Genomic DNA, 57671 nt, shown 5'->3' with positions numbered 1-57671 from the left:
GGGCTATTCTGCCCAACCACGTTTTGCCAGAAGAACCCTGGCTAGATTGCGAGTTACCGTCGCTCATTGCGTCTAATTGCTCCGTTAATTTAAATATCGTCCCGGTATGGGTCTGCTATGTTTAGCTCTGAAAGTATTTGCTTTTCGATGCTTTCCATCTCAAAAGCGTCTTCACTCTTTATATGGTCAAATCCAAGCAAATGCAAGCATCCGTGAATAACCATGTGGGCAAAGTGGTCATGAAATGACTTCTCTTGCTCAATTGCTTCAGCTAATACAATGGCTGGGCAAATAATTAAATCACCAACCAAGGGAATATCTATGCCTGGTGGTGCTTCAAATTCGAACGACAGTACGTTGGTCGGTTTATTTTTACCGCGATAGTCGTTATTAAGTTGTTGCGATTGCGCTTCGTCGCTAATAACGATACTGAGTTCGGACTCATCACGGTATTGGCTAAGGGCTTTGTCGGCCCATAGTGCAAATTGTTCTTCGCTTGGGAGGTTGTCAAACTCACAGGCTATTTGTAAATCAAGTTCGGTTGTCAAAGTATTACTCTTTAGTAGTAGGCTGTTGAAGAGCAGCGAGTGCGTCTTTTGCATTTTGCTTTTCAATGCGCTTAAGTCGCTCGCTTTCGTCGTTACGCTCGTAGGCTTCAACTATGCGTGCTACAACAGGGTGGCGTACTACGTCGTGGGCTTTGAAGTAGTTAAAGCTAATTTCGTTTACGCCATCAAGTACTTCAATTGCATGGCGAAGGCCTGAGCGTGTACCACGAGGTAAATCGACCTGTGTAATATCGCCTGTAATCACCGCTTTTGAGTTAAACCCTATACGGGTTAAAAACATTTTCATTTGCTCGGCGGTGGTATTTTGGCTTTCATCTAAAATAATAAAGGCATCGTTTAAAGTACGTCCGCGCATGTAAGCAAGCGGTGCGACTTCGATGATATTTTTTTCGATGAGTTTTTCTACTTTTTCAAAACCTAGCATTTCAAAAAGCGCATCGTAAAGAGGGCGCAGGTATGGGTCTATTTTTTGACTTAAATCGCCAGGTAAAAAGCCAAGCTTCTCGCCTGCTTCTACAGCAGGGCGTGTTAGTAATATACGGCGTATTTCTTGGCGCTCAAGAGCGTCGACGGCGGCTGCAACTGCAAGGTAAGTTTTACCAGTACCTGCAGGGCCAATACCAAAGGTAATGTCGTGGTTTAAAATATTAGCCACATAAACACCTTGGTTGTCGTTACGTGGTTTAATAACACCACGGCGGGTTTTAATAACCATTTCTTTGCCATAAGCGCTGCTGGATGCATCTTGCTCTAAGGCTTTTGATTCGGTAATAGCTAAATGAACGGCGTCGGGTTCTATTTCGCCTAAAACACCACGAACTGGCTGAGTATCAACATAAAGGTTTTTTAAGATTTCTACAGCGCCGGCGCAGTTGTGTAGTTTACCGGTTACTTTAAAAAAGTTGTCACGGTGAATTATTTCAACAGCCAGGTGGCGTTCAATTTGTTTGATGTTTTCGTCAAACGGGCCACATAAAGAAGATAGGCGTTTGTTATCGGCAGGTTCTAAATAAATCTCTAATGTTTTTAACTGATTACTCAAAATTGCTTCCTATAGTACTGCGCCAGCGTTAACTGGCGCTAATTGTGTGACTAAGGAACGAAAGTAGCTACGCCAATTTCGTTAACAGTGTCTGGTTTTGGCTCTGCAGCTGCAGCTTTAGTTAAAATAGCTGAAGGAGCGACTTCACGTCGTAAGTTCATCTCTGATTCTGTACGAATTAAGTCACCACGTAAAGAGTTAGGTAGTGCTTCGGTAATACGTACATCAACAAACTGTCCGATCACTGTGTGCGGGCCAATAAAGTTTACTACACGGTTGTTTTCTGTACGGCCACGTAATTCCATAGGGTTCTTCTTAGAAGGACCTTCAACAAGTATACGTTGCTCTGTATCGAACATTTGACGACTAATTTGCTGCGCCATTTGTGTAATACGGTTTTGTAGTAAGTATAAGCGTTCTTTTTTCTCTTGCTCTGTTACGTCATCTGGCAAATCTGCCGCTGGCGTACCTGGGCGTGCGCTGTAAATAAAGCTAAAGCTCATATCAAAACCTATGTCGCTAATAAGCTTCATGGTTGCTTCAAAGTCTTCTTTGCTTTCGCCTGGGAAACCAATAATGAAATCTGACGACATACTTAAGTTAGGACGAATTTTACGTAACTTACGAATTGTCGATTTGTATTCAATTGCCGTATGGCCACGTTTCATTAGGTTTAATATACGGTCTGAACCACTTTGTACTGGTAAATGTAAGTGATCTACAAGCTCTGGTACATCGGCGTAAACGTCGATTATATCTGGGGTAAATTCTACCGGGTGCGATGTGGTGTAACGAATACGGTCAATACCATCAATAGCTGCTATAAGACGAATTAAATCAGAGAAGTAACAAATTTCGCCATCGTGCGTATCGCCGCGGTATGCGTTTACGTTTTGACCTAAAAGATTTACTTCACGTACGCCTTGCTCTGCAAGTTGTGCAACTTCAAGTAGTACGTCATCTACTGGGCGACTAACTTCTTCACCGCGAGTATAAGGTACAACACAAAAAGTACAGTACTTAGAACAGCCTTCCATAATTGATACGAAAGCAGATGGGCCATCTGCTTTTGGCTCTGGCAGGCGGTCAAATTTTTCAATCTCTGGGAATGAAATATCAACAACCGATGAGCCTTTGTCGCCTTGCACTTGTTTAATCATTTCTGGTAAACGGTGTAGCGTTTGCGGACCAAAAATAACATCTACAAATGGTGCACGTTGGCGAATAGAGTCACCTTCTTGTGAGGCAACACAACCACCTACACCAATGATTAAATCTGGCTTGTCGTCTTTTAATAACTTCCAGCGACCTAATTGGTGAAATACTTTTTCTTGTGCTTTTTCACGAATTGAACAGGTGTTAAGTAAGATTACGTCGGCATCTGTTGCATCTTCAGTTAGCTGGTAGCCGTTGGTGGCATCTAAAAGTTCAGCCATTTTCTGAGAGTCGTATTCGTTCATCTGACAACCCCAGGTTTTAATATGCAGCTTTTTGCTCATTGAAATATAGCCTCGTGTTCAATTCGATAGTGGCACAAAAATGTGCTTGAAACAGGATTAAGGAGCAAGCATGCTCACTTAAAGGAGGCGTATTTTAGCTGGATACCCGTCCAGATCCAAGTATAGTTTTCATGTTTGTGATCTCAAATCAATACGAGGCGAGTTTAATCAGCTGTTAGGGATATCCTCTGGTATAAAACAAATTAATTTTGATACAATCAAAACAGACTCAAGTAATAATAAAATGATGAAAAACATGACTAAAAATAATGTGATAGTAGTTGGTGGTGGCATGGTTGGCGCGGCTATGGCGATAAAGCTTGCTCAACAGGGCTTTGGCGTACGCATAATCGAAAAACACCTAATAGATCCATCACAGATTCTTAGTAGTGATAAGGTTGATATTAGAGTGTCGGCTATTAATCGTTTTTCAGAAAATTTACTTGATGAATTAGGAGCAATGCCGCTTTTAAGGCAAAACCGCATAGCGCCTTATGAGCAATTAGAGGCATTTGAGCGCGGTGGTGATAATTTATTGTTTGACTGCGCCTATATAAACACCACGCATTTAGGCCACTTAATTGAAAATAGTTTAATTCAAGCAAGTTTATGGCAGCAATTTGATCATTATAAAATTGAGGTTATTGAGCAAGCCACACCTATTACTAAAATAGAGCAAACGGATGATTTAATTACGCTTGTGTATGGTGATCAAACCTATACGGCTGATTTAGTAATTGCCGCCGATGGTGGGCAATCGCAGCTGCGCGATAAGGCGAATATTGGTATTACGGGTTGGCAGTACCAACAGCATTGCATGGGGGTGTTAATTAAACTCGATGCGCCGCAACAAATTAAAACATGGCAACAGTTTACACCAAGTGGGCCGTTAGCATTTTTACCAATGCAGGCACCGTACGCTAATTTAATTTGGTACGACGATGCAAATACATTGCAAGCATTTAAAGGGCTAAGCCCAATTCAGTTAAAAACGCACATTCTGAATAAATTTCCTGAACTTGCTGGAGACTTTGAAGTACAAACCCATGCAGTATTTCCGCTTACTCGCCAACACGCTAACAACTATTCACAAGGGCGCTTGGTTTTAGTCGGTGACGCTGCACATACAATAAATCCGCTTGCAGGGCAGGGGGTAAATTTAGGTTTTCAGGATGTAGTGGCACTTGCTGAGGTTTTAAACGAAGCAGGAGATATAGGTTGCCCACTAAAACTTAAAGAATACGAGCGAGCTCGCCGTAAGGCTAATTTATTAATGATGAGCATGATGGATGCTTGTTACTTTGGCTTTTCTAACCAAGTCGCGCCACTTAAATGGGCACGTAGCCAGTTTTTAAAAATGGCTAATAATACAGGCCCTATAAAAAACTGGGTTTTAAAATACGCAATTAGCGGTGATTTAGGCTAAATTTAAAGTAGAGATTAAAAAGGCTCATTTATGAGCCTTTTTTTATGTCTGTTTTTAAGTCAGCAAATAGTGACTCGGCTATATTGAACACGGTTTTAATTTAACTGATGTTACATCACTAAATCGCAATTTAATAACTTTAAAGAGCCTGTGTGTGGATAATTTTTTTACAGTAATAATTATTTTAGGTGCGCTACTACTTGTTGCTAGCTTAAAAACAACCGTTAAAGTTTGCAAAAAAACATCGCAAAGAGCATGGAGTGTACTGCTATGCGCTATTATTTTTTTTATTATAGGGTATTGGTGGATACTTTATTATTTTTCAAACCACGACATTGCACCCGTCGTTATGAATATGGTGGCTATGTTGTTACTTGGCGGTGGTGGGTTTGTTTTTTTAGTTATTAAACTGAGCTTAAAAAGTATTCTTAAAATAGAGCAAGCAACGCAGTATCAAAAATATCAAACTGAGCACGATAACTTAACAACTCTACCTAACCGCGATAAATTTTTTAAATCTTTAAGTAAACAAGTTGAATATCCTTCCCCATTTTCACTATTTTATATCGACTTAAATAACTTTAAACAAATTAATGATGCGTTTGGGCATCAGTGTGGTGACCAACTTTTGGCTGCATTTGCCAATAAATTAAATAAAGAATTATGCGGCATTGCTAAGTTATATCGAATAGGTGGCGATGAGTTTGCTTTTTTATTGCATACCGATACAGATGAAAGCATGAATTATTGTGTAAACATTATAAACTCAGCCGTCAAAAGTCCGTTTTGTACGAATGAGCAAATGGTTAAAATACAATTAAGTATAGGCGTAAGCCGTTTTCCTGATGATAGCCGATTGCCCGATCAGCTATTAAAAAAAGCTGACTTGGCACTGCATGAAGCTAAAAAAACATTTCAACCTTTGGTAAATTACTCATCTGCAATAGGTAAACGAGCTGAGGACTTTTTTGATTTATCAGCCAAAATTAAAGTGGCATTACATAAAGATGAGTTTGAGCTTTATTTACAACCCATAATGGACTCTAAAGATCTGCAATTACATGGCCTAGAAGCGCTTATCCGATGGCCGCAAGATGATGGTAGCTTTATTAGTCCAGAAAAGTTTATAACCGTAGCTGAGCGTACAGGGCTTATTTTTCCTTTATCGAAATGGGTTGTACAAGAAGCCGTTAATCATATTAGAAAGCTCAAGCTATTTGGTTTCACCGGTACTATACATGTCAACTTATCGACTAAAGATATTGAAAGCAGCGAGTTTTACGATTTTATAATTAGTTTACTCGCAACCGACCCTACATTAAGCGACTCGTTAATTTTTGAAATTACAGAAGGTGCAATGATGACAAACATACCCGCAGCAAGAAAAATGATGCAACAGTTGAGTATGCGCGGGTTTAAATTTAGTGTTGATGACTTTGGTACTGGCTTTTCGTCACTGTCATTATTAAGAGAGCTGCCAATCAATCAAATAAAAATTGATCAGTCGTTTGTCAAAGATATGCTTACTAACTCGCCTGATTACGCCATTGTAGAATCTACATTGTTTTTAGCGAGTCGATTAAATTGCGATGTAGTTGCTGAAGGAATAGAAACTAAAGAGGTAGAACAGGCGTTGTTGAGTCTTAACTGTGATTATTTACAAGGGTATTTATATAGCAAACCAATAAATATAGATGAATTTATAAATGTTTATTTAAGTGCAGAAAAAGTAAGTTGAATTTAATGAGTATTGAGAAGTTTTAGACAGGGGAGTCAAATTGGCTGGGATACCAGGATTTGAACCTGGGAATGCCAGGATCAAAACCTGGTGCCTTACCGCTTGGCGATATCCCAACTATAAATTTGATATTAATTTTAGTTCTTAATAAGAACATGGTGCGGAAGGAGAGACTTGAACTCTCACATCCTAAGATACTGGAACCTAAATCCAGCGCGTCTACCAATTCCGCCACTCCCGCATCACTAATGTGCTCATTTAACCTCTAAGCTAGAGTAATCCTTTTATTCAACTTTCCTTGGTAGAAGAAGTTGGCTGGGATACCAGGATTTGAACCTGGGAATGCCAGGATCAAAACCTGGTGCCTTACCGCTTGGCGATATCCCAACAAAGAATTCTTTTATAATTTTAGTTCTTATCAGAACATGGTGCGGAAGGAGAGACTTGAACTCTCACATCCTAAGATACTGGAACCTAAATCCAGCGCGTCTACCAATTCCGCCACTCCCGCATCACTAATTTGCTCATTTAAACTCTAAGCAAGAGTTATTCTTTTATCCAACTTTCCTTGGTAGAAGAAGTTGGCTGGGATACCAGGATTTGAACCTGGGAATGCCAGGATCAAAACCTGGTGCCTTACCGCTTGGCGATATCCCAACAAAGAATTAATTGATATTTTTAGTTCGTATCAAGAACATGGTGCGGAAAGAGAGACTTGAACTCTCACAACCGAAGTTACTGGAACCTAAATCCAGCGCGTCTACCAATTCCGCCACTCCCGCATCGTTTGTGTTATGAAACACAGGTAGTTATTTTAGACTCTTCATTGAGTGCAATTTAACTCTTGCAGAGCCACTTCTAAAAAAAGAAATGGTGGCTAAGACGGGATTTGAACCTGTGACCCCATCATTATGAGTGATGTGCTCTAACCAGCTGAGCTACTTAGCCATTGTTGGCTGGGATACCAGGATTTGAACCTGGGAATGCCAGGATCAAAACCTGGTGCCTTACCGCTTGGCGATATCCCAACAATAACAATTGATAGTTTTAATTCTTATCAAGAATTATGGTGCGGAAGGAGAGACTTGAACTCTCACATCCTAAGATACTGGAACCTAAATCCAGCGCGTCTACCAATTCCGCCACTCCCGCACACAAGGTAGTTATTTTAAACTCTTCATTGAGCAACAAAAAAATATGGTGGCTAAGACGGGATTTGAACCTGTGACCCCATCATTATGAGTGATGTGCTCTAACCAGCTGAGCTACTTAGCCATCTTTTTTTGTTAGCACTTCATCGCTGAGTGCGGGGCGTATTATGCTGATATGACCCAAATTCGTCAACACCTTTTTTGCAAAAAAACACTTAACTGTGTTTGTTTGCAGGAAAATTAAGCTAAGCGGCTAAATTTTAATAAAAATGATGATTTTTTGAGTGCAATTCACATACAAAATTTGTCGCTAAATAAAAAAAGCAAAAACCAATAGTTTGAAGCTGTTTGATTATTCGACAAATTATTACGCTCAGGTTAAATCTTAACATTAATTTGTTTAAGAGGTACTTATTATTGAGGTTTGATCTTCTGCGCAGTGTGTTTTTTAAATTAAACGTAGGCATTTAGGTTGGGGCTATATCAATTTTATAAGTTTATAACGTTGGAGGTACAAAAAAGGCTCGTAAAAACGAGCCTTTAAAATTATTACCAATACTAATTCGGTTTCATTTGACTTATACGTTGAACAAGAAGTTCATTACATCGCCGTCTTTAACAATGTACTCTTTACCTTCTTGACGCATCTTACCTGCTTCTTTTGCGCCGCTTTCACCTTTAAAGGCAACAAAGTCGTCAAAAGCAATAGTTTGCGCACGGATAAAGCCACGCTCGAAGTCGGTATGGATTTTACCCGCTGCTTGTGGTGCTGTTGCACCTACAGGGATTGTCCATGCGCGTACTTCTTTTACGCCAGCTGTGAAATAAGTTTGTAATTGTAGTAATTCATAACCACCACGAATAACAAGGTTAAGACCTGGCTCTTCTAGACCAAGATCAGCCATAAACTCTAGCTTGTCTTCGTCATCTAGTTCTGAAAGCTCAGACTCGATAGCGGCACATACAGGAACAACAATCGCATCTTCAGCTGCGGCAATAGCGCGTACGCGGTCAAGGTATGGGTTATTTTCAAAACCATCTTCAGCAACGTTTGCAATATACATTGTTGGTTTAATCGTTAAGAAGTTAATAGAGCTGATTGCTGCTTTTTCTTCTTTAGTTAGTGCTAGACCACGTAAAGTTAAGCCTTCGTCAAGATGCACTTTTACTTTTTCAAGTACAGCATTTTGCTCTTTAGCGTCTTTGTCGCCACCTTTTGCTTTTTTTGAATTACGGAAAAGGGCTTTTTCAGCGCTATCCATATCAGCAAGTACTAACTCAGTGTTGATTACGTCAATATCGTCAGCAGGGTCAATAGTGCCTGCTACGTGGATGATGTTTTCATCTTCAAAACAGCGAACTACGTGGCCAATTGCATCGGTTTCACGAATGTTAGCTAAAAACTGGTTACCAAGGCCTTCACCTTTAGATGCGCCTTTTACTAAGCCAGCAATGTCTACAAATTCCATACTGGTGGTAAGAACTCGTTGAGGATTAACTATTTTAGCAAGTTCGTCTAGACGAGGATCTGGCACAGGTACCACACCTGTATTAGGCTCAATGGTACAAAAAGGAAAGTTAGCGGCTTCAATACCCGCTTTAGTTAGTGCATTGAAAAGCGTTGATTTACCTACGTTAGGCAAGCCAACGATGCCACATTTAAAACCCATAGTAAGATACCTTGTTTAGAATTCGTTTAAACGGTGTACTTGGACCCAAGTTACTAGGGTTTAAACGAATGTAGTCTGTTTTGTGCTTTTAACACACCATCTTTTGCAAGTATTTCCATGCAACGAACTGCTTCATCAACAGCAGCATCCATCTTTTCTTGGTCTTCTTTGGCCGCTTTTCCAAGCACCCAACCAGTTACCATTTCACGATGCCCCGGATGACCTACACCAATGCGCAAGCGCATAAAGTCTTTTTGATTTGCCATTTTTGCAATAATGTCTTTTAAACCATTATGACCGCCATGCCCGCCACCTTTTTTTAATTTGGCAACGCCTGGGTCTAAATCCAATTCGTCATGGGCAACTAAAATGTCCTCGACAGGGATTTTGAAAAAATTAGCTAAACTACTGACCGCTTTACCACTTAAATTCATGTAAGTAGTGGGGATCAATAATTTGAATTCTTGGCCTTGAATGATCACTTTGCCTGTAAGGCCGTGATATTTAGGATCGTGTTTTAGAGTGCAGTTATAGCGTGCAGCGATTTGCTCGATGAACCAAGCACCTGCATTGTGGCGTGTGTTTGCGTATTCGGGGCCTGGATTAGCCAGGCCCACAAGCATTTGAATAGAATTCAAGGTTGCGAGACCTTAAATATTATTCTGCTGCTGCAGCGTCGTCTTCAACTGGAGCTGCTTTGTTTGCTTTGATAGTCAGGATAGACTGATCATGGCCTTCGCCTTTAGCTAAATCTACAGAGCTAACGCCTTTAGGGAAAGTTAGGTCAGAGATATGAACTGAATCGCCAACAACAAACTTAGAAACATCTACTTCAATGAATTCTGGAAGTGCTTTTGGAAGACACGTAATTTCAACTTCAGTTAACTGGTGAACAACAGTTGCGCCAGCTTTAGTTACAATCTCTTCACCGATGAAGTGTAGAGGAACTTTAGTTTGAAATTTATGAGTAGCATCTACACGTTGGAAATCAAGGTGAGTAAGCTTAGGCTTGAATGGGTGACGTTGGATATCTTTTAAGATTACTTCAACAGCTTCGCCATCAACGTTAAGCGTAAGGATATGCGTGTAGAAACCTTCGTCTTCTTGAGCTTTGATCATATCTTTATGAGCAAAAGTAAGAGATAAAGCTTCTTTATCAGCTCCGTAAAGGATTGCAGGAACTTTGTCTTCGCGACGTAGGCGGCGGCTCGCACCAGTACCAGTTTCTACGCGAAGTTCAGCGTTATACGTATAAGTTTTGTTAGACATGATGTCTCCAGTTATTTAAATGTGTAGGGCCTTTGCGACCAAGGTCCCTAGCCAAAAGGCGCGCTATCATACCACCACGCCCAGATAAAATAAACATCGCTTACAAAAAAAGCGCCAAAAGGCGCTTTTATATTCAGGAATGTTTAATTTTAGTGTTCAAACATCGCTGAGATAGATTCTTCGTTACTAATACGACGAATAGTCTCTGCTAACATGTCAGCAAGCGTAAGTACCTTAACTTTATCAAGGGCTTTAAGCTCATCAGATAGCGGGATTGAGTCAGTTACAATTACTTCATCAATCATTGAGTCACGTAAGTTTTCGGCTGCTTTACCTGAAAGGATAGGGTGTGTTGCGTATGCAAATACACGCTTAGCGCCATGTTCTTTAAGAGCTTCTGCGGCTTTACACAATGTACCACCGGTATCAATCATATCATCTACGATAATACAATCACGACCTTCAACGTCACCAATAATGTGCATTACTTGAGAAACATTTGCTTGAGGGCGACGTTTATCAATGATTGCTAAATCGGTATCATTTAGTAGTTTTGCAATTGCACGAGCACGTACAACACCACCGATATCTGGAGATACAACAACGACGTCTTCAAAGTCGCGTTCTTTCATATCTTCAAGTAATACAGGGCTGCCAAATACGTTATCTACAGGTACATCAAAGAAGCCTTGGATTTGTTCAGCGTGTAAATCAACCGTAAGAACACGGTCAACACCAACACTTGATAAGAAATCTGCAACAACTTTAGCGGTAATTGGAACACGAGCAGAACGTACACGACGGTCTTGGCGCGCATAACCAAAATAAGGAATGACGGCAGTAATACGACCTGCAGATGCACGACGTAGAGCATCAACCATAACGATAAGTTCCATCAGGTTATCGTTTGTAGGGGCACAGGTTGATTGCAAGATAAAAACGTCCGAGCCACGAACATTTTCATTTATTTGAACACTGATCTCACCGTCGCTAAAACGGCCAACAACAGCATCGCCTAATTCAATATATAAACGTTTTGCAACTTTTTGAGCTAACTCAGGTGTTGCGTTACCAGCGAAGAGCTTCATGTCAGGCACGGTAGGGTTCCTCAGGCACTGAATATTTGGACTAACGGGCAATGATAAATATCACTGCGGGTTAACTTATGATTACTTGTACGTTACTTCATTGATCGAATATGGCGGTTAACTCCGTATGAGCAGGTGAGACATTTGCGCTTGAAGCCACAAAACCCTGCCAAGTATGGGGGAGATTTTCAAGTACATCTTGTGCTTGAACTTGGCTAGCAAATTCGACAAAACAACATGAACCTGTTCCGGTCATCTTCGACGGTGCGTATTTTAGCAACCACTGGAGGGTTTTTTCAACCTCGGGGCAAAGCTTTTTAACTAAAGGCTCACAATCGTTGGTCAAAGTATGGTGTTTCCAGTCGCCTATTATTTTTGGTGTGTCGCGTTTTAAATCTGGATGTGTAAATATTTTTGCGGTACTTACATGTTGGTTAGGGTGTACAACGCAGTACCATTTTTGTTCAAGTGTTACTTGGTGTAGTTTTTCACCAATACCGTGCGCTATGGCGCTTTGACCTTGTATGAACACCGGAACATCTGCCCCTAACTTGAGCCCCAATTGTGCTAGTGTTTCTAAATTTAGTGTCAATTTCCATAACTTATTTAGGGCTAATAAAGTACTCGCTGCGTCAGATGAACCTCCTCCAACACCGCCCCCCATCGGCAAGCGCTTAATTAAATTTATTTTTACACCCAAAGAGGTTTTACAGTGTGTTTGTAATAATAAAGCCGCTTTATAGATGAGATTATCATTTAGAGGGATGTCTTTAGTATCACCACCGACAGAAATACTCCCATCTGTTGTTAACTCAAAATGCAGCTCATCACCAAAATTTAAAAAAGTAAATAAGGTTTCAAGTTCATGATAGCCATCTTCTCGGCGAGCATTAATATGTAAAAATAAATTGAGTTTTGCCGGAGCAATAAGTGAAAAAGAGGTTTTGTTATTCATACTTATTTAAACTGCCAATCGTATAGTTGAATTTTAATTTTTATTTGTTGGTGCTTTAACGTCAGTTTAGTAGGTAACCAGTAACCTGCGTTTTGTACATAAGTGCCATAATCTATTTGCCATTTTTTGCCTGTATTATCAAACCATAATACTTGCTTTGCACGCCCAAGCTCATCAACAATTAAACTTTCATCGTCAATAGTGCCTTTAAGCCAGTTATCGGCATTATCAACCGGTAGTGTAAAACCCGTTAATCGTTTTAAAAGCTCTGCAGCGTTAGTATCAAAGTATTGTTCACCATCAAACTCTAATTCAGCACCGTTAGCTGTTTGTTTAAGCGACAAAATACGAGTACCAATAAAAGTAGTCAGTATTAAATTATTGGAATTTGTTGTTTGCTGCCAATTTAAGTTTGCAGATTGACGCTCTTCTGGGCTAATAAATGCAAGTTTACCTTCTACTTGCCAAGTTTTTTGAGCAGCTAAACGTGGTTTCCAATCATCATAAAGTGTTGTTTTTGTATCAATTTGATGAGCACAGCCACCTAAAAACAAAAAAAACATGAATAAAATCAAATATTGTCGAATCAAATGTTGTTCCTTACTTTCCATATTCCGCTGATTTTTGGTAAAATTACCGCCTTTGAAGTAGGGCTCAGCAATATTTGGCAAATATGACCATAATAGCACTAGGTATAAATCACAAAACCGCATCCGTAGAATTACGTGAAAAAGTGGCTTTTTCGCCTGAGCAAATTTCAGAGGCGTTGCAACAATTAAGTGGCCATGCCGACTTTAATGAAGCGGTTATTGTGTCTACCTGCAATCGAACCGAGATCTATTGTAGCCTCGCTCAGCAAAATTCCCAAACACTGTTGAGCTGGCTTGCCAGTTTCCATGGTTTGGATGAACATGAACTGAGCAAAAACACTTATTGCTACGAAGATAACGATGCTATTAATCACTTAATGCGCGTGGCGTGTGGGTTGGATTCTTTGGTGTTGGGCGAACCGCAAATTCTGGGGCAAATAAAGCAATCGTTTTTTAGTGCTAAAAACCACGATGCAGTAGGTGTTACGTTTGATAGGTTGTTTCAAAAAACATTTTCAGTAGCGAAACAAGTTAGAACTGAAACCGATATTGGCGCAAGTGCGGTATCGGTAGCGTTTGCTGCAGTTAACTTGGCAAAGCATATTTATGGCAAGCTTGATAAGACCAATGTGTTATTAATTGGCGCAGGTGAAACCATTGAATTGGTTGCTAAACATTTATACCAAAATGAGCCTCAAAATATCACTGTTGCAAATAGAACTATTGAGCGAGCTCGTAACTTAGCTGACGAAGTGTCGGCAGATGTGATTGCTTTGGCGCAATTGCCTGAGCGTTTGCATAAAGCCGATATAGTGATTAGTTCTACAGCCAGCACTTTGCCTATTATTGGTAAAGGGGTGGTTGAGCAGGCGCTAAAGCAGCGACGTCACAAACCTATGCTATTTATAGATATTGCAGTTCCACGTGATATAGAAAGCCAAGTAGGGGAGCTAGATGCTGCCTATTTATATTCCGTTGATGACTTACAAACCATTGTAAGCGAGAATATGGCAGCGCGCGAGCAAGCTGCACAGCAAGCGCAAATAATTATTACTGAACGCACCAAAGAATTTGCAATGTGGATGCGTTCACTCGATTCGGTAGATTTAATCCGCCATTATCGAAACGATGTACAAACAATTAAGTCTGAACTTGTAGAGCGTGCTGTTAGTCAGCTCAATACAGGTAAAGATGCAGAAAAAATTATATTAGAGCTCGCCAATAAATTAACCAATCGCTTAATGCACGCGCCTACCCGTGCAATACAAGATGCAGCGAAAAAAGGTGAAGTGGCGCAGCTAAACCAGTTGAAAAAAATGTTAGGTATTGATCAGGAATAACCGTTAAATGAAAGAGTCTGTTTATAATAAATTAGAAACCTTAGTAGAGCGTTACGAAGAAGTACAAGCGCTGCTAAGCGACCCGTCGGTCATTAGTGATCAAAACCGTTTTCGTGCGCTTTCAAAAGAGTATTCTGAGCTTGAAGAGATTGTAAAAACGTTTTTAAACTATAAAGAAACGCAAGACGATTTAGCCAGTGCAGAAGAAATGCTTAAAGATTCTGACCCTGAAATGCGTGAAATGGCGCAAGAAGAATATAAAGAAGCAAAAGCACAAATACTAGTGATTGAAGATCAAATTCAAGTATTAATGTTGCCAAAAGATCCGCGAGATAACAACAACGTTTTTGTTGAAGTACGTGCAGGGACGGGCGGCGATGAAGCGGCTATTTTTGCTGGTGACTTATTTCGTATGTACAGCCGCTACGCAGAAAATAAAAAATGGAAAGTAGAAGTTGTAAGCACCAATGAAGGTGAGCATGGCGGTTACAAAGAAGTTATTGCAAATATCAGTGGCGAAGGCGTTTACGGTCAATTAAAGTTTGAATCAGGCGTACATCGCGTACAACGTGTACCAGAGACTGAATCACAAGGTCGTGTTCATACCTCAGCGTGTACTGTTGCGGTTATGGCAGAAGTACCAGAAGCAGAAGCGATACAAATTAATACCGCAGATTTAAAAGTTGATACATTTCGTGCATCAGGCGCAGGTGGTCAGCACGTAAATAAAACTGATTCTGCTATTCGACTTACACATATACCTACCGGTGTTGTGGTTGAGTGTCAGGATCAGCGTTCGCAGCATAAAAACCGCGCTAAAGCGATGTCAGTACTTGCAGCTCGACTGCAACAAGCTGAAGATGAAAAACGCCATGCGGCAGAAGCCTCTGAACGTCGTGACTTGGTAGGTAGTGGCGATCGTTCTGAGCGCATTCGTACTTATAACTACCCGCAAGGTCGTATTACAGATCACCGTATTAACTTAACACTTTATCGTTTAAACGAAGTGGTAGCCGGTGATTTAAGTGCGATTATTGACCCATTAATGCAAGAGCATCAAGCTGACTTACTTGCGGCCATGGGCGACGAGTAATTGTGGCTCACACTCTTGAACAAGCAATTGCTGCAGGTGCTGACTTATTAGCATCTAGCAGCGAAAGTGCTAAATTAGATGCACAAGTTTTACTTCTTCATATACTTAAAAAGCCTCGCAGTTACCTTTTTACTTGGCCAGAACATGCGCTTAGTGATGAGCAACAATCGCAGTTTAATGTATTTATCCAAAGACGTTTAAAAGGTGAGCCCGTAGCCCATATAACTGGGCTGCGTGAATTTTGGAGCTTATCGCTTGAAGTTAACGCAACGACCCTAATACCTCGACCAGATACTGAAACATTAGTCGAGCAAGCACTTGAAATAGCGCTACCCGCTACAGCAAAGGTGCTTGATTTAGGCACAGGTACTGGTGCAATAGCGTTGGCACTGGGTAGTGAAATGCCTAGTTGGCAAATTACTGCAGTAGATAGAGTAAGCGATGCAGTTGCACTTGCTACACGTAACCAGCAGCGATTAGCGATTAATAATGTACATGTTAAACAGAGTAACTGGTTTAGTGAGTTGCATGGCGAAAAATTCAATTTAATTGTCACTAACCCTCCTTATATAGAAAGTAGCGATATACATTTAAATCAGGGTGATGTGCGCTTTGAGCCTTTATCGGCATTAGTGGCTGATGATTGCGGAATGTCTGATATTAAACAAATAATTACACAATCACGTGACTATTTGTCATCTAATGGCTATCTTTTAATAGAACACGGTTTTGAGCAAAGTGAAGCTGTACGTCATTTCTTTGAAAAAATGGCGTTTGTTAATATTAAAACAGTGAAAGACCTTGGTAACAATGACCGTGTAACACTTGCACTGTGGCCCTAGAGAATAATAATTGCCTACTAGTGCGTTAAATAATGCCATGAAGGAATTTCGACTATGATGGGTGATTTTTTATTTTCAGATGAACCAGAAGAAACAATCGATGAGATTGAACACGGTACCTGGAAAGTATTAATCGTTGATGATGAACCTGAAGTACATGCTGTTACAAAACTAGCACTGAGTGATTTTGAGTTTCAAAATAAACGCTTAGAGTTTATTAGTGCCTACTCAGGTGCTGAAGCGAAAGAGCTCATAAAAGAGCATCCAGATGCCGCTATTGTGCTACTTGACGTGGTAATGGAAACCGACGACGCTGGTTTGCAGGTTGCTAAGTTTATTCGTGAAGAAGCTAAAAATAATCATATACGGATTATTTTAAGAACAGGCCAACCTGGCCAGGCACCTGAACGTCAAGTCATTATTAATTATGATATTAACGATTACAAATCGAAAACGGAGCTAACGGCTCAAAAATTATTTACTGTTATTATGTCGAGCCTACGCTCGTATCGGGATATTATTTCGATTGAGCAGTCACGCGAAGGGCTTGAGAAAATAATTATAGCGTCTCGTGATATTTTTTCTGCGCATTCAATAGAGCACTTTATTGAAGGCGTTATGCAGCAATTAACATCTTTATTGGGTATTGCTGATCAAGCTATGTATGCAACCACTTTAGTTGCACAAAACCCAGAACATGAAAAAAATAAAAAACTAATAGTTTGCTCTGGCACTGGCGATTTTGAAAAAAGTGAAGGTAAAGAGCTTGATAAGGTATTACAAGCTGAGCAGTTAAGTGCGTGTCATCAGGCGCTTAATGATAAAAGCATCATTTATAAAGATAATTACTTATTTGCGTACTGCAGTAGTGAGTACAATCATAATTCAATGCTGTTCATATCTGGTGTCCCAAAGGATTTAACGGATACTCAGCGTCATTTAATCAAAATATTTTCTCAAAATGTGCAACTTGCCTTTGAAAATGTGCAGCTTCAGTCTGAAATAGAAGCGACACAACAAGAGCTTGTTTATAGGTTAAGTGAAGCAGTAGAGCAGCGCTCAACCGAGACAGGTAATCATGTTAAACGTGTAGCACATATTTGTCATATTTTAGCTGAGGGCTATGGTTTATCTAAACATGATGCAGATTTAGTAAGGTTGGCGTCTCCTCTTCATGATGTAGGTAAAGTGGGTATTCCTGATGCGATTTTAAACAAACCAGCAAAGTTAGAACCTCAAGAATGGGAAGTGATGAAAACCCATACTGATAAAGGCTATACTATTTTAAAAGACTCTCCCCATGAAATTGTGAGTACAGGTGCAATTATTGCAAAAGAGCATCATGAAAAATGGGATGGGTCTGGTTACCCACAAGGTCTAAGCGGAAACGCAATTAATGTATTTGGTCGCATAGTCGCACTTGCTGATGTATACGATGCACTTCGCCATAAACGGTGTTATAAAGAGCCTTGGACATTACAAAATGTGGTTGATGAAATTAATGCTGAAAAAGGCACACATTTTGAACCAAAAATGGTTGAAGTATTTAACGAAAAGCTTGATGAGTTAGAGGCGGTTCTTAGCCGTTTTCCTGATTAAATTTTTATAAAACAGAAGTACAGGGGCATATGGATTATTTAGCAGTAAAGCACTCGCACATGGCAATTGCGATGTTAAGTGTAATATTATTTTATGTTCGCGCTTTTTCGCGAATGGGCAGTGGTAAATTAGCAAAAAATAAAGCGGTAATGATTGGTAGTCACAGTATAGATACTTTATTGTTAGTGTCTGCACTTACGCTTATATTTATGGCTAAAATTAATCCGTTTGAACAATATTGGCTATTAGAAAAAATAGTTTTAGTGGTTATATACATTGGTATTGGGGCTAAAAGCGCCCGACAAACTAAAATGGCGGCTAAAGTTGCTTACGTTTTAGTTAACACTGCTGTTATTTTAGCGATAGGTTATTTAGCGACGTCTAAATCAGCTTTTTTGCTTTAAGTAATATCTGACTATTTGAGCTTTATAGGTGTTTTGTAAAGCTCAAATACAACTCCCTCTCAGAAAATATTCAAATACACCTCTATATTGGTATATAGCTTTAAAGTTAGGTAAACTACGCCTTCGTTTTCTAAAATGTTGCAGTATTAATGACTACCCTCGGGTTTGACGAACACGATGAATCTTATCTTGATGATGCTTACGATGAATTTACACCTCCAGCGATTTACCGCTGTATTAAAGCAGAGTCAAAGTGGGACCCTCAGATAGATTTAACACCATGTTATGAAACTTTAACTGACTTTGAACAGCAAATTTCAGCGCTGTGTTTAAAAGTGAGTGATGAGCACGATCGCCTCGAAAAATTATTAGATATGTTTTACAGTGATTGGCTATTTAGTGCATCAGGTTTAAAAGTGCCTGAATATAAATTAAATACATTAAGCTATACGCTTTCTATGCGCAGTGGTTCACCTACAACACTGGCAATTATACTTTGTCATTTTTTACAACAAGCTAACTGTGACGCGAACCTTAGTCTTACCCAAGGTGATGTTGGCGTACATGTGGCGATTAGTGATGAAGAAGGCTACATAATAGAGCCAAGCAGTGGACAACAAAGTTGGTATATTATCCCTGAAAACGCAGATGAAGATGATGGTCAAGAGCAAGAGCCACTAGAACTGATTTTTGATGACGAAGTATATAAGTTATTTTTAGCTCAGCAAAAATGGTCTTTCATTAGCGAAAATAAATTTGGTCATGCTTTAACCTGTGTAGAGATGCTAATGGAGTTAATAGGCGACGACCCGTATGAGAGACGCGACAGAGGTTACTTATTAAATCAGCTCGGTTGCCCTAAAATGGCACGTGATGATTTACAGTTTTTTGTAGATGAGTGTCCGGACGATCCTGCAATAGAGATTATTCAACACCAAATAGAAGAACTAGAAGATAATAATAAAACGCACCATTAAGAATAGGAATAATTATGGTTGAAACTCAAAGCGCATTAATTACAAATGATGCCGTTGTGCTTGGTTTGCTTGCTATTATTTTGGGGTTTATTTTTAAAACCTCAAACAGTGAGCGTCCAGCTTTAAAACGATTTTATAAATACGTACCTGCTTTATTACTGTGTTACTTTTTACCTTCGTTATTAAATACCTTTGGTATTGTAGATGGTAATAAATCTAATGTTTATTATGTGGCTTCGCGCTACTTACTACCTGCCTGTTTAATACTACTTACCATTAGTATTGATTTAAAAGCGATTATTAACTTAGGCCCTAAAGCACTTATTATGTTTTTAGTGGGTACTTTAGGCATTGTTATTGGTGGGCCATTAGCTATTTTAGTGGTGAGCGCATTTGACCCAAGTATTGTTGGTGGGCATGGACCAGATGCCGTATGGCGCGGTATGACAACTGTTGCAGGTAGCTGGATTGGCGGCGGCGCTAACCAAGCATCAATGAAAGAAATGTTTGAAGTTGGTGGTGATATATTCTCAGTAATGATTACAGTCGATGTAATTGTCGCTAATATTTGGATGGCTGTTTTATTGTTAATGGCAGCAAATCATAAAAAGATTGATGCAGCGACGGGTGCTGATACAAGCGCAATTGAAGATTTGAAAAAGCGTGTGGAAAAATATCATGCAGAACATGCACGCATTCCAACTCTTAATGATTACATGACGCTGATTGCAATTGCATTTGGTATAACTGGTTTAGCGCACTTTTGCGCTGACTTTTTAGGGCCATACTTTGGCACTACTTATGAATGGGCAAAAGAATACAGCTTAAACAGTAAATTCTTTTGGCTAATTGTTATATCAACAACGATTGGTATAGGCTTATCGTTTACTAAAGTGAGGCAAATAGAAGCGTTTGGCGCTTCAAAAGTAGCTTCTAGCTTTTTATATATTTTGGTTGCATCGATTGGTTTACACATGAATGTAACCGCTATTTTCAATAACCCTGGGCTATTTTTAGTGGGTGCAATTTGGATGTTAGTGCATGCAAGCATTATGTTAATTGTGGCTAAACTGATTAAAGCACCGTTATTTTATATGGCAGTGGGTTCTCAGGCTAATGTGGGCGGCGCAGCGTCAGCACCTGTTGTCGCATCAGCGTTTCATCCGTCACTAGCGCCTGTTGGTGTCTTGTTAGCTGTACTAGGCTACGGTGTGGGTACTTATATGGCTTATATTTGTGGATTAATGATGCAAGCAGTTGCACCTTAAGGAATTTAAATGAAAGACCAAATTATTAAAATTAATGAAATTGAACTTGCAAACAATAAACCGTTTGTACTGTTTGGTGGTATTAACGTATTAGAATCTCGCGATTTAGCAATGCGTGTTGCAGAGCATTACGTAGAAGTTACGACGAAACTAAATATTCCTTATGTATTTAAGGCCTCATTTGATAAAGCTAATCGCTCTTCAATCAATTCGTACCGTGGTCCAGGTATGGAAGAAGGTTTAAAAATATTCGAAGAAATTAAAAACACGTTTAAAATTCCACTAATTACTGACGTACATGAACCGCATCAAGCTGCACCTGTTGCAGAAGTTGTTGATGTAATTCAGTTACCTGCTTTTTTAGCGCGTCAAACAGATTTAGTTGTGGCGATGGCTAAAACAGGTGCAATTATTAATGTGAAAAAACCACAGTTTTTAGCGCCACATGAAATGCGTCATATCATTACTAAATTTAATGAAGCTGGTAATAACAACGTAGCTCTTTGTGAGCGTGGTTCTAGCTTTGGTTACAACAACCTTGTGGTTGATATGCTGGGTATGGATGACATGAAGGCAATGGCACCTGTTATTTTTGATGCAACACATGCGCTACAACGCCCTGGTGGACGAGCTGACTCTGCTGATGGTCGTCGTGCACAAGCTGCAGAGCTTGCGCGCAGCGGTATGGCATTGGGTATTGCTGGTTTATTTATCGAAGCGCATCCAAATCCTAACGAAGCTAAATGTGATGGCCCATGTGCGCTAGCCCTTAGTAAGTTAGAAGGCTATTTAACGCAAATGAAAGCGGTTGATGATTTAATTAAAAGCTTTGCCCCACTTGATACAAGTGCAAGCGATTTATAATTAAGCATGATGTTTATTAAAAGGCGACTCAGGTCGCTTTTTTTATGCCTTTAATATACACAAACTTATATGATGTATATAATCTCACGCATAAGAAAAACTAATTCTAAGCTTGGTTATTATGTCAAGACGGGTACCTCCATTAAACGCATTAAAAGCCTTTGAAGCGGCTGCTCGCCATTTAAGTTTTACAAAAGCAGCAGAAGAGCTCTATGTAACGCAGGCGGCAGTAAGTCATCAAATAAAAACACTTGAAGAGCATTTAGGTTTGAAGCTGTTTTTACGTAAAAACCGCTCTTTATTATTAACTGAAGAAGGCCAAGGCTATTTTTTAGATATTAAAGAGATTTTTACTCAGCTTATTGATGCAACTGAAAAGCTATTAGCTCGTGGCGCTAAGGGCTCCCTAACGGTAAGCCTAACCCCAAGTTTTGCTATTCAGTGGTTAGTGCCTCGTTTGAGTTTGTTTAATGAGTTACATCCAGAGATAGATGTGCGAATAAAAGCTCAGGACCAAGATGAAAACTCACTCACTGATGACGTAGATATTGCTATTTATTATGGAAGGGGTCATTGGAATGGCGTACAAGCGTACAAGCTTCATACCGAATATTTAGTACCACTTTGTAGTCCTATGTTATTAAGCGGGTTAAAGCCGCTTGATCAACCTAGTGATTTAGCGCATCACACACTATTACACGACACTACACGTAAAAACTGGAAAACGTGGATGAAAACCGCAGGCGTGCGTAACATCCAGGTAAATCAAGGGCCTATATTTAGCCACTCCTCTATGGTGTTACAAGCAGCGGTACATGGACAAGGTGTGGCAATTGGCAATAGTGTATTAGCTAAACCCGACATAGACGCAGGGCGTTTGGTAATTCCGTTTAATCATAGCCTAGAGAGTAAAAATGCGTATTACTTAGTGCTTCGTGAGTCGCAAACAGAGCTTGGTAAAATAGTTTCGTTTAAAGAGTGGATGCTGAGCTTAGTAGAGCATGAGCAAGAACATGAGTATTAATAATGATTGAATGGTTTAAAAGCACGGAGCAACCTGCAATAGCACAGTTTATATTTGCACATGGCGCAGGTGCTGGTAGCGATTCTGACTTTATGCAGCACATGGCAAAATTAATAAGCGAGCAGGGTGTTGATGTTGGTTTATTTGATTTTGAATATATGCAAATCGCTAAACAAACTAATAAACGCAGGCCGCCTGAGCGAGCACCAAAGCTAATTACTTATTATGAACAAGTGCTAACAAATGCGCAGCCAGATTTGCCGTTGTTTATAGGCGGTAAATCGATGGGCGGTCGCATGGCATCAATGCTTGCATGTAGTAAAGAGCAAAGCCTTTCAGGTGTTATTGCATTTGGTTATCCATTTCATCCGCCGGGTAAGCCAGAAAAATTACGCACCGAACATTTTGCCGATATTGTTTGCCCTTTTTTAGTATTACAGGGCGAGCGAGATACATTTGGTACACGTGAAGAGCTTCTTACTATGAAAATGCCAAAACAGCCTTTGTTTACTTGGCTGAGTGATGGCGATCACTCATTAAAACCACGTAAAAAAAGTGGCGTAACTGAGCTGCAAAATAGAGAAACAGCAGCGTTAAGTGCCGTTGAATTTATTAAGCAACAAATTGAGATACGTTAAGACTCGAGCAGGGGGTTAGATGATTAAATTATTTTTAATGACCGGTAGTATTTTTTGTATGCTTTCGGTGATGTTAGGTGCATTTGCTGCCCATGGTTTAAAAAGCCGCTTATCGGAGTATTCATTAGGCGTTTTTAAAACGGCTGCTGAGTATCAAATGGTACATGGACTTGCACTTATTGCGGTGGCTATTTTAATTAAATGGGGCATAAACCTGAGTTGGGCTGGTGGCTTTTTTATAACGGGCACACTACTTTTCAGTGGTAGTTTATATTTACTCGCTCTAACAGGAATGAAGTGGCTTGGGCCTATAACACCGCTTGGTGGGTTGTGCTTTATTATTGGTTGGATTGTTATTTTAGTGCAAGTTGCACGATTTAAGTTTTAAAGAGTTTAAGGGTTAATATGTCTAGTGTTGTGATTTTTTGTCGTAGTGGTTTTGAAAACGATGCCGCTGCTGAAATAACGTTTCATGCTGCAGAGCAAGGTTTTGCAGGGTATGTAAAAGCAAAACCAAATACAGGTTATGTTGTTTACGAATGTTTTGAAGCGCATCACAGCGACGAAATAATCAAAAATGTTGATTTTAAAAACATGGTGTTTGCACGTCAATGGTTTGCCGGCACATTACTTGAAAACATGCCAGTAGAGGACCGTGTGAGCGCAGTAGTTGAAGCTGCTAAAGATTTTACATTATGCTCAGAACTGCGCGTTGAGACGCCAGACACAAACGAAGGCAAAGAGCTTTTAACGTTCTGTAAAAAAATCTCAACACCGCTTAAAAAAGCCCTCGAAAAACAAAATACTGTACTACGTGAGCCAAAAGCAAATCGCCCAGTAATGCATGTCATGTTTTTAACAAACAATACGGCTTATGTTGGTTACTCGTATAGCTTTAATAATTCTCCATTTTTCATGGGTATTTTGCGCCTTCGTATGCCAAGCGATGCACCGAGTCGCTCAACGTTAAAACTCGATGAAGCATTTAACGTATTTATACCTGAGCAACAACGCGAGTCACGCGTAGCTGCCGGTATGCGCAGTGTTGATTTAGGTGCATGCCCTGGTGGTTGGACTTATCAGCTTGTACGCCGTGGTATGTTTGTAAGTGCGATTGATAACGGCCCAATGAATGACGATTTAATGCAAACTGGGCAAGTTAAACATTTTAGAGCTGACGGTTTTAAATATCGCCCAGAAAAAAGAAATATTACTTGGTTAGTGTGCGATATGGTGGAAAAACCGACCAAAGTGACTACGCTAATGATTGACTGGGCAGTAAATGCATACGCAAAAGAGTTTATATTTAACTTAAAGCTGCCTATGAAAAAACGCTTTGATAGTGTTTATGAATGTCTTTCGATGATCAGAAAAGAGCTTGAGAAACAAGGTATCAATTACGAGTTGCAAGCTAAACATCTATATCATGATCGTGAGGAAATAACCGTTCATTTAAACGTTACTAAGGTGCCACAAAATTTGTATAGTTAATATGTAGAGGCTAAAAGTGGTAAAAAACAATATTAATAAATGGCTAAGTTTACTTTTTTTATCACTTTTAATCACAGGTTGTGGCGGGGGAGGCGAAAGTAGTGATACAACTACGCCCTCTGGTAACGCTGCGCCCAGTGTTACGCTTTCGGTTAGCAGTAACGTTATTACTTCTAATCAATCATTTACTATTACAGCGCTTGCAAGTGATAGCGACGGACAAATTGTCAGCTATCAATGGCAACAACTTAGCGGGCCCGAGTTTACGTTTACCTCTAACGGTAACACGCTTACAGCCACTGCACCTAGTGTAACAACCGATACGACCTTTAGCTTTTCGGTTACAGTTACTGACAACTCAGGTGCTACTGCACAACAAGTTTTTTCAGGCACTATCACCTCTCAAAATAATGCTCCTACAGTTAATATAACAGGCCCAAGTAGTGCACTTGCCAGCACACAAGTTAGTTTAGTTGCTAACGCTCAAGATACAGATGGCACTATAAGTAATATTAATTGGATTCAGTCTGCTGGGGACAATGTTGAGTTTTCACAAACTGATGGAGTCCTTAGTTTTACCGCCCCTAATGTATCTGAAAATACAACACTAGGTTTTAGCGTAACCGTAACTGACAATGCAGGTAAAAGCGCTCAAGCGAGTAAAACGGTTTTAATTAATCAAGTAAATAGCGCGCCAACAGTCATTGTTACAGGCCCTGAAGAAGCTGAAAAAGGTGACAGTGTAACCTTAGTTGCAGATGCACAAGACAACGATGGTAGTATTAATAGCATAACTTGGCAGCAAATAAGTGGTCCTGTAGTTGAACTTACTCAAACACAAACAAGCATTAGCTTTAATGCGCCCACTGTTTCACAAAATACCAATGTTACATTTGTGGTTACTGTAACCGATGACGATAACGCTACAAATAGCGCTCAAAAAACAGTTGTAGTATTAGCACCAAACAATCCACCAACTGCAGATGATGTAAGTATTAGCGTGCAATATAATCAAGCCACAGAATTTAGTTTAGTAGTTAACGATGCCGATAACGATACCGTTCAGATTGATTTTGGTGATGATTTAAATGGTGCACAAATTAGTGTTATTGATGCACAGGCCTTACTTTTTAGCTACACGCCTCCTGCAAACAGTATCACTTCACAAAGCTATACGTTAACTGCGTCTGATTCAAAAGACACAACCGAATTTACCCTGAATATTACTGTGGTTGATTCAACGCCCGCTACTATTAGTAATGTAACACCCCAAAGTAATAATGACCCAGTTCTTGTAGATAGCCCTGTTAGTATTACATTTTCAGATATTATGCTAACGAGCACTTTAGCAGTTAATTCTAGTAGTGGTGCTTGTACAGGAAGCGTACAAGTGTCAGCAGATGATTTTACTACTTGCTTGGCCTTAAATATTGAAAGTTTGTCGGGTACTACTAGTGACACAAGTACTTATTTTCATACTGTAAATGTAAGCGCAAGCTTTAATGAAGATACCCAATATATTGTCCGTGTTACAGCTGATTTAACTAATTTTGATGATACGGCCATTGAAACGCAAACAGCTACTTCTTTTACTACCTCTAGCCAAGATATAAAAATAACGGAAGTTTCTTCTGTGCAATTTAGTAACGACTTACCTTGGATTGAAATTTATAACGGCACAGGGGCTGCTGTAAACTTACAGAGTTATTCGCTTAAATCCCGCAGTATTAATATGATTAATAGCTCGACTAGTGCAGAGACAACTTTTTCACTGCCCAATAAAGAGCTTGGAAATGGTGAGTACCTTATTTTACAAAGTAAGTTTGGAGATGATTTTTTAGTAAATGCGTCAGTTAACAACCCTAAAATAGCGCTTGTAGGTAATGCTAGTGATGAAATTAGACCTTATTGGTACATAAACGGTTTTGTAGAATTACTTAATAGTGCAGGTACACAAACAATCGACTTTGTAAAATTTGGTAACTCAGTACAAGAACCAGTAACGCCATCACAATGGCAAGGTGGTAACGCAGAGCAAATCATCTCCGAGCAAGGAGGCAGCTTAAAGCGCGATCTTAATGCGAAAGACACTAATCAAAGTACTGATTGGAGTTATTCTGTGTTTAACACACCCGCTGGGCCAAACAATATAAATTGCACAATAGATGATGATGAGGATGGTATTCCTGATTGCGCTGAGCAACAGGGTACAACATTCGCGGGTTTACCACTTTATGAGTGGGGGGCGCGTACCGCACAAAAAGATATATTTATTGAAGTTGATTATATGGACAGCAGTGATGTAGGTATTACTCCACATCGAACAGCACTTGAAAAAGTAGCCACTGTTTTTGCAGAAAAAGGCTATACAGTCCACTTTGACGTAGGTGATTTGTTTGATCAAAATACAAATACAGCACCGCAAAACTTTGATTTAGGTGGCGGAAATCTTGTCCCTTTTAATAGCTATACCCCGTTTGAATACGATTTAAGTAGCCCTAATTTATTTGCTTATAAAATGGAATATAGCGATATAACTCGCAGGCCCATTTTCCATTATTTATTAATGGCAAGTAGTGGTAACGAAGACGGTAGTATTAGTGGTTCGGGTATAGCTGAGATAAGCGGTAATGATTTAATGGTAACTATGGGAGGCTGGGGTTTAACGCTTGATACGCAAGTAGCAACCAATGTAACTTATAATTATCAAGCATCAACAATATTTCATGAGTTAGGTCATAACTTAGGTTTATACCATGGCGGTGATGAAGAAGTTAATTTTAAGCCTAATCATTTAAGCTCTATGAACTATTTATATCAATTAGCTGGTTTATCAACAATAGGTAATAACGAAGGCGATCGCTACTATGAGCGTTTTTACCCAGGCAATGCTAGTTGCGATATTGCACCAAATACTAATAGTCATTTAGGCTCTACGGATGATTTTATTATTGATTATTCAAATGGTAGTTCGGCAGATTTAAATGAAAGCACCATACTTGAAGTACAGGGGTTAAATAGAAATAGCTCACTACCAGTTGATTTTAATTGTAATGCAATTAACATCGAAAGCTTAACCAGCTTTGATACTAACCAAGACAATACAATATCAATACTGAGTGATGTAGATGAGTGGAGCATGCTTAATTTACAGTTTTATATGCAAAGTGCAGGTAATCGATTTGGCGTGCCAAATACAAATAACAGTAAGGTGCATAATTTACAAAGCTCGCCTGCTAATATTGAAACGCTGCCCAGTTATATAAAAGAAGCACAGCCAAGTAGTGCAATTATTGCTGAGTTAAAAGCAATTAAAGAGCAATAGTATGAAGCCAATGCTAAGCATTAAGTTTATTATCTTGAGTAGTTTTTTTAGCTTACTAATAGCGTGTAGCGATACTAACAATGCACGTGAGTGGTTACTAAAAAATGATAATTTGTATTATAAAAATACAGCTGTTGACTGGCGAATTAAATCAGTAAAGGGCTGTAATACATGCGTTATAAGCCAAGATGTTGTTTATCAGCCTGAAGGTATTAGTCGTTATAATACGTTAATGCAGAGTCAGAATTGGGTCGCGGTACATGAACTAAGTAAAATCAATGTCATTCGTTTAAAGATGCCAGACCAAACACCTTATTTAAACGTAGAGCGTGTAAAAGGTCAAATACTAAAGCTGTTTGATCAGCAGCAAAACTACAGTATAAAAATTGGTGAAGTTACAGCCGTTAATATTAATAATCAGCGCTTTAGTATTTTGATTAAAAAATTTGAAGAAGTAGATAAACAAAGCGATGCATTACCAAGGCGTGCATCGCTTGAGTTTATTGCTTTAAAAATAGATTAAAAAAAAAGCACCTTAGGTGCTTTTTAATCTAGAATGCGGTGTCCTTCGGATATTGAAAAAGTTAGCAACCTTTTAATTAACTGCGATATTTTGGACGATAGTTATCTACCCATAAACGTGTTGCACCGCACACTGCGACTGGCATAACTATTAAGTTTATAAAAGGGATAGCAGTTAACAACATAACAGCAAAACCAAATCCGTATGACAAACCTTGCTTAGATTTTAAATCGTCTTTCATTTGCTTAAAGTCAATTTTATGATTATCAAACGCATAGTCTTCGTATTGAACTGCGTACATCCAACAAGTAAATAACACCCATAGTATTTGACCAATGATCGGTAAAACCCATAACAATATAAAAAAGCCAATTGCGCGAGGAAGGTAGTAGCATAGTTTTGTCCACTCACGGGCAAGCATGCGAGGTATATCTTTAACTAGTTCGGCAAAGCCGTCATCGTTAATTTTTTGACCTGTTAGGTAAAGCTCAACTTTTTCACTCAAGAGCGCATTGAAAGGGGCTGCAATAAAATTAGTGATAACTGTAAAGAGCATACTATAGCTAAACAAAACAACTAATACAGCAATAGGCCACATTAGCCACTCTAACCAGCTTAACCACTCGGGGAGCATGTTGTTTATGTAGCTAAAACTATCACTTAACCAGCCAACTAAAAAAAACAGCGAGCTACCAAACAACAAAATATTAATTAATAGCGGAATAAGGACAAAACGCTTTAGCCCTTTTTGGCTAATTAATTTAAACCCCGAAAAAAAGTATTCCATACCTTGTGTGATCTGCACTGTAACCTCAAAAAATATTTACCATTACTTATAGTATAAATAGCTTAAAAATTTTGAACAGTACTTTTAAGTAACAAAGTGTTAGCTTTAATATTGTGGTTTTGTTTATATAGTAACAATAGGTGTTCAGTAATATGCAACTATGATTATTTAAGACAGGCCCGATTATTTTTTGCCAATAAAATAAAAAACTTACTAATCATGACTATACTGAACTTTACTGCGTAAGAAAAAAGCGCTTGATTAAAGCTTTTGTTGTTTCAATGTGTATAAATAATACGGGTAAAGGAAAATGGGTACGGATAGGTTAAAAAAGTTATTATCTCACCAGCAAGGCATTTTATCTAAAATTGCATTAGGGGTACCTTTAAGTGAGGTGCTTACTGAAATTTGTTCATCAATCGAGCAGATTATTGATGATGAATCCGCTAGGTGTTCAATTTTATCAGTTAAAGGCCAGCAGCTTTTTCATTGCGCAGCTCCTAATATTCATCCAGAGTACTGTAGTTTGCTTAATGGAGTCTATATAGGGCCAAAAGTGGGCTCATGTGGTACTACTGCATTTTCGAAATCGCGCACTATTGTTGAAAATATCGAAACTTCACCGCTGTGGGAGGACTTTAAAGACTTAGCACTAAAGTTTGGTCTTAAGTCATGTTGGTCAACGCCTATTTTCTCAACTCAAGCCGATTTATTAGGCACCTTTGCTATCTATCACAGCACTCCTAAATCACCATCAAAGCAAGATTTAGAGTTAATCGATTTTTTTGTGCACTTTTCTAGTATCGCTCTTGAAAAAAGTAACGAATTTAACAAAGCAAAACAGCTTCTCGCGAATTTACAGCAAAGTAATGAAAAGTTTAAAGCCTTCACTAAGGTAATGCCCGATCTCATCCTTATTTTAAGTGAAGAGGGAATTTATACCGATGTGTATGGTACTTCTAATGAGTTACTGCTTGATTCAAGCAAGGACCTTATTGGTCAAAGTGTTAAGGACCTGCTCTCCCAAGACGATGCACAAATGATAATGGACGTTATTAAAAAAACACTCTCGACTAACGAGACGCAAATTTTTGAATATGAATTAGCTGTACCAAAGGGGAATATAGTTTTTGAAGGCAGGGCTGCTGCATTAGATCATTACCACCCCAATAGTCCTACAAAAAGGCACGTAGTATGGATGGCCAGAGATATTTCAATAAAGAAAAAGGCCGAACAAGAAGTACATAAGCTTGCCTTTTATGACCCATTAACGAATCTTCCAAATAGAAGAATGCTTAGCGACAAATTAAGCATGTGTGTGGAGAGTGTTAAGCGTGATAAAAATATAGGGGCGTTATTATTTTTAGACCTAGATAATTTTAAGCGTATTAATGATTCACTTGGGCACAGTGCGGGTGATGAAGTACTTGTGGAATTATCAAAAAGGTTAAGCGCAATAATAAAAGGATCTGATACGTTGGCCAGAGCGGGTGGCGATGAGTTTATTATTTTACTAAAACACGTTGGAGAAAATACACAGCAGGCGAGCATCGAGTGCAAAATAGCAGCCAAAGAGATTCAAAGAGCTTTTCATGATAAATTTGAAGTGGGCAACCTTGCATTTCAAGTAAGCTGCAGCATAGGTATTTGTCTAATTGATAGCGTAAATGCGCAGGCAGGCAATATATTAAAATTTGCAGACACGGCTATGTATCGTTCTAAAAATAAAGGGGGGAATAGCAGTAGCTTTTACGATCCAGCCTTACAAACACTGCTTGAAAAACAAACTGAACTAGAAACCGATATAGTCAGAGCGATTGCATCTGATGAGTTTTGTGCTTATTTTCAGCCTCAGGTAAATACGTATGGTGATGTTATTGGTGCTGAAGCACTCATTAGGTGGAACCATCCTCAAAAAGGGTTAATAGCGGCAAACGAATTTATACCAATTGCAGAGCAATACGGGCTTATTCAAAAACTACAAAATATTGTTTTACATGATATATGTATTTTAATAAACGAACTTAAAGCAGATAACATAATTGACGACTCGTTTAGTGTTTCAATTAATATTAGTCAAAGCCAGTTTAATTCATCAAATTTAAAAGGAGAGCTGTTTAGCACTATCAATAAATTTGATATTCGAGCGCAGCAAATTAAGTTAGAAATAACTGAGTCAATGCTCTCAAGCGATATAGATTATACAATTAGACAAATGAAAGAACTCATTGCCGCTGGCTTTTTATTTTCGATTGATGATTTCGGAACCGGTTACTCCTGCTTAGCGTACTTAAGTGCGTTTCCTGTTAAAGAATTAAAAATAGATAAAAGCTTTATTGATAAAATTTTAGATAGCACGGTTGGCTTTAATATTGCGCAAACAATTATCAGTTTAGGAAAAAGCTTAAACTTAGAGGTAGTTGCAGAGGGCGTAGAAACAACAGAACAATATGACTTACTTAAAAAAATGAATATTGACGCCATGCAAGGCTACTTAATTGCAAGGCCGATGGATAAAGAAGGCTATGCAAAATGGCATAGCGCTAATACCAATGCGCAATAATACTTGAACACTACTATTTATTAATTAGTAATAACCTAGCAAAATTTACACACTTGCTAGGCCACTTTTGCTCTTTTAGCTGGTGAAATGTTATAACTCATATGCTAAATAAGGAGTAAAGATTTTTTAATTAAACAATGCTAAGCTATGACCGCTTAAATATATTATTTAAAGCTTAATAAACTTATAACAATGAATGGAAGCTTTATGCAGTTAGTCGATTTGAACCCGAATGATCCCGACGTGGTAAATGTATTTGATGATATAGACCGACTTATAAACTCTTTATATCCTGTGGCTACCGCACAGTCTCTGGAGTTAAACGAATTAACCTTACCTAATGTGTACGCTATTGGTTTAAAAACTGAAGAAGGTATTATTGCCTGCGGTGCGATTGTAGAGAAATTTGATACCCAGCCTTACGGCGAAATAAGACGTTTATATGTAAAACCAAGTCATCGTGGTAAAGGGCTATCAAGACGTATTATGCAGATTTTATTGCATCAAGCTGGCGAAAAACAAATCCCGTTAATACGCTTAGAAACAGGCCCAAAACAAATAAAATCAATCAATTTATATGAAAATTTAGGCTTTAAACGCTGTAGCAGTTTTGGCTCATATGTAGATAATCCACAAAGTGTTTTTATGGAATTAGGGCTTAGTAAATAAGTTCATTAACGCTGCGACATGTTAAAGCTTAATGTGTCGTAAATATCTGCCTTCATTATTATCTTGTAATAAAAGTCATACTCAAACTAGTAACTATAAAAGCAGCTTTTATAGTGATGCAAAAATACTTCACTGTTTTTAACACCTGTCTTCGTATAAAATCTGCCTCGATAATTAGTGACTAACTTACAAAGCGAGAATTTTTATCTTTTCTAAAAGTAGCAATAAGCAAATGAGCGAAATAACAGTAGTAACCCACAATGGTAATTTTCATGCAGATGACGTTTTTAGTATTGCGGTACTTAAACATGTTTTGCCAACGTTTAAATTGGTACGCACACGCGATAAAGCGCTTATAGAAAGTGCCGACTACGTAATAGATGTAGGTGGGGAATACGATCCTGAAACTAATCGCTTTGATCATCATCAACGTGGTGGTGCAGGCGAGCGAGAAAATGGCATTCCTTTTTCATCATTTGGTTTAGTGTGGAAAAAATACGGCTTAACGCTGTGTGATGATAACCAAGCCGTGGCTGATAGAGTGGATTCAGGCTTAGTTTCAACTATTGACGCCATTGATTGTGGTCATGTTGAAGGTGTATCAAAAGGGATAAGCTTGAGCCAAACAATTTCAATGTTTAACCCTACATGGGAAGAAGAAAGTAACTTTGATACCTGCTTTGATGAAGCCGTTGAATTTGCAGCTCGCATGCTCATTCGTTTTATTGCCTCAGCTCACGGTAGTGTTAATGCAAAAGAGATTGTCGCCAAAGCAATTGAAAATGCAGAAGACGCCAGAGTAATCGTGCTTGAAAAGTACACACCGTGGAAAAAAACAGTGCATATTTTATCAAGCGATGCGCTATACATGGTTTACCCATCGCATTCTGGGCAATGGATATTACAAACAGTACCCGTTGAGCCTGGCTCGTTTGAAGATAGAAAACCGCTTCCTAAAGCATGGTCTGGTTTATCTGATCAAGCGTTCGTAGATGAAACAGGTATTGATGATGCAGTGTTTTGCCATAATGGCTTATTTATAGCGGGCACTAAGTCGTTTGAAGGCACAATGAAACTTGCCACCATGGCGCTTAGCGAATAAAAACGCAGATTCATAACGAATATTAAGCATAACAATTTGTATTGATTGTTATGCTTGTTATTTCTGCGCGGAGCATTATGTTTGAATTAAAAACAATCGCACTTTTTACTATTACAGCCTTAGCAGAAATAGTGGGTTGCTATTTACCCTACCTCTGGCTTAAGCAAGATAAAAGCATTTTACTTTTAATTCCTGCAGCGTTAAGTTTGGCACTATTTGCATGGTTGCTGTCTTTACACCCTACTGCAGCAGGGCGTGTGTATGCTGCTTATGGCGGCGTATATATTTGTGTTGCTCTATTATGGTTATGGGTTGTAGATGGCGTAAAGCTTACTATGTGGGATATTATTGGTGGTTTAGTTGCACTGCTAGGTATGGCTATAATTATGTTCGCCCCAAAAAGTGCATAGCTAGCTTATACTCAATTAATCGAATTCGCCTATACACTACTGTAATTTCCCACTTTCAATACCACAGGCAATACCTAACGCTATATATGCGCCAAGTAATGATTGAAGCTGGTGGATGTTATGCTAAGCGTTTTTGACGTGCAGTTTTTATTCACTTTGCAGAATACATAGGTATTACTTGGCCACAACACGTTGGCTAAACTGTAAGTAATTGAGGTGTTGAGAACGCCTTGCTCTAACCCATCAAAAGTAAATTTTATAAACAAAGTAACTCAAGATCAGTTTTATTGAATGAGCTAACTCATTTTTACTAATAAAATTTATAATGAGTCATTTAAAAATAGCCATTTTTATAACTTTTCTTATCTTTAAAAATCATCAAAGTCCTGTTTTATATATGCTAGCGGGCAATAGTTGTTTGGTTATTTTTTTAACATCTAAAATCACTCGTAACGAGTAAAAATACTTGTTGGACTTGAATCTCTATTTTTCTTTTAATGCGCGGCACTAGCCGAGCCGGCATTAATTAAATAAAAGAGAAAGATAAATGAAAGAGACAACATCACTAGAACAAGCTCGTACGAGCTACAATGTTCGTCATTGGAGCCAAGGTTTTTTTGGTATTAATGATCAAGGTGATGTGTATGTTGCACCCAAGGCTCATGCACCAGAGCAAACCATTGCATTAACAGATATCGCAAAGCAACTACAAGATAAAGGTTTAAGCTTACCTGCTTTAGTTCGTTTTCCGCAAATTTTACACCATCGTGTACACAGCTTATGCGGCGCATTTAATACTGCGATTGAAAACTATGGTTACCCTAAAGACTATCTATTAGTTTACCCGATAAAAGTAAACCAACAACGTGAAGTGGTTGAAGAAATAGTAGCAAGCCAAGCACAAGTAGAAAAAAAGCAACTTGGTTTAGAAGCCGGCAGCAAGCCTGAATTACTAACGGTACTAGCACTGGCTGAAAAAACCAGCGCCGTTATTGTATGTAACGGCTACAAAGATAAAGAGTACGTACGTTTAGCACTTATTGGCGAAAAGCTAGGTCATAAAGTGTATATCGTACTTGAAAAGCTTTCTGAGCTAGACATGGTGCTTAGCCAAGCAAAAGAGCTTAACGTAAAACCACGCATTGGTATTCGTGTACGTTTAGCGTCGCAAGGTAAAGGTAAGTGGCAAGCGAGTGGTGGCGAAAAATCAAAATTTGGTTTATCCGCATCGCAAGTTTTACATGTAGTTAATCGTTTAAAAGGCGCAAACCAGCTTGATTTATTGCAGCTTGTGCATTTTCACTTAGGGTCACAAATGGCGAACATTCGTGACGTACGTTTAGGTGTAAGCGAAGCTGCGCGTTTTTACTGTGAGCTACGTAAATTAGGCGCAGAAATTGATTGCCTTGATGTAGGTGGCGGTTTAGCTGTTGATTACGACGGCACGCGTAGCCAGTCGCATAACTCTATGAATTACAGCTTAGCTGAATATGCGAATAACATTGTGTACACCATTGGTGATACATGTAAGCAATATGAGCAACCAATGCCGACTATTATTTCTGAGTCGGGTCGTGCGCTTACGGCGCATCATGCTGTGCTTATTTCTAATGTTATTGGTACTGAAAGTTACACGCCAGAAGAGTTAGTAGCGCCAGCGGCAGATGCACCCCTGTTATTAAAAAACATGTGGGCATCGTTTGTACAGTTAACTGATTTAACGGATGACCGTGCATTAATTGAGATTTATCACGACAGCCAAGGTGATTTAGCTGAAGCGCATAACCAATTTGCACTCGGGTTATTAGACTTATCGCAACGTGCATGGGCTGAACAAATTAATATTCGTATTTGTTATGAACTTAACAAACACATGGATAATAAAAACCGTTTTCATCGTCCGATTATTGACGAGTTAAACGTACGTTTAGCCGATAAGTTTTTTGTAAACTTCTCGTTATTTCAATCCCTTCCAGATGCATGGGGCATTGATCAAGTGTTTCCGGTATTGCCATTAAGTGGCTTAACTGAAGCACCAAAAAAACGTGCCGTATTACTTGATATAACCTGTGATTCAGATGGCGCACTTGAGCATTACGTAGATGGACAAGGTATTGAAAGCACACTACCAGTGCCAGAGTTTAGTGCTGATAAACCTTATTTAATGGGCTTTTTCTTAGTGGGTGCTTATCAAGAAATTTTAGGTGATATGCATAACTTGTTTGGTGATACGCACAGCGCAATTGTTAATATGGATGAGCAAGGCGTTGCAAGTATTACCGAGATAAACCAGGGTGACACTGTTGCCGATATGATGCGCTATGTACATTTAGATGTTGAAAGTTTTCAGCAATCATACGAGCAGTTAGTAAGCACTAAAATTGAAAAACACGAACAGCAAAGCGTTTTAGACGAGTTGCAAAGCGGCCTTGATGGCTACACTTATTTAGAAGAGTTATAAGCAATGTCAACTTTGTTTGGTCACGCAGATCACTCATTGTACTCAAATGGGATGACGTTTTTACGTCGTCCTATGGTGCAAAACATTAATGCAATTGATGCAGACGTAGTGGTTTTAGGCTTACCATTTGATTTAGCGACCTCGGGCCGCCCTGGTGCGCGCTTAGGCCCTGATGCAATTCGTCGTGCATCGGTTCATTTAGCATGGGAAGACACTAAATACCCGTGGACTTTCCCGTTGTTTGAGCGTTTAAAAGTGGCAGATGCAGGGGACTTTACTTACCCTGTCGGGGATCCTGAGTATTTTACTGCGCAACTAGAAATGGCTGCTGATCAAATACTTCGCCAAGGTAAAACACTATTAGGTTTAGGGGGCGATCACTTTGTAACGCTTCCGCTATTACGTGCTCATGCAAAAATACATGGCAAAATGGCGCTGGTACATTTTGATGCGCACACCGATACTTATAGCAATGGCTCGCGATTTGATCACGGCACTATGTTTTATCATGCTCCAATGGAAGGGCTGATTGATGTTGAGCACAGTATACAAATAGGTATTCGTACCGACTTTGATCAAAGTAAACATGAGTTTGCTGTGATTGATGCAATGCAAGCCAATGATTTACATGCAAATGAAATTGCAGCGCAAATACTTGAGCGAGTAGGTGACCTACCTGTTTACTTAACGTTTGATATAGATTGTTTAGACCCTGCGTTTGCGCCTGGTACAGGCACTCCTGTGTGTGGTGGTTTAACGTCAGATAAAGTACTTAAAGTACTGCGTGCGCTAAAAGGCATAAACATGGTAGGTATGGATGTAGTAGAAGTATCACCTTCGTACGACCAAAGTGAGCTTACCGCTATTGCGGCAGCAACCATTGCGAGCGAATTACTGCATTTGTGGACGCATAAAAATAAGTACTAATTATATAACTTAAGTACTACAAAAAAGGGTATGCGCTTGCATACCCTTTTTTATTTAGAGGTATCGATTATTCAACTGCTTAATTTCTTTTAACCAAATAACGCTTAGACCAATAAGAGGCAGGTTAGTAGTTACAGGGTTAAATGCTTCAATAAGCAATTGTGGCTGCATTACAACTACAGCGAGTAAAAGCCCCATAAGCGCCAATATATTTAAAGCTACCAAATGCTTATATTTATAAAATACAAATAAACACACGCCAAATATAATTTCACCAACACCCGCCGAACGTGTAATTAAATCAGACACTTCGGCTGAAAAACCAGCACTGCCAGTCATTAATTTTTCAAGTGGTGCTACGTGATAAAGCTTTGGGAAAAAGCCGTGATATATCCAACTTAAACTCACTATGTAGCGAGCAAGTTGAATATAACCGCGATTATTTCCTAGCATTGTCAATACGCTCTTGCGCACTTGGGTGGCTAGATAAGTACTCTAATAAGTCATTTACTTTTTCTAGGTGTTCGTTTTCGCTGGTATGGCTTTCTTGCAGCGCTTCTATTGCATCAGCAAAATCATTACTCGAATACCCAAGTGACTCTAATTGAGTGAGTGCAAAGGTATCTGCCTCGCGTTCCATATCTCGTGAAAACCCTTGCTGAGCAAATGATGCGCCTGTACCTAACGCAACCTCTGCAACCCCTTCTAAATCACCAAATACAACCGCTAGCACAATCGTACTTGCGGCAGATTGTGCTGTAATACGTACGCTATGCTGGTGGACTACATGGCCCATTTCGTGTAGCAATACCGCTTTTAGTGCATTGGGTTTATCGGCAAGTAAATTTGCTAAATCATCTGTGACCACGATACGGCCATGGGGTAGTGCAAACGCATTAGCACCAAAGCTGTCGGATTTATAAAACGATAATCTATACACCGATTGATCAAGCGATAAAGCATTAAGCATACTTGTAAAATGCGCTTGTACTTTAGCTTGTTGCTCTGCGGGCAGCTCACTTGGGTCAAGCGCAATCTTTTTAATTAGTGTAAAACTTTGCTCCCCCATTTGTTCTACAACATTACGTGGCAGGGTATCAACACTGTAAACAGCAATGGCGGGTACTGCTTTATAAAGTACTAACCACATAAAAAGCGGTGTAAATATTACTGCGGCTAAAATTGCCCATTTACTTTTTTCAAGGCGTTCCATTACGTGGTGGTTATTTTCTTTAAATGGCCATCTGTAACTTACATCTTGAGGAATAAAACGACTGCCATCTTCAAAGTTTAGTTCGTCGGCAAGTCCTGCCATCCCCGAACTTAATTTTAGACTTGAGATTGCGTGGCGAGCTATAACGTGTTCATCGTTGATAACCTCAATGTGTGTGTCGCTAATAGTGGCAACACACACTTGATAGTTACTCGATGCGATGGGGAAAAAATGTCCCTTTACATGCATAGTGAGCTCTTAAGTTAGAGAAAGGTCAATATCAAATACGTTTGCAGCTTCTTCAGCAAATGATGATTGCTGTTCTTGCGCGGTATCAATTAGGTTTAATGCACCAGGATAAATAGTGACGTTAGTTACATCAGCGAGCATTTTTGATGTACGTACTTTTGTCCATGGGTATGCAAGGCCTAAAGAAAATACAATAGCCAACATATTAGTTAATAGTAAAACAGCGAAAGGAATTGGTTTTAGCTCTGATTTAAATGTAGCAACGCCTTCAAAATGGCTGTTATCAAAAATGTGATTTCTAATAGCGGCGTGCCATACAGCAGAAACAATGGCAATCATTAGCACATAGGCAATCATCATAAAGATAGGAAGCATAACCATCGCTGCAGAGTTTTCTAAATTTTGTTGGTTTTCAATATCTACTAAGTTGAGGCCAAATAATCCTAAAATCCCCATAAATACCACCATGGTGATAGAGCTCACTACAAAGCAAATAAGCGCTGTTAGGTAATAGGTTTCGCCTTTAAGATTTACAGTAAGTGGTTTATCGCCATAACTAATATTGCTATGGATATAGCTATCAATACGTTTTATAACGTAAGGCATTAATAAATAAAGCGTAAATATGCTTGCAATAGGTAAAAGTATAAAGTTAACAAAGGCTTCGCCATAACTGCCTTTAAAAGCAAAGCGAACATTACGATGGCGGGTCATACGCAGACTAAAACGTAAACCTTGGTTAATAATCCATGGCATTAAAAAGATAAAACCAAGAGCAATAAATAGGCCTAAAATAGGCATAAAGCTAATTGAGAATGTGTAAATAAAAAATACAACAACCGCTAAAATCCGACCTTTTAAAATTTGTATTGGTGTTGCTAGGTAGTCAAAACTATGGCCATCTATACGGGTGTGGCCGTAAAAATAGCGATGCGTACGTACTTTAGCCCACGCCGAATATATGCCAAGCGTAATAACGCTAAGTAATATATTTACAATCCAAATTCCAAAAAACTCACCACCTTTACCACTAAATTGCACTTTTCCGCTAAAAATTGGTTCAGCAGGTTCATTTATTGGTGGGGTTGTTTCAGATGGGGTAGGGTGTATTGATTCCATTAAATTATATCCATGTTGTTTTTTTGTTAATTTACCCATTTTTAGTGCAAAATTCAATGTTTATAATTATCCAACCCTTCTGCAAACAACTATAAATAGGCGTTTTAAATATTGAGTTAAATACTCTAATACTTTTTTATAAATAAACCTCGCTGGTTTATTTATTTGGCTGGTAACTGGGGTCTTTAGCTTATTAATATGCGATTTAGCTACTATACATACTTAGTGCTGCTTAAATGTAATGGCATTAATTATGTATTAAGCACACCTACGTACAATTAAGCTAATTGATTTATATGCCAAAATAATAGATTGTAAGAGTAGTGCGGATGTAAATTTATTTAGGTTTTACAGCTTTTATCATCGCTTTAAATAACATTAGGATATTTATTATGTTCCAAGCAGTCGTGTTAGGGGGATTAGAGTTTAGCCCGCTGATTGTTTACTTCCCAATAGCATTTATTTTAACGGCGTTGACTCGTTTTGCTTTGCATCGACTAGATTGGCATGACCGTATTTGGAAAGTGGCTTGGTTTGAGGTGTCACTATTTGTTTGTTACTTGGCACTCGCCGTCTATTTATACCAATTAGCTTAATTAATTGAGCTATTTTGAGGTAAGAAAACCGTGTCGATAACAAGGCAAAAATTTCGTTATTTAGTTGTTCTATATCAGAAATTTTTAACACAGTTAGCGTCAGGTTTAAGCCCTCAAATTACTCAAGTATTATTGCGGGTTGGTATTACTAAGTGGAAGATAAATTGAATGATTAAATATCTGCGTATTACTTTTACTATCTTGGTTGTTATAGCTGCGGTTTTTGCTGGGCGTTGGGTATGGACTGACTACATGCATACTCCTTGGACGCGTGATGGGCGTATTCGAGCCGATATTGTCACGGTTGCTCCAGACGTGTCGGGTTGGGTAACTGCTTTAAATATTAAAGATGGTCAAAACGTACAAAAAGGCGAAGTACTTTTTAATGTTGATAAAAAGCGTTATCAAGCAGCGCTTGATAAAAGTAAAGCAAACACAGAAAACGCATTGTATACATGGGAACTTGCTAAACATAAATACGAAAGACGTGTTGAGCTAAACACTCAACAGGCAATTAGTGAAGAAACGCTAGAATCAACACGTATTAATACTAAAATTGCTGAGGCAAATTATAACCTAGCCAAGACAGAGCAAACAATTGCGCAGTTAAATGTTGACAGAACTAAAATTGTTGCGCCTGCATCAGGGCAAATAATTAATTTGAATTTACGCCAAGGTAACTATGTTGCTCAAGGCACACCTGTTTTTGCTATTGTTCAGTCAGATTCATTTTATGTAACGGGTTACTTTGAAGAGAGTAAAATACCGCTTATTTATCCTGATCAAAAAGCTAAAATAGCCCTTTTAAGTGGTGGTAAGCAATTAACAGGGCATGTAGTGAGTGTAGGTAAAGCCATTGCAAATACAAATACACAAAGTAACGGTCAGCTTTTACCGCAAGTGCAACAAACATTTAATTGGGTGCGTTTATCGCAACGTATTCCTGTTGATATTAAGTTAGATTCGTTGCCCGAAAATACACAGCTTAGCGCAGGAATGACCGCCACTATACATCTCGCTACACGTTAAGGGGAATACAGTGGGCGTTGTATTACAAAATTTGTTTTTTCCTAAAAAACAGGCAATTATTTTTGCGACTAAGGGCGTTATAGCCATGGTGATGGCCCTCACTATTGCTATGTCGCTTAATCTTGAAAGGCCTTATTGGGCGTTAGTCTCGGCTATTTTTTTGCAATTACGCCCGCAAAGCGGATTGGTTATTGAAAAAGCAATATGCCAAATAATAGGCACCATAGTGGGCGGTTTATTTGGCATATTGCTTTTAACTCAGTTAATTCTCTACCCTTATTTAGCGCTCGGTGCACTGGCATTATGGTTGGGGGTGAACTCTTCGTTATCGGCAATGGTACGCCAAGCAAACTTTGTGTATGCGTTTGCTATGGCCGGTGTAACAGCCGCCATTATTGTGCTTTTAGTCATGGTTACTCCGGCAATGGTGAGCAGCCAAAGTATATTTGATATTGCACAAGCGCGAGTAAGCGAAATAATAATAGGTTCTGTATGTGCTGGGCTTGTGAGTCATCTATTTTGGCCTGTAAAGGTTAAACATTTACTACAAGTACAAGCGCGGTCGGTTATAAATCAAACGTTACATTATTTAGTTATTGAGCTTGATTCTAAGGGCTCTCACGAAAACCGTCACCAGCAAATAGATGGCATTATGGCAACATTGGGATCAATAAACGAAGATTCCAGCGCAGTAAGGTACGAAGGACCAAAAGGTCCAGGGCGCTCGCGTGCTGCAAATCAGTTGTCGCAAAAAGTACTTTCTTTATTGGCCTTAATTCAAATAATTGGCCGCCTACAGCGAAACCACGAAGATCTTATTACACCTACTTTAGATAAATTAATAAGTAAACTTAAGCACGTATTTGCGCAAATTAAAGAATCTGACGATTTTGATTACTGCGCCGAACAAGTTAAAACGCTGCGTAAAGAGCTAACCGACTATAGAGCTAATACGGTATGTGATTCGCCATTTGAATCTCATATGCTCAATGTGAGCTTAGAAGTGGCAGCCGACTTAACAATTTTACTACGGGCATACAGAGCTTTAGAACAACGCGATAAAACATTATTAAATGCACCCAGTATGCTTACATATCGCGACCCATTAGCTGGCATTATTGTTGGATTTAGAACTGCTTTGGTATTTTCTATCGGCGCATTTATTTGGATTAATACAGGCTCTTCTGCTGCATTATTAATTATGATTTTACCGGTCATATTTTCGATAATGTTGGCGAGAATACCCTTGGCTATTTTACAGGTTGTAATTAAACGTTTATTGGCAGGTATAATTGTTGCTACTTTTGTAACTATTTTTTATGCGTTAAATTTACTGTCGCAAAGTGGTGGGCAATTAGAAATATTGTTGCTTGTATTAGCTGGTCCGTATTTTTTGGGTTTGCTGTTACTCGCTGATCAACAAACGCTGCCATACGGCTTAGGGTTTTGTATTCCATTTACGATTTTGGTAAGACCCAGTACCGATATGAGCCTTGCGTTTTCAATCGATTACACACTTAGCTCTGCCATGGCAATTTTTGCGGGGGTGAGTATTTTATTTTGGATTTTTCAGTTATTCACAGGCCCGAGTGTGCAATTACTTGTTCATCGTGTTTTTAAGGCCACTTATAAAGATTTACTCGAAATAAATAACCATCCAACCCCAAGTATTTGGTATAACCGGCGCATGGCCGATAGGTTAATTCGCCTAACTAATTACGATCAAGGTTCACACTCACGCGTAATTACTGATCTTGCACTAAGCGCTCTAAATTTAGGGCATGCGTCGGTACGTTTAAACTCAATTTGTGAAAATTTGGCTGGTAATACAAAGCTAAAGTATTTAAATGAGTGGCAGCGTACATTAGCCGATGCATTTATGTTGGCAACCAAGGGCAAGTTTAATAATAAGTTTAAGCAAGCGTCAGATAATCTTTATGGGGAATTGGCTCAGACGGTGGACGATTCAAATCAATTAGAGGCAATAAAAGGCATGTTTATTCGCATTAATCTGACCTTTGAAAGAAGTGCAAGTAAGATAAATTAGCCCCATTCGCTGCTTTTCGAGTTCAGATGTTATAGCGAAATCTGTTATACTTGCTGGATAATTTTATGGGGCTGTTATGATTTCAAAAAACCAACTCAAACTTATTCGCCAACTTGGCCAAAAAAAGTACCGAAAGCAATATAATCAATACCTTGTACAGGGTGAGAAAAACGTACTTGAGTTATTAAACAGCCCATTAAATGTGGTTAATATTTTTGCTACAAACGAATTTATAAATGCGTACCAAGTTAAGTATCCGCAAGCTAACTTTATAGAAGCTGATGAAGAGACCCTCACCAAAGCCAGCACGCTAGTTAGCAATAATGCAGCCATTGCTATTGTTGATATGCCAAAGGCAGCTTTACCACAAGCAAGTGGTTTAATACTCGCACTTGATGGCGTATCAGACCCTGGTAATTTAGGCACAATAATAAGAGTGGCAGACTGGTACGGTATTAAACATATAGTAACTAGCACCGACAGCGCAGACGCTTACAACCCAAAAACAATTAGCGCCACGATGGGCTCATTTGTAAGGGTATCGGTAAGCCAAGTAGATTTACCTGATTACCTACAGTCTTTAAATTTACCTGTTTACGGTGCTTTTTTAGATGGGCAAAGCGTGCATAAAACCCAATTTATGAGCTCAGGCGTTTTACTAATGGGTAGTGAGTCGCATGGAATACGCGAGACATGTGCAAAGTTAGTAACTAATAAAATCACTATCCCCGCTTTTGGTGGTGCAGAGTCGCTTAATGTTGCAATGGCGACCGGTATTATTTTAGATAATTTTAAACGTCAAGCTTAACAATTTAACTGTTAATGAGTTAAATTGTTTGTAATCAATAACAATAATAATCGGTAATAACAATAAGATGCGCTTAAGCACTATTAAATTAGCGGGCTTTAAATCGTTTGTAGAGCCCACTAAAATTCCATTTCCTGATCAAATGACGTGTGTTGTAGGCCCGAATGGCTGTGGCAAATCTAACGTTATTGATGCTGTGCGATGGGTGCTAGGTGAAAGCTCTGCTAAAAACCTGCGTGGCGATGCCATGACCGACGTTATTTTTAATGGCTCAACAAATCGTAAAGCCATATCACAAGCTTCTGTAGAGCTTGTTTTTGATAACGATAAAGGTAGTCCTTCTAATACATTTGCTGATCGAAACCAAATTGCAATTAAACGCTTAGTAACGCGCGACGGGCTATCGCTGTACTTTTTAAATGGCAGTAAATGCCGTAAGCGTGATATTACCGATATATTTTTAGGTACAGGTCTTGGTCCGCGTAGTTACGCAATTATTGAGCAAGGGATGATCTCGCGTTTAATAGAAAGTAAACCACAAGAATTACGCGTATTTTTAGAAGAAGCCGCTGGCGTTTCTAAATACAAAGAGCGCCGCCGCGAAACACAAACTCGTATAAAAAGCACTCGCGAAAATCTTGAACGTTTGTTAGATGTGCGTAAAGAACTACAAAGCCAGCTCGATAAATTGGCTGTGCAGTCGGTTGATGCAAAAAAATACCGCGAATTAAAAGCACAAGAACGCATGCTAAAAGGCCAAATTGCCGTTTTAAAATGGCAAAAGTTACATCAGCAGCAACTTGAAAAAAGTGCCCAAATTAAAAAACTTAATGATCAAATTTTGTTTTTTAAAACCGCTAACTCAGGGCATGACGATGTACTTGCAAGCTTAGAAGGGCAAGTACAAGCCCAGCAAGATAAACTAAGCGATGCACAGCATCAGCAACATGTAATACACACCGAGCTTACTCGCGCTGAGCAACAACAAATCAATGTAAAGCAGCAAACCCAAACGCTTAAACAAAGTTTAATTAAATTACAGCAACGCCAAATCCAAAGTGCTGAGGTAAAATCGCAGCAGCAAATTGTGTGCGAGCAACTTAATGAAGCCCTGCAAGAGGCAAGTGAAAACGCCTTAGTATGTGAAGAGCAAGTTAGTGGGTTAACGCATGAACTTGAGGAATTATTAGCACTTAAGCAGCGCCACCATACTCATTGGCAAGCTTTGTGTGAGCAACAGCAACAGCTTAATAATAACGTGCAACTACATAGTAGTCACATTAAACAAACTCAGCAGCAAATTGATCATGTTAACGAACAAATTGATCAGTTAACTGTTCAGCTTAACGAGCTACAAAGTAGTGATGTAGAGCAACAGTTAATACAGCAAACACAGCAAACACAAACATTAACTCAAGAGCTTGCCGCTAAACAAACAGCACATACGAAGTGCACTGCTAAGCTTGAGGTGCAAAATGAGCTTGTTAATAACTCACAAAAACAATATTCGACGCTCACTCAAACAATAAACGAGTTAAAAGCCAGTATAACGGGGCTTAAAAGTACATTAGGGCTTGATGAGAAAAGTGAACGTACTAATGGTTTGTTTAATCAGCTAAGTGTTAAAGAAGGCTTTGAGCTTCTAATAGAGCAAGCACTTAAATCTTTAGAGCATTTAAATGTAAGTGAGCAGCAAGCTGATAACAGTGTTTGGCCAAATAGTGATAAAAGTGTGCCAACAAATAGCTTAGCTACATATATAACAAGCGGTGTTTATCCAGAGCATTTAGCACGTATTGCTTATAGTGAAAGCGGTGATTTAGAAATACTAAAAGATAGTTTTTATACAGCCGTTATGGATAAAAACGGTGCTTTATATGGTCGTAATTGGCATGTAAGTGCTGAATGTAATGCAGAAAACTCATTACTGTTAAAGCATAAGCAATTGCAAGATAAAGCGCAGCAATTAAATAATACCGAGGACGAGTTACAACAAGTAACACACACTCGTGACGAACATACAGCTGAGCAAATAAAGTTAGTTAACGAGCAAAGCGAGCTAAAAGAAGCCATACATGAGCTTGCGCAAAATATAGCGGTAGCCAGTACGCGCAGCGACATGCTTGTGCAGCAAGTAGCACAATTTAAGTTACAACTAGAAAAGCTACAGCAACAAAAACAGCAATTAACCGCTCAGCTTTTACAATTAAATACCGTGCTTGATGAGCAAACAGAGCAATTTGAAGTGTTAAATGAGCAGCAACTTAACTTAGCGGATGAAGTAGACGCTGCAAATAGCTTGCGCTCACAAAGTGATAAAAGTTATAGCGAAGCATTAAGCATGCTTGAGCAATATAAAACACAAGCACATAAGGCAACGCTCTCAGAGCAAAAGGCACGCAGTGAATGGCAGTTAAGCCAAACCAAATTGAGCCATGCAGAGCAAGAGCACGTTAGTGCATCAGAAGGTGCGCAAGAACTACTTAGTGAAATAGAAGAGCTGCTGATACCAGAGCAAGAACTTAGCGATAAAATTACGCAGCTTTTAGCACAGCATCAAAAAGGTGAGCAGGCATTAGTATTGCTACAAAAAGAATTAGCTCAGGCGAAAGAGAGCTTAAACACTAAGCAAATAAGCCTTAAAAATTCACAAGGTGAGCTGGTGGGCTTGCAAGAGCAGCACCAAAAGCTAACAATTGAAGAACAAAGCTTAGTAATAAAAGCGCAAGTTGCGCTTGAGCCATTAGAAGAGTTGAGACAAAGCTTAAAAGCAATACTTGATGAATTACCAGATTCATTAAATTTAAGTGCAGCACAAAATCAGTTAACAGGATTTACTAATCAGTTAGATAAATTAGGTGCAGTAAACTTGGCGGCAATAGAAGAGTTTGATTTAGCCAAAGCACGTAGTGATTATCTTGATAATCAATTAGATGATTTAACAAAAGCGTTAAGCACCCTTGAAGGTGCAATTCGTAAAATTGATAGTGAGACCAAAACACGCTTTAAAGCGACGTTCGATCAAGTTAACGAAGACTTTGCTGAGCTATTTCCTAAAGTTTTTGGTGGTGGGAGCGCGTATTTAGAATTAACCAGTGACGATTTACTCGAAAGTGGTGTTAGTATAATGGCACGACCACCGGGTAAGAAAAATTCAACAATTCATTTGTTAAGTGGTGGAGAAAAAGCGCTGACCGCATTATCATTAGTGTTTTCTATATTCAGGCTCAATCCAGCTCCTTTCTGTATGCTGGACGAAGTAGATGCACCACTAGATGATGCCAACGTTGTGCGTTTTTGCCGTTTGGTTGAAGAAATGTCACAATCAGTGCAGTTTATTTATATTAGTCATAATAAAATTGCGATGGAAATGGCAGGTAGATTAACAGGTGTTACTATGGCAGAACCTGGCGTATCACGTATGGTTGCTGTAGATATAGAGCAAGCTGTGCAACTTGCACACGCATAAATTTTTATAACAAGTGTATTAGTTTTTCATTAATATACAGGTTTTAGGCATATCAAATAATAAAAGGTGAGGGGATGGCCGAACAATTAAGATGGGTTTTAATCGTTATCAGTGTAATTGTCATTGGTGGTTTATTAATACATGGATTGTGGTCAGTTAGAAAAAAAGACCGCCCAGAAGTATCGGATAATGAACGGGTTGAGCCATTACAACAAAGCGCACCAGCTTCATCTAAACCGTTTCGTACTGAGGCTGAGCCAAAAGAGCCAATGCAAGACGAACGTGATGAGCCACAATTTGGCGAGCTTAACTTTGATGCAAATGAGCCGCAAATTGATACAAGCGTGCCAGAAACACCAATTGAAGACGACCTAGAGATAGTTGATGATCTTGAAACAAAAGATCAAAGTGCTGAAGAAGCGCCTACTCAAATGTCTGACTTTGTTATTGTGCATATTCAAATGCCAGAAGAGCTTAGTATGCAGGGCAGTAAATTATTACCAGCAGTTAATACTTTAGGTTTTAAATATTCTGAGGAAGGTTTTTTTAATCGCCACTTAGATCCGGCTGGCCAAGGCCCTGTTTTATTTAGATTAGTAAATATGTATAACCCAGGTACGTTTGATATTGATAATATGGAACAGTTTAGTACCGCTGGGGTAAGCTTATTTATGACGTTACCGTGCGACGGCGATGGTCTAGCGGCATTTAATATGTTGCACAGCGCAGCTAAAAAGTTAGCGGATGAATTTGGTGCACAAATTTTAGATGCTGAGCGAAATGAAATGACAGTAGAGCGCATCAGGCAATATGTTGAACAGGTTCGTTCTTTTTCAGCGTAAATAACGCATACATTATATTTTTATAAGCCACTGGACGGTGAATCGTCAAAGTGGCTTTTTTTATGTTTATTGAGGTTTAAATGTCTAGCAGCATTAGTGAGCAAATTAATCATCTTCGTACTACATTAGAGCAACACAACTATAACTATTATGTGCTCGACACCCCCAGTATTCCTGATTCTGAATACGATAGGTTATTACGCGAATTAAGCGCACTAGAGATGCAGCACCCTGAATTTTTAACCGCCGACTCTCCGACACAAAAAGTAGGCGGTGCCGCACTGAGTAAATTTGAGCAAGTAGCGCACCAAGTACCCATGCTCTCACTTGATAACGCCTTTAGTGAAGAAGAGTTCACTGCGTTTAATCGTCGTATAAAAGAGCGCTTAATGAGTACTGATGAGCTTACTTTTTGTTGTGAGCCAAAACTTGATGGATTAGCCGTATCAATTATTTATCGTGATGGTGTGCTTGTACAAGCGGCTACGCGAGGTGATGGTTTTACCGGTGAAAACATTACTCAAAATGTTAAAACCATTCGTAATGTACCGCTTAAGTTACGTGGTGATTACCCAAAAGAGCTTGAAGTGCGCGGCGAAGTATTTATGGACAGCGCTGGCTTTGATAAATTAAATACTGAAGCGCAAAAACGCGGTGAAAAAGTATTTGTTAACCCGCGTAATGCAGCCGCGGGGAGTTTGCGTCAACTCGACTCTAAAATTACAGCTAAACGCCCACTCATGTTTTATGCCTATAGTACCGGGCTTGTAGCTGATGGCAGTATTCCTGAGGATCACTATCAGCAGTTAGAAAAGTTAACTGACTGGGGGTTGCCACTGTGCCCAGAAACAAAATTAGTTGAAGGTCCTAAAGCCGCGCTTGAGTACTACAGCGATATTTTAACGCGCCGTGGCGAGCTTAAATATGAAATTGATGGCGTAGTAATAAAAATAAACCAAAAGGCCTTACAAGAGCGTTTAGGCTTTGTGGCACGAGCTCCCCGCTGGGCTATTGCGTATAAATTTCCGGCGCAAGAGGAAATAACCCAACTACTTGATGTTGATTTTCAAGTCGGTCGTACTGGCGCCATTACACCGGTTGCACGTTTGAAGCCTGTTTTTGTGGGTGGCGTTACCGTATCAAATGCAACGCTTCATAACAGTGATGAAGTTGCACGTTTAGGCGTAAAAGTAGGTGATACAGTTATTATTCGCCGTGCTGGAGATGTAATCCCACAAATAACGCAAGTTGTACTTGAGCGCCGCCCTGATGATGCCAGAGATATCGAATTTCCAGTAACTTGTCCTATTTGTGACTCTCATGTTGAAAAGGTTGAAGGCGAAGCTGTCGCTCGTTGTACGGGTGGGCTTGTATGTCCTGCACAACGCAAACAAGCAATTAAACACTTTGCGTCACGCAAAGCGCTGGATATAGACGGCCTTGGCGATAAAATTGTTGATCAGTTGGTAGACAGAGAGCTTATAAAAACGCCCGCTGATTTGTTTATTTTAAAACAAGGACATTTTGAATCACTTGAACGCATGGGACCTAAGTCAGCCAAAAATTTAGTAACAGCCCTTGAAGAGGCGAAAGGCACTACGCTTGCTAAGTTTTTATATTCATTAGGTATTCGCGAAGCAGGTGAGGCAACAGCACAAAATTTAGCTAATCACTTCCTTACCCTTGAAAATATAATAAATGCCAGCATTGATAGTTTAACGCAGGTAAGTGATGTAGGCGAAATAGTTGCAACACATGTTCGAGGCTTTTTTGATGAAGAGCATAATTTAGAAGTTGTTAATGCGCTTATAGAGCAAGGCGTAAACTGGCCAGCGTTGAGTGCACCTTCTGAAGAAGAACAACCGCTTGCTGGGCTTACTTATGTACTTACTGGTACGCTAAATACGCTTAATCGTAATGACGCAAAAGCACGCTTACAGCAACTAGGTGCTAAAGTATCTGGTAGCGTATCAGCGAAAACTGATGCGTTAGTCGCGGGTGAAAAAGCGGGTTCAAAACTGACTAAAGCCCAAGATTTAGGTATCGACATACTCACGGAAGATGAATTAATTGAGCTGCTTAAAAAGCATAATGGTTAGGACGCAACAATGAGCCGATACGGTCCTGAATACTGGGATAAGTACGGAAGTTACCGAACTCCTATTGCATTTAATTTAAGTTTGCTTGTGCTATTACGTGGCTATTTTATTTGGGTGATTGCGGCTTTAAGTCGCAGACCTGAACTTGATTTAATGTCGTTATTTTTTAAAAATAAAAATGACTTTTTTATTGCAATAGCAATTGGAAGTATCGCAATAATACCGACTATTTTATTTTGTTTACGCAGACCACGAGATTCACACAGTGCAAGCGATAAGTTAGCAAAAATATGGCGGCATATGCGCTGGCCCCTTATTGTATGTGCTGTTGTTGATTTAACATGGTTAAGTATTCAAGCCGCGCATAGCCATTATCGATTTTCATCATTTTTAGCAGTACAAATGATGATTGTTTTATGGGTATTGTGGTATTTGGTGAAAAGCCGTTATTTAACCGTTTTTTTTAATGATTGGCCTGAGCCGACAGAAAAAGCATCAGAAGAAAAAAAGCGACTTAAAAGGGATTAGTTGTGGACGCTGTAAATAAAAAAATAGCGATAGCTATATCGTTAATAGGCTTAGTGCTTATTATTTTAATGATTAGCACTGAGCTTTTAGAGTCTATGTGGTTTAAAGCGCTATTTGGGTTGTGGGTATTTGTTTTTTGCTCAAGCGTTTATAGGCTAACGCCCTTATTTAAATCAAGAAACAGGCTAGAGGATTTTATTCAGCGAGATGCCCAACATTTACTACTTTTTAGTTTGATGGGATTTTTTGATAAAAAGCATGGTCCAAATTGGTTAGTTATTGAGAGTATTGAACGCATAACAACAAAGGATGATGAGCTAATTATTTACAGTAATAACGAGCGCCAAATGAGTGTTAGTTTACCTGTAAAAAAAGCAGAGCTAGATAGTTTTATTAAACGAATACTTACCGACTCAGAAAAACAAAATATTACCTTTAGCTGAGGAGATTACCTTTAAGATTGAACGAGTTTTAGTCTTAAACTGTCAACACTCCTTAGCTGATCTTTAGTGTATTAAATAACGTAATAATTAGCCGTACTTTTTATGACTTTATAAAGTATAGCTAATCAACTATTCAATGAGGCTATTATGTTGAAGTGGAATGATGTTATTAACTTTGCCACCAACGGCAATCCTACCCCAAGTGAAAAAGTAGTCAAAACTGACGAGCAGTGGCGGATGCAACTATCAGAAGATGAATATTACGTAACACGTAAGAAAGGAACAGAGCGCCCAGATAGCTCGGGTAGTTGTACATTACTCGAACCTGGCAAGTATGTGTGTATTTGCTGTGATAACCTATTGTTTGATGCCGATGAAAAGTTTGATAGTGGCACTGGTTGGCCGTCATTTACGCAACCTGCGACAATTGAAGCGATTGGTTATGTAAACGATACAAGTCATGGTATGGAGCGCATAGAGGTGGTTTGTAATGTGTGCGATTCGCACTTAGGCCATATTTTTCCAGATGGCCCATTACCAACAGGTTTACGTTATTGCGTTAATGCCGCAGCAATGAAAAAGCTCTAATATTTTATTTACTAGCGCTTTGAATATCTAAATTCATTTCTTTTGCTATATGCAAAATCTTATCTAAACGCTGCGTCTGATCTGCTTGTAATTTAGCTTTATCAAGAAGGGCGTAGCATCTTCTAGCAAGATCCATATTAAATGAGCTGCCAGATTGCTTGGTTGAATCAAATAGGCACTGTAATAAATTAAGTGCAATACTCTGATTGCGAGGCATGACTCTAAACGCTTGTGTAAAAGCTTCCAGCGCAGTATTTAATTGCCCTTTATTAAATTGATTAACGGCATGGTTATTAAGCTCTTTTGGACCCATTTTAATATCGCGTCGCTCACTTTGTTGCTGCTGAATATAACGCAAGTAAGTTGTGTCGCTAACTGCAGGGTGTCTTTCACAGTGGCTAATTATTTGTGTGAATAAGGTTTGCGCCTTCTGATGAAACCCCAGTTCATGAAATGCTTTTGCTTTATCAAGTGCTCCATCAACCGATCGGATATGAGTATCGTCGTCATCAAGCTGCTCAATTAGCTTTTTCGCTTTTTGATGCTCGTCTTTTAAGTAATGAAGTCGTGCATTTAGTACATCAATTTGAGCTTGATTTGCATTATTAGGAAACTGTTTTTTTAAATCATTAATGTACTGATTTGTTTGTCTAGAAATTCGTTGAATTTGATCAGTTTGATCAGTCGTTAACGCAAAGTCGATACCGGCACGTGCTGCATTCAAATATACATCGGGGTGGTCGTGTATTGAGTGCTTTGCAAAGGAGGCTATATCTTTTTGAGTTAAATAGCTTTTTTCGTAGTCGTGATTAATTAGCGACACATTACTTAACGATTTTTGGCGTGTGATGTTTCGCGGTGCAATGTCTGCTGCTTGACTTAAAAAGCTTTGTGCTAGCTCAAACTGATTTAGCTTTATTTCTAATCTGCCCAACAAATCAAGGGCTACTAAACGAGTTTCTTGGCGCTCTAACATTGTCTTGAGCATTCGCTGCGCCAAAATATGTTCGTTATTCGCTATAAGTGCCTCTACTAAACCTACTTTTGCCCAAGCAAATTTTTGAATATCGAGAACAGACTTAAAAAAGTCTTTTGCATCTTGAGCACGCTTTAAGCGAAGTAGGGCATCGCCTTTTAAGCGAAGTAGGATAGGACTGTAATTATTATTTTTTTTATCCAGAGCGGTATCAATAAATTTAATAGCTTTTGAATCGTTACCATCATCAATTAATGAATACACTGTTTGTAAGTCGTGTTTACGTTTTAAGATTCGTTCAATGCGTGTTTTAAGCTCTTGTACTGTAAAAGGCTTAACTAAAAAGTCATCTGGCTGCAGCTCAAGAACACTATGAACGAGTGAGCCACTTGTTTCTGCTGAGATAAAAATAAAGCCAGTCGAACTTTTTATGAGCAGCTTTACACGTAGCTCTTCATAAAGCTGGTAGCCATCTTGGTGTTTGTTTAAGTTGAATGAGCAAACTATTAGATCAAATTCTTCACTTAAACACTGCTCTTTTGCAGAGTTTGCATGATCAGCAAAGCGCAACTGCCGAAAGCCAAGCCTTTCTAACGATTGTTTCATATAGCTTTGAGCAAGTGGCTGCTCCTCTACTATAAGTATTTTTGCTTTTGAATAGATCTTAGTTGGCATTGGCTTAAGCGTAATTGTATTTAACACAGACTATAATCAACAGTTTAACTCCTTACAAGGGAATTTAAATGATAGCTGTATTTATTAGGTACTTAACTTTGTCTAATACGTTTATCTAACTTCGAAAGTACTGAGCCGAATAGCATAATTAAAAACTAAATAAGTAAAATGGAAACGCTATATTTGATGAGTGCTTTGATATGGAAATTTAGATTTTAATAAAAATATGAAATATATTTAAGGTAAAAATAGGAGTTAAACGTATTTAATATGGGAAAAAGTTATTACTAGAGAAATTGTTTAATGGTATTTATATGTGGTGGGTGATTACTTGGCTTGATACCAGTGACCCTCGCCATTATTTGTAAAGGGTGGTGATGCTCTTTTTCTTACGGCTAAGTTAATTACATACGATTTTTATATTGAGTTTCATAAAGTTCTTAAATGTATTTAATATGAAAAGAAAGAGTTATTACTAGAGAAGTTATCTGATGGTATTTATATGTGGTGGGTGATACTGGACTTGAACCAGTGACCCTCGCCATTATTTGTAAAGGGTGGTGATGCTCTTTTTCTTACGACTAAGTTAATTACATACGATTTTTATATTGAGTTTTTATAAAGTTCTTAAATGTATTTAATATGAAAAGAAAGAGTTATTACTAGAGAAGTTATCTGATGGTATTTATATGTGGTGGGTGATACTGGACTTGAACCAGTGACCCTCGCCTTGTAAGGGCGATGCTCTCCCAACTGAGCTAATCACCCACATATAATAGGTATGCCTGTTATTTAATTCTTTATTATCAATTAACCGCTTGATGTAATTTGGTGGGTGATACTGGACTTGAACCAGTGACCCTCGCCTTGTAAGGGCGATGCTCTCCCAACTGAGCTAATCACCCAAATTACATTTTAATATGCACCATTCTAGGAATGGTGGGTCGTACTGGACTTGAACCAGTGACCCTCGCCTTGTAAGGGCGATGCTCTCCCAACTGAGCTAACGACCCATATTAAATTTTAAAACGCGACTATTGATATAATAATAGGTTTATATGTGGTGGGTGATACTGGACTTGAACCAGTGACCCTCGCCTTGTAAGGGCGATGCTCTCCCAACTGAGCTAATCACCCACATATAAATTAAAACGCTACTATTAAAATAAATAGTACTGGACTTTAACCAGTGAACCTCGCCGTTACTTGTAAATAGCGGTTATGCTCTCTTTTTCTAACTGAGCTAACGACCCATTTAGATTTTTTTGTAATATGCACCATTCTAGGAATGGTGGGTCGTACTGGACTTGAACCAGTGACCCTCGCCTTGTAAGGGCGATGCTCTCCCAACTGAGCTAACGACCCATATTACAATTTTAAAACACGACTATTAATATAGTAATAGGTTTTATATGTGGTGGGTGATACTGGACTTGAACCAGTGACCCTCGCCTTGTAAGGGCGATGCTCTCCCAACTGAGCTAATCACCCACATATAATTTAAAACGCTACTATTAAATAAATAGTACTGGACTTTAACCAGTGAACTTTGCCGTTACTTGTAAGTAGCGGTAATGCTCTCTATTTTCTAACTGAGCTTATGACCCATATAGAATTTAGATGTGAACACTTTAACTAAAAAGTGGTGGGTGATACTGGACTTGAACCAGTGACCCTCGCCTTGTAAGGGCGATGCTCTCCCAACTGAGCTAATCACCCACATCTAAACAACATTGCATTGCTACGTTGTTGTGGGGCGCTATTATAGATAGAGTTGGAAATGTGTCAACACTTGAATGATAAAAATGTGCTGAATGAAGGTTTTATAAACAATAGGATATGGTTGAAGTCTATTTTATCATCAAATTTGATATTGCAGTTCAATTAAGCACCTAAAAGTGAGTAGGGAATTGTATTTTATTAACCTTAAATTTAGTTTTACGATACTCATTGTTTTTTACTGGAGTCGTTTTTATGATTATGAGCAAGATGGATTAATATTAGAGCGAGTTATTTAGCGAATAGAGCGGTCATTCAAAAATGAATTTAATCTAAACTTCCCAAAACAAATACTATTTTCAGCATTCTAAACTCTATTTTTGTACTTACTTTATTTTTATAAGCCAACCTAGCCATCTCGTAAATACGTATTCCTCACTACTAGCCTTCGGGTTAAGACTAAATAGATCACATATAACTAGGGCGTGTTGACCTTTGTGGATTCAAATTTGTTCAATCTAGGGACGATTAAATCGCGGCGCGAGGTTTGTAACCTAGTGGGCCAAGTAAAAGCCGAGCAAAGCTTCCGCTTCACCCACCAAAGGTCAACGCGCCTTGAAGTTTTATACATAGAATTACGAAGCTACAATGCTCTTTTAAAAATGCTCTTCAAACAATAATCGAATTTTTTAGTACGAGTTACGCTGGTTATTAAGCAAGTAAAGGCTGCGGGTACTCTCAAACCCACATTTAAACTTTGGTTATTATAAGCAATCGTAACTTTTAAAAGATTAAGGCGATTGGCGGGGCCTTAATTGGTAGTTTTTAGATAAGTTTAATTTGCCTATAAATGTATACCTTTGCTTTGATGAAATTTTGTTTCATTAAATGGGGGAGTGGGGGCTATTGAGTATTCGTTGTAATATAGTGATGTTATTATAAGCAGTAGGGTTAGAATCTTATTCAAATTGTATTTTTTAGCACGCTTGATAGCCAGTTTGTTGAAAATTAAACCATTTAAATAAAGCCAGGTAAAAAACTGTTGACTTTATTTTGGGTGGTGCATAGAATGCGCCCCGCACTAAGCGATACACGATGTGTTTATCACGATGGGTATTGATTAAGTTGGGGCCATAGCTCAGCTGGGAGAGCGCTTCGCTGGCAGTGAAGAGGTCTGCGGTTCGATCCCGCATGGCTCCACCAAAAATTAGTGTTTTGTCCTAGGGTAGCAGTTTTCTGTGTCCCCATCGTCTAGAGGCCTAGGACACCGCCCTTTCACGGCGGTAACAGGGGTTCGAATCCCCTTGGGGACGCCACTTAACTTTTATTAGTTAAAGGCGGTTTTACCGAGAAAATAGCGTCACAATTAAAGCTCGAGTCTTTACTTGTATTAAACGCAATTACCTTAAAGCTCATGATGTGAGTTAAACTTATCAACTGTCCTAGTGACACATTTATGTGTCCCCATCGTCTAGAGGCCTAGGACACCGCCCTTTCACGGCGGTAACAGGGGTTCGAATCCCCTTGGGGACGCCACTTACTTATTTTAATAGGGAAGTGTAGTGTTATTAAGAAAGCTCGCCTGAAACGAGTCTAAAAATTCAGTTGTCCTAGTGACACATTTATGTGTCCCCATCGTCTAGAGGCCTAGGACACCGCCCTTTCACGGCGGTAACAGGGGTTCGAATCCCCTTGGGGACGCCACTTACTATTTTAAGTATTGTGTAAAGCAGTGTGACACCGCACTCTCTATGCACGACGTTATCAAGAGTACTAATCTCTTGGGGACGCCACTTACTTATTTTAATAGGGAAGTGTAGTGTTATTAAGAAAGCTCGCCTGAAACGAGTCTAAAAATTCAGTTGTCCTAGTGACACATTTATGTGTCCCCATCGTCTAGAGGCCTAGGACACCGCCCTTTCACGGCGGTAACAGGGGTTCGAATCCCCTTGGGGACGCCACTTACT

The 57671-nt window shown here is 39.1% G+C and carries 47 protein-coding genes and 22 tRNA genes (1 of these 69 cut by a window edge); 37 read left to right on the top strand and 32 right to left on the bottom strand.

Annotated elements, in window-relative coordinates; genetic code table 11:
* The 4 genes in view from corC to miaB are tightly spaced (at most 50 nt apart) and all read right to left on the bottom strand, a layout consistent with a single transcriptional unit that may run on beyond the window.
* Positions 1-67 carry the 5' end (the start) of a CNNM family magnesium/cobalt transport protein CorC gene (gene corC / locus H5120_RS05985; RefSeq protein WP_182673865.1) on the bottom strand. The gene continues 818 nt to the left of window position 1, outside the view, so 67 of the gene's 885 nt are visible here — the first part of the coding sequence; the start codon lies at positions 65-67; its stop codon lies off the left edge, out of view.
* Between the two features lie 22 nt (positions 68-89).
* On the bottom strand, positions 90-548 hold the full coding sequence (gene ybeY / locus H5120_RS05980) for an rRNA maturation RNase YbeY (protein ID WP_182673864.1): 459 nt from the start codon (positions 546-548) through the stop codon (positions 90-92).
* 4 nt (positions 549-552) lie between these two features.
* The gene (locus H5120_RS05975) at positions 553-1611 is read right to left on the bottom strand and encodes a PhoH family protein (protein WP_002958543.1); all 1059 of its coding nucleotides are present in this window, start codon (positions 1609-1611) and stop codon (positions 553-555) included.
* Positions 1612-1661: 50 nt separating this feature from the next.
* Positions 1662-3110: a tRNA (N6-isopentenyl adenosine(37)-C2)-methylthiotransferase MiaB gene (gene miaB / locus H5120_RS05970; RefSeq protein WP_182673863.1), complete on the bottom strand. Its 1449-nt coding sequence runs from the start codon at positions 3108-3110 to the stop codon at positions 1662-1664.
* Positions 3111-3354: 244 nt separating this feature from the next.
* On the opposite strand from miaB, the gene H5120_RS05965 reads away from it, so the two are divergent.
* The gene (locus H5120_RS05965) at positions 3355-4536 is read left to right on the top strand and encodes an FAD-dependent monooxygenase (RefSeq protein WP_182673862.1); all 1182 of its coding nucleotides are present in this window, start codon (positions 3355-3357) and stop codon (positions 4534-4536) included.
* Between the two features lie 154 nt (positions 4537-4690).
* Positions 4691-6274 carry a bifunctional diguanylate cyclase/phosphodiesterase gene (locus tag H5120_RS05960; RefSeq protein ID WP_007585601.1) on the top strand — a complete coding sequence of 528 codons (1584 nt, stop codon included), beginning with the start codon at positions 4691-4693 and terminating at the stop codon, positions 6272-6274.
* Positions 6275-6315: 41 nt separating this feature from the next.
* On the opposite strand, the gene H5120_RS05955 is transcribed toward H5120_RS05960, so the two are convergent.
* From H5120_RS05955 to lolB, 16 genes are all read right to left on the bottom strand, one after another.
* A tRNA-Gln gene (locus H5120_RS05955) sits at positions 6316-6390 on the bottom strand.
* Positions 6391-6430: 40 nt separating this feature from the next.
* Positions 6431-6515: transfer RNA gene (locus H5120_RS05950), tRNA-Leu, on the bottom strand.
* 71 nt (positions 6516-6586) lie between these two features.
* Positions 6587-6661 (bottom strand) — tRNA-Gln (locus H5120_RS05945).
* A 39-nt stretch (positions 6662-6700) separates the two neighbouring features.
* Positions 6701-6785: transfer RNA gene (locus H5120_RS05940), tRNA-Leu, on the bottom strand.
* A 71-nt stretch (positions 6786-6856) separates the two neighbouring features.
* Positions 6857-6931 (bottom strand) — tRNA-Gln (locus H5120_RS05935).
* Between the two features lie 40 nt (positions 6932-6971).
* Positions 6972-7056 (bottom strand) — tRNA-Leu (locus tag H5120_RS05930).
* An 89-nt stretch (positions 7057-7145) separates the two neighbouring features.
* Positions 7146-7222, bottom strand: a tRNA-Met gene (locus H5120_RS05925).
* A 5-nt stretch (positions 7223-7227) separates the two neighbouring features.
* Positions 7228-7302 (bottom strand) — tRNA-Gln (locus tag H5120_RS05920).
* A 39-nt stretch (positions 7303-7341) separates the two neighbouring features.
* Positions 7342-7426 (bottom strand) — tRNA-Leu (locus tag H5120_RS05915).
* Between the two features lie 46 nt (positions 7427-7472).
* Positions 7473-7549, bottom strand: a tRNA-Met gene (locus H5120_RS05910).
* Between the two features lie 454 nt (positions 7550-8003).
* The gene (ychF, locus tag H5120_RS05905; protein ID WP_007583951.1) at positions 8004-9095 is read right to left on the bottom strand and encodes a redox-regulated ATPase YchF; all 1092 of its coding nucleotides are present in this window, start codon (positions 9093-9095) and stop codon (positions 8004-8006) included.
* 53 nt (positions 9096-9148) lie between these two features.
* Positions 9149-9733, bottom strand: coding sequence for an aminoacyl-tRNA hydrolase (pth, locus tag H5120_RS05900; protein WP_002958548.1), 585 nt, complete (start codon positions 9731-9733; stop codon positions 9149-9151).
* Positions 9734-9752: 19 nt separating this feature from the next.
* Positions 9753-10364 (bottom strand): 50S ribosomal protein L25/general stress protein Ctc, encoded by a 612-nt coding sequence (locus tag H5120_RS05895; RefSeq protein ID WP_002958549.1) that lies wholly within the window; start codon positions 10362-10364, stop codon positions 9753-9755.
* Between the two features lie 149 nt (positions 10365-10513).
* Entirely contained in the window at positions 10514-11461 is a 948-nt protein-coding gene (locus H5120_RS05890) for a ribose-phosphate pyrophosphokinase (protein WP_002958550.1), read from the bottom strand.
* Positions 11462-11549: 88 nt separating this feature from the next.
* Positions 11550-12407, bottom strand: a complete 858-nt coding sequence (gene ispE / locus H5120_RS05885) for a 4-(cytidine 5'-diphospho)-2-C-methyl-D-erythritol kinase (RefSeq protein WP_182673861.1) — start codon at positions 12405-12407, stop codon at positions 11550-11552.
* Positions 12408-12409: 2 nt separating this feature from the next.
* Positions 12410-12997 carry a lipoprotein insertase outer membrane protein LolB gene (gene lolB / locus H5120_RS05880; RefSeq protein ID WP_033020640.1) on the bottom strand — a complete coding sequence of 196 codons (588 nt, stop codon included), beginning with the start codon at positions 12995-12997 and terminating at the stop codon, positions 12410-12412.
* A gap of 83 nt (positions 12998-13080) precedes the next feature.
* Between lolB and hemA the strand changes: the two genes are divergently transcribed.
* The 14 genes from hemA (at position 13081) to H5120_RS05810 (ending at position 28385) form a co-directional block, all read left to right on the top strand.
* A complete protein-coding gene (gene hemA, locus H5120_RS05875; RefSeq protein ID WP_024594740.1) occupies positions 13081-14337 on the top strand; it encodes a glutamyl-tRNA reductase in 1257 nt (418 codons plus the stop codon).
* A 7-nt stretch (positions 14338-14344) separates the two neighbouring features.
* Positions 14345-15430, top strand: coding sequence for a peptide chain release factor 1 (prfA, locus tag H5120_RS05870; RefSeq protein ID WP_002958554.1), 1086 nt, complete (start codon positions 14345-14347; stop codon positions 15428-15430).
* 2 nt (positions 15431-15432) lie between these two features.
* The gene (gene prmC / locus H5120_RS05865) at positions 15433-16272 is read left to right on the top strand and encodes a peptide chain release factor N(5)-glutamine methyltransferase (protein WP_182671341.1); all 840 of its coding nucleotides are present in this window, start codon (positions 15433-15435) and stop codon (positions 16270-16272) included.
* Positions 16273-16326: 54 nt separating this feature from the next.
* The gene (locus tag H5120_RS05860) at positions 16327-17871 is read left to right on the top strand and encodes a response regulator (protein ID WP_182673860.1); all 1545 of its coding nucleotides are present in this window, start codon (positions 16327-16329) and stop codon (positions 17869-17871) included.
* Between the two features lie 29 nt (positions 17872-17900).
* Complete coding sequence (locus H5120_RS05855) at positions 17901-18275, top strand: SirB2 family protein (RefSeq protein ID WP_024605422.1); 375 nt, start codon at positions 17901-17903, stop codon at positions 18273-18275.
* 149 nt (positions 18276-18424) lie between these two features.
* Complete coding sequence (locus H5120_RS05850) at positions 18425-19252, top strand: tetratricopeptide repeat protein (RefSeq protein ID WP_002958558.1); 828 nt, start codon at positions 18425-18427, stop codon at positions 19250-19252.
* 14 nt (positions 19253-19266) lie between these two features.
* Positions 19267-20520 (top strand): DUF819 domain-containing protein, encoded by a 1254-nt coding sequence (locus H5120_RS05845; protein WP_182673859.1) that lies wholly within the window; start codon positions 19267-19269, stop codon positions 20518-20520.
* 9 nt (positions 20521-20529) lie between these two features.
* Positions 20530-21384, top strand: a complete 855-nt coding sequence (gene kdsA, locus H5120_RS05840; RefSeq protein ID WP_002958560.1) for a 3-deoxy-8-phosphooctulonate synthase — start codon at positions 20530-20532, stop codon at positions 21382-21384.
* 121 nt (positions 21385-21505) lie between these two features.
* Positions 21506-22408, top strand: coding sequence for a transcriptional regulator GcvA (locus H5120_RS05835; protein WP_002958561.1), 903 nt, complete (start codon positions 21506-21508; stop codon positions 22406-22408).
* A gap of 2 nt (positions 22409-22410) precedes the next feature.
* Positions 22411-23046, top strand: a complete 636-nt coding sequence (locus H5120_RS05830) for an alpha/beta family hydrolase (RefSeq protein ID WP_182673858.1) — start codon at positions 22411-22413, stop codon at positions 23044-23046.
* A gap of 19 nt (positions 23047-23065) precedes the next feature.
* A complete protein-coding gene (locus H5120_RS05825) occupies positions 23066-23434 on the top strand; it encodes a DUF423 domain-containing protein (RefSeq protein ID WP_002958563.1) in 369 nt (122 codons plus the stop codon).
* 17 nt (positions 23435-23451) lie between these two features.
* The gene (rlmM, locus tag H5120_RS05820) at positions 23452-24537 is read left to right on the top strand and encodes a 23S rRNA (cytidine(2498)-2'-O)-methyltransferase RlmM (protein ID WP_182673857.1); all 1086 of its coding nucleotides are present in this window, start codon (positions 23452-23454) and stop codon (positions 24535-24537) included.
* Positions 24538-24553: 16 nt separating this feature from the next.
* Positions 24554-27862, top strand: coding sequence for a PKD domain-containing protein (locus tag H5120_RS05815; protein WP_182673856.1), 3309 nt, complete (start codon positions 24554-24556; stop codon positions 27860-27862).
* 1 nt (position 27863) lies between these two features.
* A complete protein-coding gene (locus H5120_RS05810; protein WP_182673855.1) occupies positions 27864-28385 on the top strand; it encodes a hypothetical protein in 522 nt (173 codons plus the stop codon).
* Positions 28386-28461: 76 nt separating this feature from the next.
* Here H5120_RS05810 and cysZ read toward each other — a convergent pair whose 3' ends face one another.
* Positions 28462-29172: a sulfate transporter CysZ gene (gene cysZ / locus H5120_RS05805; protein ID WP_182673928.1), complete on the bottom strand. Its 711-nt coding sequence runs from the start codon at positions 29170-29172 to the stop codon at positions 28462-28464.
* Between the two features lie 310 nt (positions 29173-29482).
* On the opposite strand from cysZ, the gene H5120_RS05800 reads away from it, so the two are divergent.
* The 6 genes from H5120_RS05800 (at position 29483) to speB (ending at position 37304) form a co-directional block, all read left to right on the top strand.
* A complete protein-coding gene (locus tag H5120_RS05800) occupies positions 29483-31735 on the top strand; it encodes an EAL domain-containing protein (protein ID WP_182673854.1) in 2253 nt (750 codons plus the stop codon).
* A 207-nt stretch (positions 31736-31942) separates the two neighbouring features.
* Positions 31943-32404 carry a GNAT family N-acetyltransferase gene (locus H5120_RS05795; RefSeq protein ID WP_002958569.1) on the top strand — a complete coding sequence of 154 codons (462 nt, stop codon included), beginning with the start codon at positions 31943-31945 and terminating at the stop codon, positions 32402-32404.
* 232 nt (positions 32405-32636) lie between these two features.
* Positions 32637-33506 carry an MYG1 family protein gene (locus H5120_RS05790; protein WP_182673853.1) on the top strand — a complete coding sequence of 290 codons (870 nt, stop codon included), beginning with the start codon at positions 32637-32639 and terminating at the stop codon, positions 33504-33506.
* A 77-nt stretch (positions 33507-33583) separates the two neighbouring features.
* The gene (locus tag H5120_RS05785; protein ID WP_007378102.1) at positions 33584-33916 is read left to right on the top strand and encodes a YnfA family protein; all 333 of its coding nucleotides are present in this window, start codon (positions 33584-33586) and stop codon (positions 33914-33916) included.
* Between the two features lie 547 nt (positions 33917-34463).
* Positions 34464-36377 (top strand): biosynthetic arginine decarboxylase, encoded by a 1914-nt coding sequence (gene speA / locus H5120_RS05780; protein WP_002958572.1) that lies wholly within the window; start codon positions 34464-34466, stop codon positions 36375-36377.
* A gap of 3 nt (positions 36378-36380) precedes the next feature.
* Positions 36381-37304 (top strand): agmatinase, encoded by a 924-nt coding sequence (gene speB, locus H5120_RS05775; protein WP_008138249.1) that lies wholly within the window; start codon positions 36381-36383, stop codon positions 37302-37304.
* Between the two features lie 54 nt (positions 37305-37358).
* On the opposite strand, the gene H5120_RS05770 is transcribed toward speB, so the two are convergent.
* From H5120_RS05770 to H5120_RS05760, 3 genes are read right to left on the bottom strand one after another with little or no spacing between them, the layout of a single operon-like run.
* Positions 37359-37757, bottom strand: a complete 399-nt coding sequence (locus tag H5120_RS05770) for a DoxX-like family protein (protein ID WP_182673852.1) — start codon at positions 37755-37757, stop codon at positions 37359-37361.
* Complete coding sequence (locus tag H5120_RS05765; protein ID WP_182673851.1) at positions 37744-38766, bottom strand: M48 family metallopeptidase; 1023 nt, start codon at positions 38764-38766, stop codon at positions 37744-37746. The genes H5120_RS05770 and H5120_RS05765 overlap by 14 nt, the downstream gene beginning before the upstream one ends.
* Positions 38767-38775: 9 nt before the next feature.
* The gene (locus tag H5120_RS05760; RefSeq protein ID WP_182673850.1) at positions 38776-39885 is read right to left on the bottom strand and encodes a YjgN family protein; all 1110 of its coding nucleotides are present in this window, start codon (positions 39883-39885) and stop codon (positions 38776-38778) included.
* Positions 39886-40277: 392 nt separating this feature from the next.
* Between H5120_RS05760 and H5120_RS05755 the strand changes: the two genes are divergently transcribed.
* The 10 genes from H5120_RS05755 (at position 40278) to msrB (ending at position 52334) form a co-directional block, all read left to right on the top strand.
* On the top strand, positions 40278-40481 hold the full coding sequence (locus tag H5120_RS05755; RefSeq protein ID WP_182673849.1) for a DUF1656 domain-containing protein: 204 nt from the start codon (positions 40278-40280) through the stop codon (positions 40479-40481).
* Positions 40482-40649: 168 nt separating this feature from the next.
* A complete protein-coding gene (locus H5120_RS05750; protein WP_138489375.1) occupies positions 40650-41510 on the top strand; it encodes an HlyD family secretion protein in 861 nt (286 codons plus the stop codon).
* A 10-nt stretch (positions 41511-41520) separates the two neighbouring features.
* Positions 41521-43557 carry an FUSC family protein gene (locus H5120_RS05745; protein WP_182673848.1) on the top strand — a complete coding sequence of 679 codons (2037 nt, stop codon included), beginning with the start codon at positions 41521-41523 and terminating at the stop codon, positions 43555-43557.
* Positions 43558-43633: 76 nt separating this feature from the next.
* A complete protein-coding gene (locus tag H5120_RS05740) occupies positions 43634-44365 on the top strand; it encodes an RNA methyltransferase (RefSeq protein ID WP_182671353.1) in 732 nt (243 codons plus the stop codon).
* A 67-nt stretch (positions 44366-44432) separates the two neighbouring features.
* Complete coding sequence (locus H5120_RS05735; RefSeq protein ID WP_182673847.1) at positions 44433-47834, top strand: chromosome segregation SMC family protein; 3402 nt, start codon at positions 44433-44435, stop codon at positions 47832-47834.
* Positions 47835-47908: 74 nt separating this feature from the next.
* Positions 47909-48676, top strand: a complete 768-nt coding sequence (gene zipA / locus H5120_RS05730) for a cell division protein ZipA (protein WP_154903395.1) — start codon at positions 47909-47911, stop codon at positions 48674-48676.
* 80 nt (positions 48677-48756) lie between these two features.
* The gene (ligA, locus tag H5120_RS05725; protein WP_182673846.1) at positions 48757-50775 is read left to right on the top strand and encodes an NAD-dependent DNA ligase LigA; all 2019 of its coding nucleotides are present in this window, start codon (positions 48757-48759) and stop codon (positions 50773-50775) included.
* A gap of 9 nt (positions 50776-50784) precedes the next feature.
* Entirely contained in the window at positions 50785-51303 is a 519-nt protein-coding gene (locus H5120_RS05720; RefSeq protein WP_138489372.1) for a DUF2919 domain-containing protein, read from the top strand.
* A gap of 2 nt (positions 51304-51305) precedes the next feature.
* Positions 51306-51746: a hypothetical protein gene (locus H5120_RS05715; protein ID WP_138489371.1), complete on the top strand. Its 441-nt coding sequence runs from the start codon at positions 51306-51308 to the stop codon at positions 51744-51746.
* Positions 51747-51893: 147 nt separating this feature from the next.
* A complete protein-coding gene (gene msrB, locus H5120_RS05710; RefSeq protein WP_182673845.1) occupies positions 51894-52334 on the top strand; it encodes a peptide-methionine (R)-S-oxide reductase MsrB in 441 nt (146 codons plus the stop codon).
* 4 nt (positions 52335-52338) lie between these two features.
* On the opposite strand, the gene H5120_RS05705 is transcribed toward msrB, so the two are convergent.
* The 8 genes from H5120_RS05705 to H5120_RS05670 form a co-directional block, all read right to left on the bottom strand.
* Positions 52339-53985 (bottom strand): response regulator, encoded by a 1647-nt coding sequence (locus H5120_RS05705; RefSeq protein WP_182673844.1) that lies wholly within the window; start codon positions 53983-53985, stop codon positions 52339-52341.
* 692 nt (positions 53986-54677) lie between these two features.
* Positions 54678-54753: transfer RNA gene (locus H5120_RS05700), tRNA-Val, on the bottom strand.
* Positions 54754-54814: 61 nt separating this feature from the next.
* Positions 54815-54890: transfer RNA gene (locus H5120_RS05695), tRNA-Val, on the bottom strand.
* 32 nt (positions 54891-54922) lie between these two features.
* Positions 54923-54998, bottom strand: a tRNA-Val gene (locus tag H5120_RS05690).
* A 48-nt stretch (positions 54999-55046) separates the two neighbouring features.
* Positions 55047-55122: transfer RNA gene (locus H5120_RS05685), tRNA-Val, on the bottom strand.
* A 152-nt stretch (positions 55123-55274) separates the two neighbouring features.
* A tRNA-Val gene (locus H5120_RS05680) sits at positions 55275-55350 on the bottom strand.
* A 50-nt stretch (positions 55351-55400) separates the two neighbouring features.
* Positions 55401-55476, bottom strand: a tRNA-Val gene (locus H5120_RS05675).
* Between the two features lie 152 nt (positions 55477-55628).
* Positions 55629-55704, bottom strand: a tRNA-Val gene (locus H5120_RS05670).
* Between the two features lie 1127 nt (positions 55705-56831).
* Here H5120_RS05670 and H5120_RS05665 point away from each other — a divergent pair.
* The 5 genes from H5120_RS05665 (at position 56832) to H5120_RS05645 (ending at position 57665) form a co-directional block, all read left to right on the top strand.
* Positions 56832-56907, top strand: a tRNA-Ala gene (locus H5120_RS05665).
* Positions 56908-56944: 37 nt separating this feature from the next.
* Positions 56945-57020 (top strand) — tRNA-Glu (locus tag H5120_RS05660).
* Between the two features lie 144 nt (positions 57021-57164).
* A tRNA-Glu gene (locus tag H5120_RS05655) sits at positions 57165-57240 on the top strand.
* A gap of 92 nt (positions 57241-57332) precedes the next feature.
* A tRNA-Glu gene (locus tag H5120_RS05650) sits at positions 57333-57408 on the top strand.
* A gap of 181 nt (positions 57409-57589) precedes the next feature.
* Positions 57590-57665: transfer RNA gene (locus H5120_RS05645), tRNA-Glu, on the top strand.
* Positions 57666-57671: the final 6 nt, after the last annotated feature.

This window comes from Pseudoalteromonas sp. SR43-2, from assembly GCF_014163885.1.
Classification (GTDB): Bacteria; Pseudomonadota; Gammaproteobacteria; order Enterobacterales; family Alteromonadaceae; genus Pseudoalteromonas; species Pseudoalteromonas distincta.
The sequence above is the reverse complement of the archived record's forward strand: the minus strand, read 5'-3'. Positions and strand labels throughout refer to the sequence as shown.

Coding starts and splice junctions, on each gene's coding strand:
- miaB (WP_182673863.1), bottom strand. CDS start 3,110: ATGAGCAAAAAGCTGCATATTAAAACCTGGGGTTGTCAGATGAACGAA.
- H5120_RS05965 (WP_182673862.1), top strand. CDS start 3,355: ATGATGAAAAACATGACTAAAAATAATGTGATAGTAGTTGGTGGTGGC.
- ychF (WP_007583951.1), bottom strand. CDS start 9,095: ATGGGTTTTAAATGTGGCATCGTTGGCTTGCCTAACGTAGGTAAATCA.
- H5120_RS05895 (WP_002958549.1), bottom strand. CDS start 10,364: ATGTCTAACAAAACTTATACGTATAACGCTGAACTTCGCGTAGAAACT.
- ispE (WP_182673861.1), bottom strand. CDS start 12,407: ATGAATAACAAAACCTCTTTTTCACTTATTGCTCCGGCAAAACTCAAT.
- hemA (WP_024594740.1), top strand. CDS start 13,081: ATGACCATAATAGCACTAGGTATAAATCACAAAACCGCATCCGTAGAA.
- prfA (WP_002958554.1), top strand. CDS start 14,345: ATGAAAGAGTCTGTTTATAATAAATTAGAAACCTTAGTAGAGCGTTAC.
- H5120_RS05860 (WP_182673860.1), top strand. CDS start 16,327: ATGATGGGTGATTTTTTATTTTCAGATGAACCAGAAGAAACAATCGAT.
- H5120_RS05855 (WP_024605422.1), top strand. CDS start 17,901: ATGGATTATTTAGCAGTAAAGCACTCGCACATGGCAATTGCGATGTTA.
- H5120_RS05850 (WP_002958558.1), top strand. CDS start 18,425: ATGACTACCCTCGGGTTTGACGAACACGATGAATCTTATCTTGATGAT.
- H5120_RS05845 (WP_182673859.1), top strand. CDS start 19,267: ATGGTTGAAACTCAAAGCGCATTAATTACAAATGATGCCGTTGTGCTT.
- kdsA (WP_002958560.1), top strand. CDS start 20,530: ATGAAAGACCAAATTATTAAAATTAATGAAATTGAACTTGCAAACAAT.
- H5120_RS05835 (WP_002958561.1), top strand. CDS start 21,506: ATGTCAAGACGGGTACCTCCATTAAACGCATTAAAAGCCTTTGAAGCG.
- H5120_RS05830 (WP_182673858.1), top strand. CDS start 22,411: ATGATTGAATGGTTTAAAAGCACGGAGCAACCTGCAATAGCACAGTTT.
- H5120_RS05825 (WP_002958563.1), top strand. CDS start 23,066: ATGATTAAATTATTTTTAATGACCGGTAGTATTTTTTGTATGCTTTCG.
- rlmM (WP_182673857.1), top strand. CDS start 23,452: ATGTCTAGTGTTGTGATTTTTTGTCGTAGTGGTTTTGAAAACGATGCC.
- H5120_RS05810 (WP_182673855.1), top strand. CDS start 27,864: ATGAAGCCAATGCTAAGCATTAAGTTTATTATCTTGAGTAGTTTTTTT.
- cysZ (WP_182673928.1), bottom strand. CDS start 29,172: ATGGAATACTTTTTTTCGGGGTTTAAATTAATTAGCCAAAAAGGGCTA.
- H5120_RS05800 (WP_182673854.1), top strand. CDS start 29,483: ATGGGTACGGATAGGTTAAAAAAGTTATTATCTCACCAGCAAGGCATT.
- H5120_RS05795 (WP_002958569.1), top strand. CDS start 31,943: ATGCAGTTAGTCGATTTGAACCCGAATGATCCCGACGTGGTAAATGTA.
- H5120_RS05790 (WP_182673853.1), top strand. CDS start 32,637: ATGAGCGAAATAACAGTAGTAACCCACAATGGTAATTTTCATGCAGAT.
- H5120_RS05785 (WP_007378102.1), top strand. CDS start 33,584: ATGTTTGAATTAAAAACAATCGCACTTTTTACTATTACAGCCTTAGCA.
- speA (WP_002958572.1), top strand. CDS start 34,464: ATGAAAGAGACAACATCACTAGAACAAGCTCGTACGAGCTACAATGTT.
- speB (WP_008138249.1), top strand. CDS start 36,381: ATGTCAACTTTGTTTGGTCACGCAGATCACTCATTGTACTCAAATGGG.
- H5120_RS05770 (WP_182673852.1), bottom strand. CDS start 37,757: ATGCTAGGAAATAATCGCGGTTATATTCAACTTGCTCGCTACATAGTG.
- H5120_RS05765 (WP_182673851.1), bottom strand. CDS start 38,766: ATGCATGTAAAGGGACATTTTTTCCCCATCGCATCGAGTAACTATCAA.
- H5120_RS05760 (WP_182673850.1), bottom strand. CDS start 39,885: ATGGAATCAATACACCCTACCCCATCTGAAACAACCCCACCAATAAAT.
- H5120_RS05755 (WP_182673849.1), top strand. CDS start 40,278: ATGTTCCAAGCAGTCGTGTTAGGGGGATTAGAGTTTAGCCCGCTGATT.
- H5120_RS05750 (WP_138489375.1), top strand. CDS start 40,650: ATGATTAAATATCTGCGTATTACTTTTACTATCTTGGTTGTTATAGCT.
- H5120_RS05740 (WP_182671353.1), top strand. CDS start 43,634: ATGATTTCAAAAAACCAACTCAAACTTATTCGCCAACTTGGCCAAAAA.
- H5120_RS05735 (WP_182673847.1), top strand. CDS start 44,433: ATGCGCTTAAGCACTATTAAATTAGCGGGCTTTAAATCGTTTGTAGAG.
- zipA (WP_154903395.1), top strand. CDS start 47,909: ATGGCCGAACAATTAAGATGGGTTTTAATCGTTATCAGTGTAATTGTC.
- ligA (WP_182673846.1), top strand. CDS start 48,757: ATGTCTAGCAGCATTAGTGAGCAAATTAATCATCTTCGTACTACATTA.
- H5120_RS05720 (WP_138489372.1), top strand. CDS start 50,785: ATGAGCCGATACGGTCCTGAATACTGGGATAAGTACGGAAGTTACCGA.
- msrB (WP_182673845.1), top strand. CDS start 51,894: ATGTTGAAGTGGAATGATGTTATTAACTTTGCCACCAACGGCAATCCT.
- H5120_RS05705 (WP_182673844.1), bottom strand. CDS start 53,985: ATGCCAACTAAGATCTATTCAAAAGCAAAAATACTTATAGTAGAGGAG.